Raw genomic sequence first — 57,671 nt, forward strand, 5'->3', positions numbered from 1 at the left:
AGTGCCTGGCCCCGGGCGCCGGGCGGCTTGAAGTAGAACATGCTCTGCGCGGCCAGCGCCTCCTCGCCGAGCAACTCCTCCAGCGCCTCCCGCAGACGCGCGTCCAGCAGGGTCCGCCGCGCGAGCGGGGAGATCTCGTGCGGGTACATCACCCTCGGGTACGCCCGCAGCGGATCGGCGTCCCCCGGGCTCGGCTCGAAATGTCCCGGCACGGGCCTCCCGGCCGCCTGCAGCGCCCCGAACTCCGCGCACAGCGCGTCGACTTCGTCGTACCCGAACAGTCCCCGGACGACGGTGAAGCCGTCCTCCCTGTACTGCCGCAGCCCCGCCTCGCCCAGGACGTGAGCCCCGCCGCCGACGTCGTCCGTGGCCTCGACCCTCATGTGTGCCCTCCTTCGGTCCGCTGCACCCGACCCTGCCACGGCAGGACGGCCGCCCGCCGGGACACGGCGCGGAAAGCGCGTCGAGGCGGCGTTCGGGACGGAACGCACCAGCTGATTTCCCACCCGAAATCCCGTCGAAAGGGGGGGCCAAAAGGGGCGACGATACAGGGACCGCCCCACGCCTCCTTCAACGATTGACGTTTCGTCAACATTTCTGGGTCGGTGGGGAATGCGGGAAACCGTGCGGTCTCTTGTTCCTCCAGGTCCGGCTGTGCGAAAGTGTGCCTTGTCGGCGCACGGACAACGTTTTCCGCACTGTGCGCGCGAGACGTCTCCCGTTCACACCCCGCACGCTCCAAAAGAGCCGTCCCCCGCGGACGTTCGGAGGCGTCGAACCCTGTGCGAGCCGATCCCGCTTCCCCGGCCGGATCGCATACCCGATGGTATGGACTTTGTGCCGCATGCCCCCGGAAGGAATGCAGACCGTGAATCACGCAGGCCTGTCGAATTCCCCTTCGGCGCGCCGCTTCGACGCGACGGACGAACAACTGAGCGCGGAGCTGAAGAAGTGGACGGGGGCGTCCCCCGCGCTGCACCCGGTCGGTGAACTGCTGGACCGGCACTGGGAGGCCGCCTTCGCCTACGCACGGCTGTGCACCGACGGCGAACGCGCGGCCGGCATGCTCACCACGGCCGCCTTCACCCGGCTGTTCGGCGAGACCCTGCGGCAGAACGGGCCCACGGCCGCATGGCGCCCGCATCTGCTGGTCACCGTGCGCCGCGTCGCCGCCGAGTGGGAAGCCGACGGCCGCCGTGACCTGCTGCACCCCGCGCTGCGCTCCGAGGCCGAGGCGGACGGCGACGCTGACGGCATGGTCGGCGATCGCGTGGCCGCCCTGATGCTGCCGCCCGTGCACCGGCGCATGCTGTCCCGGGCGTTCCAGCGCCTGCCCGAGTCGGCCCGCTGTCTGCTCTGGCACGTCGAGGTCGAGGCCGAACCCCTGGCGGTGCCGGGCGGGCTGCTGGGCCTGGAGGAGGACGGCGCCCGCGTCGAACTGCGCCGGGCCCGCGAGCGGCTGCGCGAGGAGTGCCTCCAGGTGCACCGCGAACTCGCCACCGACGACGAGTGCCACCGCTACCACCGGCTGCTGGACGTCACCTGCCGCCGCGGAGGCGCCGACCTCGATCCCGACCTGCGCGCCCACCTCGGACAGTGCCGGCATTGCGCCCACACCGCCGACCAGCTCAGACAGTTCGAGGGGCTGCTCGGCGCCGCCCTGGCCGAAGGAATCCTGGGCTGGGCGGCCGCCGCCTACGTGGCGGTCAGGATGGCCGGCGACGGCCGGTTCGTCGAGCCGCCCCGGGGATATACGGGCGAGGCCTTCACCGACGGGAACGCCGGCGTTCCCTCGCCCGCTCCCTCTCCCGCGCCCGACGCAGCGGGATCGGGCGGCGCGGACCGCCGCGCCGGATCGCGGTCGGGCGCGCTGTCCCGGATCGGGGCGCGGGCCGCGGGCCTCGCCGGCCGAACCGGTGCCACGGCCGACGCCGACCCCCGTCCGGCGACGAGCCGTTCGGCCCAGAAGGCGGCCCGCCGGGCCCGCCGCCGCAACGTGGCCGCCGCCGTGCTGACCGTGAGCGGGATCGTCGTCCTGCCGCTCGTGGTGTGGGCCGCCCTCGGCTCCGGGGACGACACCGCCTCGGTCGCGGACAACGAGGGAGCGAAGGCTCCGGCCGCGGGGACGGACACGGCCGGCAACGACCCTTCCTGGGCGGGCGCCGGTGACAAGGCCCAGGGCGCCATGCGCGGCCGGCTGCACAACGTCGCCTCCGGGCTGTGCATCGGGATCGTCGGGGGCGAGGCCGCCGACGGCGCCGAGACCGAACTCGCCGCCTGCTCCTCGGCGCCCGGCCAGCAGTGGTCGTACGAACCGGACGGGTTGCTGCGCAGCGCCGCCGACGCCGGGCTGTGCCTGGACTCGCGCCTCGGCTACTCGGTGCGGCTGGGCCCGTGCGCCGGGGCCGGCCGGCCGGAACCCGAGAACGTGCGCTACGACTTCACCCTGCAGGGCACCCTCGTCCCGCGCTCGGGCCAGAACCTCGCGCTCGCGCCGGCCGCCACCGACGGATCGGGCGCCCTCGTGCTGAAGAACCGGGTGGACAGTGCCGCACAGCGCTGGGTGATCGACACCTCGAAACCCGACGCGCAGATGCAGTTCGTCAACTGGGGCGCCGACAGCACCGCCTCCGAGGCCCCGGCCCAGGGCGCCACGCCCAAGGCGGCCAAGCCCCCGGCGCCCGCTCCGACGCCGTCCGCCGACAGGACCGCCGCCCCGGCGCCCGGGCCGACGTCCGGCGCCCCGTCCGGCTCGGACAAGTCGTCCTGCTCGTACGCCCACCCGTACTCCTGCCAGTGGGGAGGCCGACCGAGCGGCGGCTCCGGATACGGCGGCTACGGCGACTCCGGTTACGGCGGCTACGGCGGGGGCCACGGATACGGGGGATACGGGTCAGGCGGCTGGGGGCACTGACGTCGGCCGCAGTGGCCGCACGTCCGTCAGACGCCGATCACCTGGAGCGAGGCCCACAGCGCGGCGACCGCCGGGATCAGCGCGGCAGGCACCGTGAGCAGCCCCAGGCGGGTGAACTCGCCGACGCCGACCCGCTCCTCGCGTTCCTGCACCACGCGCCGCCACAGCAGCGTCGCCAGGGATCCCGCGTAGGTCAGGTTGGGGCCGATGTTCACCCCGAGCAGCACCGCGAGCACCGCCCCGGTCCCGGCCGGGGCGGCGAGCGGCACGAGTACCAGCACCGCGGGCAGGTTGTTGATCAGGTTCGCCAGGACGGCGGCCAGCGCGGCCACGCCCAGCAGCGCGAGCAGGCCCGGGCCGCCGGGCAGGACGTGCCGCAGCGCGTCGGCGAGCCCGTTGTCGACCACCGCGCGCACGACGATCCCGAGCGCCAGCACGAAGGCCAGGAACCCCGGCGCCGCGGCCCGCACGACGGCGACCGGCGTCACCCGCCGCCGGGCCAGCGCCCGTCCGGCCATGACCAGGGCGCCCGCGAACGCCGCCCACGCCGGTTCGATCCCGACCGCCGAGGCCACCACGAACCCGGCGAGCGTGCAGGCGACGGTGACCAGCGCGAACAGGGGCAGCTCGGGCGCGGGGCCGTCGTCGGCACCGCCCTCGACGGCGGGCAGGTCGTCGGCGAAGAACCGCCGGAATACCAGGTACTCGGCCCCGATCGCGACGACCCAGGGCAGCGCCATCAGGGCGGCGAACCGGGTGAAGCTCAGCCCGCTCGCCTCGAAGGCCAGCAGATTGGTGAGGTTGGAGACCGGAAGGAGCAGCGAGGCCGTGTTCGACAGGTGCGCGCACGCGTAGACGTGCGGCCGGGAGCGCACGCCCATGCGGGCGGCGGTGGCGAACACCACCGGGGTGAGCAGCACCACGGTCGCGTCCAGGCTCAGCACGGCCGTCACCGCCGAGGCCAGTACGAACACCGCGACCATCAGCCGTCGGGGGCGGCCGGCGGCCCGGCGGGCCATCCACGCCCCGCACGCCGTGAACAGTCCCTCGACGTCGCACAGGTGCGCCAGCACCAGCACCGCCGCGAGGAAGCCGACGACGGGCCCGAGGCGTTCGGCCTCGGCCAGCGCGTGCTGCGGCGAGACCGCGCCGAGGACGATCGCCACGGCCGCGGCGGGGACGGCGATCAACGCCTCCGACCGTCCGGCGGGGCGCAGCACCGCCCACACCAGGGAGGCGGCGAGCAGACAGACGGACAGAGCTTCTGCGAGCGGGGTGTTCAGAGGAGTACTCCGGAGGCGGGGACGTGGTCGGGCCCGCCCATCGAACTGGTCCGGGTGCCGGTCCATGAAAACATGCCCGGGTAAACGTCCGGCAAGCAGTCACACCCGTCACACCGCCCACGGCGGCAGGCGGCACAGGCCCGCTCAGTCCTCGTCGAGCAGGCTCAGCTCCGCCCAGATCGTCTTGCCCTCCGGGGTGTGCCGGCTGCCCCAGCGCTGGGTGAGCTGGGCGACCAGGAGCAGGCCGCGGCCGCCCTCGTCGAAGGTCCTCGCCCGGCGCAGGTGCGGGGCGGTGTGACTGTTGTCGGACACCTCGCAGATCAGCGTCGCGCTGTCGTGGATCAGCCGCAGCCGGATCGGCCGGGAGCCGTACCGGATGGCGTTGGTCACCAGCTCGCTCACCACCAGCTCCGTGGTGAACGACGCCTCGCTCAGCTCCCAGCGCGCCAGCTGCCCCACGACCTGTCTGCGGATCGGCGCGACCAGCGAGGGATCGGCCGGGATGTCCCAGGTCGCGACCTGGGCGGCGGGCAGCCCCCGGGTGCGCGCGAGCAGCAGGGCCACGTCGTCGGCGGCGCCGCCGGACGGGAGCAGGGAGTGCAGGATCCGGTCGCAGGTCTCGTCCAGGGAGTCCGCGTGCGCCGCGAGCGCCTCGCCCAGCAGCCGGTGACCGGACTGCGCGTCCCGCCCGCGGGTCTCGATCAGACCGTCGGTGTAGAAGGCGAGCACGCTGCCCTCGGGGACCTCCAGGACGGCGGACTCGAACGGCAGGCCGCCTACGCCCAGCGGGGGACCGGCGGGCAGATCGATCCGCTTGGCCACGCCGTTCGGACGGAGCACCACGGGCGCGGGATGCCCGGCCCGCGCGAGCGTGCAGCGCCGGGACACGGGGTCGTACACCGCGTAGAGACAGGTCGCGCCGACCTCGCCGGGGCTGCCCTCGTTCCCGGCCTCCTCGGACAGGCGGACGACCAGGTCGTCGAGGTGGGTCAGCAGTTCGTCGGGGGCCAGGTCGATGTCGGCGAGGGTGCGGACGGCGGTGCGCAGCCGGCCCATGGTGGCCGAGGCCTGGATGCCGTGTCCGACGACGTCGCCCACGACCATGGCCACGCGCATCCCCGACAGCGGGATCACGTCGAACCAGTCCCCGCCGACCCCGGCGCGGGCGGCCGGGAGATAGCGGGAGGCGGCGTCCACGGCGGCGGTCCGCGGCAGGGTGCGCGGCAGCAGGCTGCGCTGCAGCGCGAGGGCGGTCTCCCGCTCGCGCGAGAAACGGCGGGCGTTGTCGATGCAGACGGCGGCCCGTGCCGTGATCTCCTCGGCGAGCAGCACGTCGTCCGGGGTGAACGGGTCGGGCCGGCGGAACCGGGTGAGGACCGCGACGCCGAGGGTCACGCCCCGCGCCCGGATCGGCACGGACATCGTCGAGTGGACGCCGAGCTCCCGGACCCGCGCCCGGCGTGCCGGATCCCAGGTCAGCCAGGCGTCCAGCTCGCCGCTGGGCACGGTGCCGATGATGGTGCGCCCCGCGATCAGGGAGTCGACCTGTGGAGACCCCGCCGGGTAGCCCTGCGCTTCCCCGGGCTTGGCCACGGCCTCCGGGGTGCCGGTGTTGACGGAGTGGTGCGCGGAGCGGCGCAGGCTCAGCGGCGGTGTGAAGCGGACCGGGAGTTCCCCGCCGTCCTGCGGGTCGAGCAGGTCGACGCTGACGAAGTCGGCGAGCGCGGGCACGCACACCTCGGCCAGCTCCTGCGCCGTCCGGGTGACGTCGAGGGTGGTGCCGATGCGCACGCTCGCCTCGTTGACCAGCTGGAGCCGCTCACGGGCGAGGTAGTTGTCGGTGAAGTCGTGGGCGGCCAGGCACACGCCCCGCACCCGGCCCGCCGCATCTGTGAGCGGCGCCATCCGGGCCAGCCAGGCGTGCGCTTGCTCCTCGCCGCCGGTGCGCGTGTACATCTGCACATCCAGCGCCCGACCGCTGGTGAGCACCCGCAGCATGTGCTGCTCCAGCTCCGTGCTCTGCGGCCGGCCGCCGATCTCGGACAGCCGCAGTCCCTGGATCCGCTCCTCGGGCAGTCCGATCACCTCGCCCATCGCCTCGTTGATCCGGCGCAGCCGCAGACGCTCGTCGTAGACGGCCACGGCACAGGGGGACTGGACGAGCGCCGCCGAGGCCAGGGGGTCGTCCGAGAGAGCGCCGTCGACCCCGGCCACCGGGGTGACGATGAGCCACTCCCCAGGGCCCCCGTCCTGCGTCCCGGAGCGGTGGGCGAGCAGCCACACCGGAACGGGCCGGCCGTCACGGTGGCGCAAAGTGACCGTTCCGTCCCAGCGTGGGCCGGTGAGCACGGGGGCCCCCTCGGCCAGCAGTTCCACCGCGGGCCGGCCCACGACCTCGGACGTCTCCCAGCCGAGCAGGGCGCTGGCCCCTTCGTTCCACCCGACGAGCGTTCCGGCGTCGTCGACGACAGCCCGGGCCGTCGCAGCCTCGTCGAACGGATACTCCGGGCTCATCTCGCCACTCCATCGCGGACACTCACAGTGAACGGGCACGTCACTTCCGTTCCAGCCTAGTGTGTCCCGTCCGCGCGCGGACGAGAACCCCCGCGGGCCTGCCCGACAGCGGGTTCCCCACAGGGTCAAGAGCCAAAACCGGCCGATCTGGCGGAGCCGGCACCACGGTGGTCCCCGGGCCTCGACGACGGCTCCGTGCTCTTGACGGGCATGCGGACGGCGGCGTCAGATTCTGTTTGTAATCGATCAGTTGTGAGTACTTCTGGTTCCTGATGAGAGAGAGCCGACCATGACGGTCACTCGCAGATCGGTCCTTCTCGCCTCCGCGACCGCCCCGGCCGCCGGACCGCTCCTCGGCGTCCCGGCGGCGCGCGCCGCCGAGGCGTCCGTGAGCGCCCCGGGCCGCCGGACGGTCACGCTGCGCGACGGCTGGCGCTTCGCGCTGGCCGACCCGGTCGGGGCCACCGACCCGAGCGGGCAGTACGCCGACGCCGCCGCCCCCGGCTACGACGACTCGGCCTGGCGCGAGGTGGCGGTCCCGCACGACTGGAGCATCGAGCAGACCCCCACCACCGGGAACGGCACGACCAGCGGCACCGGCTTCTTCCCCGGCGGCCTGGGCTGGTACCGCCTCGCCTTCACCCTGCCGTCCGCCCTCACCGGCCGGCGCATCTCGGTCGAGTTCGACGGCGTCTACATGGACTCCTCCGTCCACTGCAACGGCGTCGAGGTCGGCCGCCACCCCTACGGCTACACCGGCTTCGCCTTCGACCTCACCGATCTGCTGCACACCGACGGGAGCACCGAAAACGTCATCGCGGTCAAGGTGCAGAACCGGCTCCCCAGCAGCCGCTGGTACTCCGGCAGCGGCATCTACCGCGAGGCCCGGCTCGTCATCACCGACCCCGTGCACGTGACCCGCTGGGGGACCCGAGTGACCACCCCCGAGATCACCGACGAACGGGCCGTCGTGCGGGTCGCCACCACCGTCGCGAACGCCTCCGGGGCCGCCGCGGACGTCGAGGTCGTCTCCCGCATCCTCGCCCCGGGCGGCCGCACGGTCGCCCGCGCGTCCTCCACGGTCGCCGTCACCGACCTGGCCACGCAGACCCAGGTCCTCACCGTGCACCACCCGCAGCGGTGGGACTTCGAGACCCCGCACCGCTACACCCTGGAGACCGAGCTGCGCGTCGCGGGCCGGACCGCCGACACCTACCGGACCCCCTTCGGCATCCGCACCTTCCGCTTCGACCCGGCCGAGGGCTTCCACCTCAACGGCAGGTACAGCAAGATCAAGGGCGTCGACCTCCACCACGACCTCGGCGCGCTCGGCGCCGCGATCAACGTCGACGCCGTCCGCCGGCAGATGACGATCATGAAGTCCATGGGCGTCAACGCCTTCCGCACCTCGCACAACCCGCCCTCGCCGGAGATGATCCAGGTCTGCGAGGAACTGGGCATCGTGATGCTCGTGGAGGCCTTCGACTGCTGGAGGACCGGCAAGACGCGCTACGACTACGGGCGGTTCTTCGACGAGTGGTGCGAGAAGGACGCGACCGAGATGGTGCTCGCGGCCCGCAACTCGCCCGCCGTCCTGCTGTGGTCCATCGGCAACGAGATCCCCGACTCCACCTCCACCGCCGGTCTCGCGATGGCGGACCGCATCATCGCCGCGATCCGGGCGGCGGACGACACCCGCCCGCTGATCATCGGCTCGGACAAGTACCGGACCCCGCCGGCCAAGGGCTCCGCAGCCGATCTGATGCTCGCCAAGCTGGACGGCCTCGGCCTGAACTACAACACCGCCAAGTCCGTGGACGCCCTGCACGCGACCTACCCGCACCTGTTCCTCTTCGAGTCCGAGTCCTCCTCGGAGACCTCGACCCGCGGCGCGTACCAGGAGCCCGAGCACCTCAACACCGGCGAGAACCACACCCCGGGCCGCCGGGCCACGTCCTCCTACGACAACAACCTCGCCTCCTGGACGATGAGCGGCGAGTACGGCCACAAGAAGGACCGCGACCGCAAGTGGTTCGCCGGGCAGTTCCTGTGGTCCGGCATCGACTACATCGGCGAGCCCACCCCCTACGACGTCTTCCCGGTGAAGGCGTCCTTCTTCGGCGCGGTCGACACGGCCGGGTTCCCGAAGGACATGTACCACCTCTTCCGCAGCCAGTGGACCGACGAGCCCATGGTCCACCTGGTGCCGATGACCTGGAACCACGAGGCCGGCGACACGGTCGAGGTGTGGGCGTACTCCAACGCCGACACCGTGGAGCTCTACCTCGACGGCGAGTCCCTCGGGGTGCGCAGGTTCGACAGGAAGAAGACGGTCGACGGCCGTTCCTATCTGGAGACCACCGAGGCCACCGGGGACGACAAGACGTTCACCAGCGGCCCCTACCCCGGCAGCTACACCAGCCCCGACGGCAGCGCGGGCAAACTGCATCTGACCTGGCACGTGCCGTACAGGCCGGGCGAATTGAAGGCGGTGGCGCGCAGGAACGGCCGGACGGTCGCCGTCGACAGCTTGCGCACGGCGGGCGCACCGCACTCCGTGCGCCTCACCGCGGACCGCGGGTCCCTTCCCGCGGACGGCCGGTCGCTCGTCTTCGTCACCGCCGAGGTGGTCGACGCGCGCGGGACGGTCGTGCCCGACGCCGAACACCTCATCGCCTTCGATGTGGCCGGCGGCTCCCTCGCCGGCCTCGACAACGGCCGGCAGGAGAGCGCCGAGCGCTACCAGGCCACCACCCGCACCGCCTTCCACGGCAAGGCTCTCGCCGTCGTGCGCTCCGGCGTCCGAGCGGGCGCCCTGAAGGTGACCGCGCGGGTGGACGGTCTGCGCAAGGGCGCGGTCACCGTGCGGACCACGCACGCCCGCACGACGGCGGCCACCCCGGCCGCCGTCTTCGCCCCCGAGCACCCGACGCCGGTGACGCACCCCCATGCGGACGCCGGCTACTCGGGCCGCGCGGACACCCTGCCCGCCGCCATGCTCGACGGCGACCCGGCCACCGGCTGGTCCAACGCCTTCACCAAGGCGGCCACGGCCCTGCTGCCCGCCTTCGCCGGCGCCCGGCGCACGGACTGGGTCTCGGTGGACTACGGCCGGGCCCGGACCTTCGACCGGGTGGAACTGTCGTTCACGGTCGACTCCGGGCACAGTCTGCCCGCGTCGGTCGAGGCCGAGGTCTGGGACGGTGAGCGGTATGCGCCGGTCACCGGAGCAGCCGTCGACTGGGCCACCGCCTCGGACGCGCCGACGGCCCTCACCTTCGCCCCGGTGCGCGGCACGAAACTGCGGCTGACCCTGACCAGCAGCGCGCCCGGCACGGCCCGAGGGGCGATCCGCATCACCAGACTGGAGGCGTGACCTGACGTCCGGGCCCGGGCAGGGCGAGCCAGGACCAGCCCGGCCCGGACGGCTCAGTCCGTCCGGGCCTTCCCGGCCGGCTCGAACGTCACCTCCGCCGTGTCCACCGTGCCCGCGCTGCGGCCGGGCGCGCTCTGCCACGACCAGTACAGGTTGGTGTGGGCCATCACCTGCTCCGGAGCGGGCGCGCCGTACGCGGTGAGGTCTTCCGTGGTGTGCGCGTCGCCGACCAGCGTCACGTCGTACCCCCGTACGAACGCGCCGTGCAGGGTCGAGCGGATGCACACGTCCGTCTGCGCCCCCGCGACGACGACCCGGCCCACCCCGCGCTCCGCGAGCAGCGACTCCAGTTCCGTCTCCTCGAAGGAGTCGGAGTAGGTCTTGTGGACCAGCGGCTCGCCCTCCAGGCGGACCAACTCGTCGACATAACGCCAGTCCTCGCTGCCGGAGACCAGTTGGTCGTCCGAGTGCTGCACCCAGACGACCGGCACCTCCTGCGCGCGGGCCGCGCCGACCAGCACGCCGATGTTGGCGATCACTTCGTCCCGGCGGGGCGTGCCCGCCACCACGCCGTTCTGGACGTCGATGACGAGCAGGGCGGTGCGGGGCCGGTCGGGCAGCGTGGTCATGGGCGACCTCCTGTTCGGCGGGTGCGCGGTGCGCCCTCACGGGCGCGCGCTCTCGTACGGCCCACACTAGGACGCACCACTGACAACGCGCCCGGACCGGGGCCGGGGCGCGGCCCGCGGGCTCCGGCTCCCGGTCCGGGCGGCCGCGAAGGCCCCGAACCGGCAGGCCTTCCCGTGACTGCTGGGCCCGGGCCTCCCCCTGAACGCACGTCCGCTCCCGGAGCCGGCGGCAGCACGCCCGGGCAGCATGTCCGGACCCTGTCCGCGGCGGTCCGTATCACCCTCCCGCGGACCCTCCCGCGGGGCGCGTGACCGGCTCCCGCGCGGCACATCCCGCACAGTGCTTCGCTCCGTCAACTACCCACACGCGCGCCGCGGTTATATCCTGCGATCCCGTTTTGGGAGCGCTCCCACACGATGGGGTCCGGACCATGCGCGGAGCGCCCCGCACCTCACCGAGGAGCCTGGACGTGAAACGACGCAGAACCGCCCTGCTGTCCCTCGCGACCCTGCTGGGCGCGGCGCTCACCGCGCTGCCCGTACAGAACGCCGGCGCCGACGAGGTCGAGCAGGTCAGGAACGGCGGCTTCGACACGACCGCCGACCCCTGGTGGACCAGCAACGTCACCGCCGGCCTCACCGGGGGCCAGTTGTGCGCGGACGTGCCCGGGGGCACCGCCAACCGCTGGGACTCCGCCGTCGGCCAGAACGACATCACCCTGGTGAAGGGCACGACCTACCGCTTCTCGTTCCGTGCCTCCGGGGTGCCCGAGGGGCACGCGGTGCGGGCGATCGTGGGACTCTCGGTCTCCCCGTACGACACCTGGCAGGAGGCGTCCCCGGTGCTGGACCCGGCGGGCGGCACGTACTCCTACACGTTCACCTCGCCGGTCGACAGCACCCAGGGGCAGGTCGCCTTCCAGGTGGGCGGCAGCGCCGATCCGTGGCGGTTCTGCCTGGACGACGTCTCGCTGCTGGGCGGGGTGCCGCCGGAGGTCTACGAGCCCGACACCGGGCCCCGGGTGCGCGTCAACCAGGTCGCCTATCTGCCCGCCGGGCCGAAGAACGCCACCCTCGTCACCGACGCCGCCACGAAGCTGCCCTGGCAGCTGAAGAACAGCGCGGGGGCGACGGTCGCACACGGCTGGAGCGTGCCGCGCGGGCTCGACGCCTCCTCGGGACAGAACGTCCACACCATCGACTTCGGCGCCTACCGCAAGCGCGGCACCGGGTTCACCCTGGTCGCCGACGGCGAGACCAGCAGGCCGTTCGACATCGGTGCAGCCGCCTACGAGCAGTTGCGTCTGGACGCCGTGAAGTACTACTACACGCAGCGCAGCGGCATCGCGATCCGCGACGACCTGCGGCCCGGCTACGGCAGGGCGGCCGGGCATGTGGGCGTCGCCCCCAACCACGGCGACACGAGCGTCCCCTGCCGGCCGGGCGAGTGCGACTACCGGCTGGACGTCGAAGGCGGCTGGTACGACGCCGGAGACCACGGCAAGTACGTCGTCAACGGCGGGATCGCCGCCTGGGAACTGCTCAGCACCTACGAACGCTCCCTCGTCGCCCGCACCGGCCACCCGGCGAGACTCGGCGACGGCACGCTCGCCCTGCCGGAGAGCGGCAACCGCGTGCCCGACATCCTCGACGAGGCCCGCTGGGAGCTGGACTTCCTGCTGAAGATGCAGGTGCCGGACGGACAGCCGCTCGCCGGAATGGCCCATCACAAGATCCACGACGCCCAGTGGACCGGCCTGCCGCTGCTGCCCTCCGACGACCCGCAGCAGCGGGAACTGCACCCGCCGACCACCGCGGCGACCCTCAACCTGGCCGCGACGGCCGCGCAGGCGGCCCGTCTCTACCGGCCCTACGACAAGGCCTTCGCCGCGAAGGCGCTGTCGGCGGCGCGCAAGGCCTGGACGGCGGCCCTCGCGCACCCGGACCTGTACGCGGACCCGGCCGACGGCACCGGCGGCGGCGCCTACAACGACGACGACGTGACCGACGAGTTCTACTGGGCGGCGGCCGAGCTGTATCTGACCACCGGTGAGAAGCGGTTCGCCGACCGGGTGCTGAACTCGCCGACGCACACCGCGGACATCTTCGGCTCCTACGGGTTCGACTGGTCCCGCACGGCGGCCGCGGGCCGTCTCGACCTCGCGCTCGTGCCGAGCAAACTGCCCGGCCGTGACAAGGTCCGCCGCTCGGTGGTGCGGGGCGCCGACAAGTACCTCGCCGCCCTGGCCTCGCAGCCGTACGGCATGCCGTACGCGCCGGACGGAAACCGCTACGACTGGGGCTCCAGCCATCAGGTCCTCAACAACGCCGTGGTGATCGCGACCGCCTACGACGTCACCGGCGCCGCGAAGTACCGCGACGCCGCCGTCCAGAGCATGGACTACATCCTCGGCCGCAACGCGCTGAACATCTCGTACGTCACCGGCTACGGTGAGGTCAACGCCCAGCACCAGCACAGCCGTTGGTACGCCCACCAGCTCGACCCGAAGCTGCCGTCCCCGCCGGCGGGGACCCTGGCGGGCGGCGCGAACTCGGGCATCCAGGACCCCTACGCGCAGTCCAAGCTCCAGGGCTGCGTCGGCCAGTTCTGCTACATCGACGACATCCAGTCCTGGTCGACCAATGAGAACGCGATCAACTGGAACGCCGCTCTGACCCGGATGGCGTCCTTCGTGGCGGATCAGGGATAGTCCCCTCCCGATCGGGAGCGGACGGGGACGGACACCTTGCGGTACCGCGCGGTCATCAGTGTGACCTGGTGATATTTACGAGTAAGTACCCGCGCGGTACCGTGAAGGGCATGCCAGCCCTCAATGTGGAATTCAGCGATCGCGAGCTGGAGGACCTGCGGCAGATCGCCAAGGAACGCGGCACGTCGATGAAGGCACTCGTGCGGGAGGCGGCCGCGGCCGACATCGCGCGGCACCGGGCGCTGCAGGAGGGCGCGGAGGCCTTCCGCAGGTTCTTCGCCTCCCATGCCGACGAATTCGCCGCCGCCTTCCCGGACGACGAACGTTCCGCCCGGAGCGAGGGGCAGGTCGCCTGACCGATGACGTCCGTCATCCACATCGACGTGCCCTGGCTGCTCCAGCGCCATGAAGAGGTACTGCCCGAGCAGCCCACCGTCAACGACTTCTCCGCGCTGGTCGCGGCCGTGGCCCGGCACCGGGTCGACCCGCCCAGGCTCGGCGTGGACTCCGACCCGGCCTGGCGGGCCGCCGCCCTGCTGCACACCCTCACCCTGCTCAAGCCGCTGCCCTCGGCCAACGCCCGCTTCGCCTGCGCGACGGCGGTGGCGTACATGTTCACCAGCGGCGTCGGTATCGACCCGCCGTACGGCGCGCTCGTCGACCTCGCCCGTGACCTGCTCGACGGCAAGACCGACGTCTACGCGGCGGCCGACCGCTTGAGGTCCTGGCAGATCTAGGCGGGAACAGGCGGGCAAACGCGCACCTGCATGCCGGTGCGGGACAGCGCGGCGAGGCCGTAGGGCTGGGGGAGTTCGCCGCCGCGGGCGCGCGAAGTGCCTCGGGCCGCCGGCCGAGGGCGGGAGGAGCAGGGCCGGCGGCCGTTTCGCGCAGGAGAGCCGCCGTCCTGCGCGGGGCCTCCGAGGAAGTGGCCGGTTCCAGCCAACTACGCGGACCGGTGCACCGGGAGCGTGCGCGGCCCTTTGCTGGGTGTGCGTGTTTCACACGGGGCGCGACGGCGGAATTCGGCCGGTTCGCCAAGGCGCGCCCAAAGGCGCGCGGCACGGCCGGAGTAGGTTTCCGTTATCGACATTCCATCAATAAGCATGGCTTCAGTCGTCGCCTTGTTGTGCCCGACTTAGTTGTGCAAAGGTGAACCACCCGTGCGGGGGGTCATGGCCGGGCCCCCTGCGTTCGTCGGCGGAGGCGAATTCCCGCTCCCTGCCGCACCGAACAGGTACGTACCAAAGGAATTCGCTCAGTGCCCACCCCTCAGCCTCCTCTTCCGCCCTACCCGCCGCCCGGCGGGGGACCCGGAGAATCCGACGAGTCTCTTGCCGCCGGAATACGCGGCGGCGCGGACAGCGAGGTCGCCCGGTCCACCGCCATGCTGATCGCCCGGCACTGGCGACCGGTGCACGAGTACGCGGTCATCTGCCTCGCCTCCTCCGGGAGCGCCGCGTCCATGCTCACCACCGCCGTCTTCCATCAGGTCTTCGACCGGCTCAAGCTGGGCGAGCCGGGCGCCGCGCTGCGCCCCCGGCTGCTGGTGACGGTGCGGGACACGGCCCTGCTGTGGTCCGCCGACGAGGGGCTGTCCGGCGTCCTGCCCGTGCTGCGCAAGCCGGCCGGCGCCCGGGGGATGCGCAGTGCGAAGTCCATGACCCCCGAGAACCGGGTGCTGGCGGAACGCTCGTTCCAGGGGCTTCCCCCGGTCGCCCGCTGCGTCCTGTGGCATATGGAGGTCGAGGCCGAGCCGGTCACCGTGGCCGCCGGTCTGCTCGGCATGGACACCGACACCGTGTCCGCCATCCTCGAACAGGCGCAGGACAAGCTCCGTGAGGGCGTGGTGCGCGCCCACCGGGAACTCGCCCCGAGCAAGGACTGCCGCTTCTACAACCGGCTCCTCGACGTCCCCATCCGGCGTGGCGGCGACCTGCTGCCCGACGTGCGGAAGCACCTGGACGAGTGCCGCTACTGCCGCTCCGCCGCCGAACAGCTCGGCCACTTCGAGAGCGGCCTGGGCGTGCTGCTCGCCGAGGCGGTGCTCGGCTGGGGGGCCCGCCGCTACCACGACACCCGTCCCGGCCGTGCCAAGCAGCAGACCGTCCGTCTCAAGGGCTCCGCGCGTCATCGCGGCGGCGGCACACGGGGGCGGGGCGGCAATCTGCTCGCCCGCATTCCCTCCCCCCGCCGGCGGGAGCCCGGGGCGGCACGGTCGCCGCGAGCGCTGTTCACCGGCGTCGGCCTGGCCTCGGCCGGACTGCTGACGACCCTGCTCGCCGCCGGCATGTGGTCGGACGACGGCGGCGCCGACCCGGCCGCCTCCACCAGCGGCAGCGTCCCCGGCACCGACTCGCAGGCGGCCACCGCCTCGCCCACGGCCCCCGGCACCGCCCGACTGCCCACCCCGCCACGGCAGACCAGGCTGCGCAACGAAGCCGCCGACCTGTGCCTGGACATCCGGGGCGAGGCGAAGGCCGGCGCCGCCGTCCAGCTGGCGGCCTGCTCGTCCGAGGGGACCCAGGAGTGGTCGTACAGTGACGACGGCCAGCTGCGCAGCGCGGCCCATCCGGGCCTGTGCGTGGACTCGCACGCGGACGCCGGCGTGGTGATCCTCGGCACGTGCGCCGACGCCACCGACGCGCGCGGCGAGGACGTCCGCTACGACCTCACCGTGCAGGGCGAGTTGCTGCCCCGCTGGGACGACGCGCTGGCGCTCGCGACGGCGGGCGAGGACGTCGGCGCGGACGTCGTCGTCAAGGTCCGCGACCACTCCACCGGCCAGCGCTGGCTGACGGACGCCGCCTCCGTGACCCCCGGCTCCCTCGCGGTCACCGGTACGGACGCACCGCCGTCGGCCCAACCGGTCGGCCTCTCGGACGGCACGGCCTGACACCCGGGTCACGCCCCAGCGGCGGCGTCCCGTCCGTGCGGCTGCGGCTGCGGCTGCGGCGGCGCCGGCCGGTGTCCGCCGGGCGTCAGACGGGGGTCTCGACCAGGTCCGCCGGGCCGACCGTCGCGGGGCCGGCGTGGCCGGACAGGGCCAGGGTCAGGTCGAACTCGGCGAGCAGACAGCGGATCACGTGCTCGACGCCCGCCTGTCCGTCCAGGCCCAGCCCGTACGCGTAGGGGCGGCCAAGCAGCACCGCCCGAGCGCCGAGCGCGAGCGCCTTGAAGACGTCCGCGCCGGTGCGCACCCCGCTGTCGAACAGCACGGCCAGCCGGTCGCCGACCGCCCGCGCCACTCCCGGCAGTGCGTCGGCCGCCGCGATCGAACCGGCCACCTGGCGGCCGCCGTGGTTGGAGACGACGACGCCGTCCATCCCGGCGTCGGCGGCCAGCCGCGCGTCGTCCGGATGCAGCACGCCCTTGAGGACGATGGGGCCGTCCCAGTTCTCCCGCAGGAACGCCAGGTCCGGCCAGGTCTTGCCGGGGTCCGCGAACAGCTGGATGAAACGCAGCACGGCCGCGTCGCGGTCCTCGTGCGCCGGCTTGGCCAGGCCCGCCTGGAAGGCCGGGTCGGTGAAGTAGTTGGCCGTGCCCACCCCGTGCAGGAACGGCAGATACGCCTGGTCCAGATCGCGTGGCCGCCAGGCCAGCAACGGTGTGTCCAAGGTGACGACGAGCACGCTGAACCCGCTCGCCCCGGCCCGGCCGAGGAAACTGCGGGTCACCTCCCGGTCCTTGGACCAGTACAGCTGGAACCAGCGCTCGGCGTCGCCCATGACCTCGGCCACCCGCTCCATCGGCGTGCTCGACGCCGACGACAGGATGTACGGCACCCCCTGCGCTGCGGCCGCACGGGCCGCGGCCGACTCCGCCTCGGGGTGCATGATCGACAGCACGCCGACCGGCGCGAGGGCCAGCGGCGCGGGCAGGGCCCGGCCCAGCACCTCGACCGACAGGTCCCGCTCCTGGACGTCCCGCAGCATCCGCGGCACGATCCGGCGGCGCTCCAGGGCGGCACGGTTCGCCCGGGCCGTGCTGCCGTCCCCGGCGCTGCCCGCCACGTAGCCGACCGGGCCCGGTCCGAGGCGCTGCTCGGTGAGCTCCTCCAGCCGGGTCAGGTCGGTGGGCAGCCGGGGGACCGCGCCCGTCATCCCGTTCAGATAGATCTCGTACTGGAAGTCCGCCCAGTGCTTGGCCATCCGCCCGTGCCGCCTCTCGCCGTCCCGTGGTCGCCCCGCGTCGCCGCAGTCGCAGGGCGACGATACCGGCGGGTAGGCGCGTGGCCGGGCGGGCCCCCGGGGGTCATCCCTGGTCCGTGGCCCCGCCGGGCGACTCCTCCGGCCCCGTCGGGTCCGAGGCCGCGTCCGGGCCCTGGGCCCGCACCCGCTGGACGTGTTCGAGGGACTCCCGCAGCTCGGTGAGCCAGTCGTCGGTGTGGCGCTGGACCAGCCGGACGCACCAGGCGAGCGCGTCGCTGCGGCTGCGGGCGACGCCCGCGGCGATCAGGGTGTCGAGCACCTGGCGCTCGGGCTGACGCAGCCGGGTCATGACCGGCGCGGCGACATGGGTGAACAGGGCCCGTTCCCCGTCGCACACCACACCCCAGGACACCTTGTGCCGGAACCGGTGCTCGGCGTCGCGGGCCACGGCCATCCGGGTGTCGCGGGTGCGTTCGCGGAACTCCTGGATCCGGGCGTCGACGGCCGCCTTCCGCTCGGCGGCCGGAGCGTCCTCGGCCAGCCGGGGTGCGGCGATGCGGCCGATCACGGTGATCTCCTCGCGATCGGCCGTGACGTCGGTCAGTTCCTCGAAGAGCTCGTCGGGCAGTCGGCCCGCGAACCAGCCTCTCAACTTCTCGGTCTGCTCCGTCGTAATCATGTAATCAGCATTACTCCGCTGGTCGATGAACACAAGGCGTCGGGGAGGAGTCCGCCGAGAGCGGAACGAAGGGGTGCGGCGCGGGCCGGGGAGCGAAGAGCGGAATGTTTCAGGCCGATTAACGAAGCTATGAAAACCAGTCACGGAGAGGGCTGAAGAGATCACGAAGCGCTTGCTTGTGGCGTTGGAACGTTCGAATCCCGTGACTTCACGCCACTGATTCAATACGCAAGGTTACTGAAACCCATGGGGTCGATGTGAGATTCGGCGGCGGACTCGGCAGACTCGCGCTCGCCGCGTCCGGCACCGATCGGTTCGGACCGGCACACCCCCGAATCGAGCGGAAGGATGCACACAATGCGGAACACCGCGCGCTGGGCAGCGACCCTCGGCCTCACGGCCGTCACCGTCTGCGGATCCCTCACCGGACCCGCGCTCGCCGCCCCGGCCGCAGCGCCCACCTCCCTCTACGCCCCGTCGGCCTTCGTGCTGACCGTGGGCCACGGAGACAGCGCCGCCACCGCCAACGCGGCCCGGGCCGTGACCCTGAACTGCGCCCCGACCCCCTCCGGCACCCACCCCGCCGCCGCCCTGGCCTGCGCCGAACTGCGCGCCGCCGGCGGGGACCTCGACGCCCTGGCGGGTCCGAGCGGCGCCGTGTGCACCAAGCAGTACGACCCGGTGGTCGTCACCGTCGACGGCGTGTGGCAGGGCAAGCGCGTGGACTTCGAGCGCGCCTTCGCCAACGAATGCGTGAAGAACGCTGCCGTGAGCAGCCTCTTCGCGTTCTGAGACCGGGATCACGTGGTCCTCGTGGACAACGAGAGAGGCTCGTGAAGTGGGGAGTGCGAGCCCCTTAGGCGAGGGACCGTCGTGATCTCGCACCCGGAGGCCGGGCGGGCGGAGTGGGGCCCCCGGCCGGCCTCCGGGATCAACGCGTTTACGCCCCTGGGGCCGGTTCATCCGGCCCCAGGGGCGCGTCTATGACGGCTTGCGCTCCCGGTCGCGGTGGCTCGTGTCGCACCAGGGATAGCGGCGGCTGCGTCGGCAGGTGCACAGGGCCACCCGGAAGCGGTCGGAGGCGACCGTGGTGCCGTCCTCCAGTTCCACCTCGACCGGGCCCTCGACGAGCAGGGGGCCACGGCGCTGGACGCTGATCCGACGGGGCCTGTCAGCAGGGGAGTTCGGCACGGACGACCACCAGTTCCTCGTTCTCGTCGGCATTCAGGAAATATCTACCTTTTCGGATTCCGGTCGTGCGGCTGCCCCGTCGCCCGCGGACTCCTGCGACGCGGGCCGCAGCGAGGACTCGCCCTTGCGCCAGGCGGCGAGCAGCCGGTCGGCGAGGCGGTCCTCCAGGAACCCGGTGACGTCCAGACCGAAGACCACGTCGGAGGCCAGATGCGGTTCGTCGGCGAGCAGACCTTCGATCACCTCGTGGCGCACGACCTGCTCGTGCACCGCGTCCGCCTCGACGTGCTCGTCGTAGAAGTGCTCGGCGGCCGGTCCTGCGTCGGTACGGCGCATCGCCTCGGCGAGCCGTCGGGAGCCGGGCGAGGAGGTGATCTCCACCGCCGCGAAGTGACCCACGAGGGCGCCCCTGAGAGACCGGTGCAGCCCGAGGAGGGACATCAGGTTGACCGTGGCCAGCGTCTCTGCGCAGGCGACGTCCAGATAGCGGCCGTACGCGGTGTCCAGATCCAGGTCCGTCATGAGGTCGGCGAACAGCTGCGCGTGGACGCGCTCGGGCCGGCCGCCGCCCCACTCGTCGAACTCCACCGCCGCCATCGCGGCCTTGGCCCGGCCCGACAGCCGTGGCAGCACCCAGGCGTGCGGGTCCGCCTCCTTGAGGTGGTAGAGGGAGCGCTGCACCGCGTACTCGCGCACCTGCCACCGCTCGCCCTCGCCGGACAGGAAATGACTGACGCCCGCGCCCTCGACGGGCTCGACGAGAAGGTCCGCGAGCGCCTCGTCGACGGATGCGTGCACCGGGGTGTCCTCGCGCAGGGCGGTCAGGAAGAGGTGCTCCAGCGCGGCCCGCACCCGCAGCAGATCCGGATCCCACTCGCGGTCCGGGTCAACGCCCGCGAAACCGCGGTAGTGGAGCTCGTAGCAGAGGTACAGCGCCAGCTGGAGGTCGTCGCCGTAGGGGGCCGCGGCGGCGACCGTGTCGGCCGCCGGGAGCGCGCCCGTACCCGACAGATACGCGCGGACCGCGGCGGAGACCGGGCCGCGGGCGGCCGGCAGCCGTGGTCCCTGGGGGTCGTGTGCCATGCGGGCCGGGTACCCCGCACCCGCACGGCCACCCCTGCGACCTGCGGCGCGCCCGCCCCGCTGCCGCACGAACCCCACCCCGGGGCCTCAGCCGCCCTCGGACTCCTCCTGGGCCCGCCGGTCGGTGGTGAGCGCGTCGGCCGCCTCGCCCCTGCGCCGCTCGCCCTCCAGGTCGTCGACGCGCGTCTCGGCGTCCTCCGCCTCGCGCCGGACCCCCTCACGCGCGGTCCGGGGACGGTCCTGGCCGGTGTCGGGCTGCTGCTCTTCGGGGTCGGACGTGGTGGGGGTTCCGTTCGTCGGGCGTGCCCGGTCGCGCTGTCCGACGGACGGACCGGTGGACGACCAGGGGCGGCGTCACCGCGGGCGCGGCGGGGCGGGCACCCGGCTAACGGCCGTGCTGGGCGAGGCGCAGGGGGACCGGTTCCGCGGGCGCGTCCGGCTCCTCGTCGGCGAGCCGGGCCACCTCCGCCCACCAGGCCGGGCCGTCCTCCAGATGGCGCAGCATCACGCCCTCACGGATCGCCCACGGGCAGACGGTGACCGATCGCAGCCCGGTCAGCTTCATCGCCGTGTGGCCGATCACGGCGCCGGCCAGGCTCTGCGCCGCCCGCGGAGCGGAGATGCCGGGCAGCCGGGCGCGCTCGGCCGCGGGCAGCGCGGCCAGGGTGTCGACGGCCTCGCGCAGGTCACGGCGGTGCAGGGTGCGGTCCATGAAGGGGCCGTGCCGGCCGGGCGCGGCCCCGCACAGCCGGCCGAGCTGCTGGAAGGTGCGGGAGGTGGCCACCGCGGTACGCGGCCCCTCCCAGCGGATCCGGGCGGCCACGTCCCTGAGCTGGTGGCGGATCCTGCGCCGGGCCGCGCGCAGCAGCTCAGGGGTGGGCGGGTCGATGCCCGCGAAGAAGTCGTGGGTGAGCCGGCCCGCTCCGAGGGGCAGCGACGCCACGAAGTCGGGCAGCCGGCCCCGGCCGAAGGCCACCTCGAACGAGCCGCCCCCGATGTCCAGCAGGGCGAGCGGACCGGAGCGCCAGCCCATCCAGCGCCGGGCCCCGAGAAAGGTCAGTTCGGCCTCCACCTCGCCGGGCAGGGTGCACAGGGCGACGCCGGTCCGGTCCCGCACCGCGCGCAGCACCTGGCGTTGGTTGGGGGCCGCGCGCACCACGGCGGTGGCGAAGGCCAGCGGGCCGGTCGCGCCCCAGCGGTCCGCCGTGCGGGCGGCCGCGGCGACCGCGCCGACGAGTCGTTCCACGGCCTCGTCCGGAATCGGGTCTCCCGGTGCGACCTGCTCGGACAGCCGCAGCCGCCACTTCGCTGTGTGCACCGGGAGCGGGACGCCGCCCGCCGCGTCCGCCACCACCAGCCGGACGGTGTTCGACCCGACATCCAGAACGCTGATTCTCATGGCCCGCGAGTACCCAGTCCTGAACCCGTCCACTCCGCGCGCGACCGGGGTGCGACGCGGCGGGGCCGCCGTCCCTGGTGGACGGCGGCCCCTGTTCCCGGTGCGGCTCTCGATCCGACGACCCGTCACATGTGGATCACCGGGGCCGCGTCCGCGTCCTGCTCGGGGACACCGCGGCGGAAGAGCAGGAACGCGATGACCGCGCCGGCCGCGAAGAAGACGGCCGACCACCAGAAGGCGGTGGTGTAGCTCTCGATGGTGGCGTGCGCCTGGACCAGCTTGTTCGTCGGGTCCTTGCCGGCCAGGTAGTCGGTCGCGGCGCTCGCTGCGAGGGTGTTGAGCAGCGCCGTGCCGATCGAACCGCCCACCTGCTGCATGGCGTTGACGGTGGCGGAGGCCACGCCCGCGTCCTCGGCGGCCACTCCGCCGGTGGCCAGCTGCATGGCGGGCGGCATGACCAGCCCGAGACCGAGGCCGGTGACGATCAGCTGCGGCAGCACCGCGCTCAGGTAGTGCGAGCCGACGCCGATGCCGGTCAGCCAGGCCATGCCGACCGCGGCGATGGCGAAGCCCAGCGGGATGACCGCCTTCGGGCCCAGGCGCGGCACCAGGACCGTCGTGCCGAGCTGGGCCGCCACCATGAGCGCGCCGACCATCGGCAGGAAGGCGACGCCCGTCTTCGTCGGGCTGAAGCCGAGGTTGAGCTGGAGGTAGTAGGTGAGGAAGAGGAACACGCCGAACATGCCGGCGCCGGAGATCAGCACGGCGAGGAAGGAGGCGGCGCGATTGCGGTCGAAGAGGATGCGCAGCGGCAGCAGGGGGTGCGCGGCCCGCGTCTGCCACCAGGAGAAGGCCGCGAGCAGCAGTCCGCCGGCGATCAGGAAGCCCCAGGTCAGCGGCGAACCCCAGTCGTGCGTCTCGGCGTTGGAGAAGCCGTAGACCAGGGCGAACAGTCCGGAGGCGACCAGGACGGTGCCGGGCACGTCCAGCTTGGAGTTCTCGGCGTCGCGGTGGTTGGAGAGCAGGATCCAGCCGCCCGCGAAGGCGACGACGGCGATGGCCACGTTCACGTAGAGCGTCCAGCGCCAGTCGAGCGCGTCCGTCAGGACGCCGCCGAGGAGCAGGCCCACCGCGCCTCCGGCGCCGGCGATGGCGCCGTAGACGCTGAACGCCCTGGCCCGCTCCTTGGCGTCGGTGAACGTGGTGTTGAGCAGGGAGAGGGCGGCCGGTGCGAGGAGCGCGCCGAAGGCGCCCTGGAGCGCGCGGGCGGTGACCAGCATCTCGAAGTCGGTGGCCGCGCCGCCGAGCGCGGAGACGGCGGCGAAGCCGACGACACCGATCAGGAAGGCCGTCTTGCGGCCGAAGAGGTCGGCTATCCGGCCGCCGAGCAGCAGCAGGGAGGCGAAGGCCAGTGCGTACGCGGTGACGATCCACTGCCGGTTGCCGTCGGAGAAGCCGAGGTCGGCCTGGGCGGAGGGCAGGGCGATGTTCACGATGGTGGCGTCCAGCACCACCATCAGCTGGGCGAGGGCGACGACCGCGAGGATCCACCACTTCCTGGTGGATGCTGCGGACGCCTCCTGTTCGGCGCCCGTGCGGGTGCCGTCCGTCAAGGTCTTCGAGGACATGGGGAACCACTCCAGGAACGAAGGGCAAAGAACACGTAAACGAAACTGTTTCGTACACATGGAGGCTAGACCAGTTTCAGCGAAACGGCAAAGTTTCGTTAGCGCGTCCCGGCGCGGACCGGGCCGGGGCGGTGGGGGAGGGGGCGCAGGGCGGGCGCGGGGGATCGCGGGGGCCGGGAGCGGCCCGGAACGGACCGGGCGCCCTCAGGCCAGCTGGCGCCGCACCAGCTCGTGCAGCCGGCCGCCGGTGTCCGCGAGGAGCTGGGCGGGCGGGCCCTGCTGGGCGACCTTGCCGTTCTCCATCACGATCACCCGGTCGGCGTCCAGCACCGTCGACAGGCGGTGCGCGATGACCACGCGCGTCGCGTTGAGCTTGCGGGTGCTCTCGATGACCGTGCGCTGCGTCTCGTTGTCCAGGGCGCTGGTGGCCTCGTCGAAGAACAGGATCCGCGGCCGGCGGATCAGCGCCTGGGCGATCATCAGCCGCTGGCGCTGGCCGCCCGAGACCGACCCGCTGCCCGAGACGATCGTGTGCAGCCCCATCGGCATGCGTGTGATGTCCTCCGCGAGACCCGCCATCTCGGCCGCCGCCATCGCCTCCTCGGGCGTGTAGGCCTCGGTGCCGCAGATCACGTCCAGCAGGGAGCCGGTGAAGGGCTGGGCGTGCTGGAGCACCACCCCGCACTGGCGGCGCACCGCCGACTGGTCGAGCGCGGCCAGGTCCTGGCCGTCGTACAGGACGCTGCCGGAGACCGGCTTGTCGAAGCCGATGAGAAGCCGCAGCAGCGTCGACTTGCCGCAGCCGCTCGGGCCGACGATCGCCACGAACTCGCCCGGCCGCACCTCGAAGGAGACGTCGTCGAGGACCAGGGGACCGTCGTCGGAGTAACGGAACGACAGCCGGCGGGCCTCGAGCGCACCGGTCAGCCGGCCCGGGCGGGTATTGGACGTGCGGACCTCGGGCGTCGCCTCCAGCACCGGCCGGATCTCCTCGAAGAGCGGCAGCGCGGCCACCGCCGACACGAACGCGCCGGTCAGCGAGGTCACCGAGGTGAGCAGCATCGTCATCGACGTGTTGAAGGTGAGGAAGTCCGCAGCGGACAGCGCGCCGCGGGCCGGACCGGCCAGCAGCATGAACATCAGCAGCGAGCAGAACGGCAGATACACCGCGCCCAGCACCGTGTTGAGGTTCTTGATCCGGCCGAGCCGCTGCTGCAGCTCACGGCTGCGCGCGAACTGGCCCGCCCAGGCCGCGTACGCGTAGTTCTCGGCCGCCGCCACCCGCAGCTTCGGCAAGCCGCGCAGTGTCTGGAACGCCTGGTTGTTGAGCTTGTTGGAGAGCACCACCAGCCGCCGCTGCCAGCGCACCTGCCACAGCCCGAGCCCCAGGAACACGGCGGCGATGACGGTGAGCATCCCGATCGCCGCCAGCGCCATCGGCACGCTGTACCAGAGCAGCAGCCCCAGGTTCATGGCGCCGACGGTGACGGACTGCGCCACCGACGGACCGAGCCCCGCCAGCAGCCGCCGGATCGCGCTGATGCCCATGGCGGCGCTCGCCAGCTCGCCCGTGGAACGCTCGGCGAAGAACTTCGTCGGCAGCCTGAGCAGCCGGTCCCACACGGCTGGCTGGAGCGTCGCCTCGATCCGGCCCTCCATGCGCAGGATGGTCAGGTTCTGCAGCAGCATGAACGCCGCCGCCACCACACTGCTGACCATCACGGCCAGGCACACCTGCACGATCAGCTCCTGCTGGGCCCTCGGCACGTACTCGCCGAGCACCTTGCCGGTGGCGATCGGCACCAGCGCCCCGATCGCCACCGTCACCAACCCGCTGAGCAGCAGGTTCGTCAGGTCCGAGCCGGTGCCTCGCATGCTGAACCGCAGCAGGCCGAGCGGGCCGGGGCTCTGCTCCGGCAGCGGCCGGTAGAACATGACGGCCCGCGGCTCGAACTCCTCCGCGTTGGCCTTCTCGACCGGAGTCTCCCGGCCGGTGGCGGGATGGACGGCGACATAGCCCCCGCGTCGCCACAGCAGCGCGACCGGAGCCCCGGACAGTGCCCGGTGCCCGACCAGCGGACCCACGTCGTCCCGCCACCAGCGACCGTCGAGGCGGACGGCCCGGGCGCGCACCCGGGAGGCCAGCGCGACCCGCTCGACCGGGTCGAGCCGGTCGCCGTCGGCGCCCGTCCGGGACGGCTCGGTCAGGGTGATCCCGGCGGCCCGGGCGACCAGCCGGCAGGCGGCGAAGGTGGCGTCGGCGTCCGCGGACGTCGTGCTCCGGTCCGGCTTCCTGCCGATCGACGCCAGGAGCGTCCGGTCGGCCTGGGCGCGGACCGCCTCACCCGCCTTGATCCCGGCGGCCGTCCGCGTCTCATGGCTGCGTTCCAGCTGTTCGATCCAGCGGTCCAGCGCGGTCAGCAGCCGGTACTGCTGGTCGACCATCGACTGCCACACGGCAGGGTCCATCAGCAGGTCCGCGGCCGCCTCCGCGCCGTACAGCGAGCCGTACTGCACGCTGCCGGGCGGCACCTGCATCCAGAACACCTCGTCGTCGTCCCCCGTGTCCGCGTGCACGCGCGCCGGGGCGCCGCCGTCCTCGGCGGCCCCCTCGACGGCCATCGGGGCCTGGAACAGGATCGACAGGCCGCGGCCCACGCCGAGGGCGAGCGCGTACTCCAGCGGGCTCGACGTCGGCGGCACGTACTGGGGGTTGCCGTACTCGTCGTAGGACCAGGTCTGGGTGCTCGCGGGCTGGTACAGCTCGCGCAGCCCGACCCGGTGCACCACGCAGTCGCGCGACGGACGGGCGACCAGGGTGTGCTGGGGTCCGGCCACCGGGCCCAGCAGCAGGGACCCGGCCTCCAGACGGCCCAGATGATGCCAGTGGCCCTGGTGCCCGGCGTCCACCGCGAAGAGGTCGAGCGCGCCCGACGCGACCACCCACAGCACCTGCGGACCCTCCAGGTCCAGGCGGCTGAAGCCGGCGCAGTCGATCCGCGACCCCAGCTGTCCCATTGCGGTGAGAACGACGTCGTCCCCGGCTACGGCTGTCATCTCATCGCTCCCTGACCAGGGCCGCGTACGCACCGCCGCGCGCCACCAGTTCCTCGTGCCGACCGCGCTCCACGACCGTGCCGTGCTGGAGCACGACGATCTCGTCGCTGTCGCGCACCGTGCTGAGCCGGTGGGCGATCACCACGCACGCGCAGCCGCGCCGGCGCAGGTTGTCCATCACCGTCTGCTCGGTCTCCGCGTCCAGCGCGCTGGTCACCTCGTCCAGCACCAGGACGCTGGGCCGGCGCACCAGCGCCCGCGCGATCTCCAGGCGCTGGCGCTGCCCGCCGGAGAAGTTGCGGCCGTCCTGCTCGACCCTGCTGTGGACGCCGCCGGGCCGGCGCAGGACGACGTCGAGGAGCGCCGCGTCGCGCAGCGCGTCGAGGACGGCCTCGTCGGGGATCGACGGGTCCCACAGCGCCACGTTGTCGCGGACCGTGCCCTCGAAGAGGAACACCTCCTGGTCGACGAAGGAGACGGAGGAGGCCAGCGCCCCGCGCGGAATGTCCTCCAGACGCTGCCCGTCGATGCGGATCACGCCCTCCCAGGGCGTGTACAGACCCGAGATCAGCCGGGACACGGTCGACTTGCCGCTGCCGGAGCCGCCGACCAGCGCCACCTGCTGCCCCGGCCCCACGGTCAGGTCGAAGCCGGTCAGCAGGGGCTTGTCCAGCGGGCTGTAGCCGAAGGCGATGTTCTCCAACTCGACGTGGCCCCGCAGCCGCCGGGTGGAGTCGGCGCCCGTGCGGCGGTCGTACAGCGGGTCGGAGCGGAAGTTCTCCACGTCCTTCAGCCGGGCCACGTCCGCCGCGAAGTCCTGGATCCGGCCCGCGACGCCGTTCAGCCGGGTCAGCGGGGCGGTGAAGCGGGTGACCAGGGCCTGGAAGGCGACCAGCAGGCCCACCGAGATGTGGCCCTCGATCGCCCGCATGCCGCCGATCCACAGGATCAGCGCGCTGTTGAGCGTGGCGAGGGTCGGCGCGACCACGCCCAGCCAGGCGCTCGGCGCCCCGAGGCGCTGCTGCTCCTCCAGCGTCGTGGCGTGCTGCCCGGCCCACTTGCGGAAGTAGCCGTCCTCGCCGCCGGTCGCCTTCATCGTCTCGATCAACTGCAGCCCGGTGTAGGCCGTGTTGGTCAGCCGTGCGTTGTCGGCGCGCAGCTTCGCCGTCCGCGTCGCCCGCATGCGGATGACGATGCGCATGGCGACGACGTTGAGCAGCGCCACCCCGATGCCGACGTAGGTCAGCTGCGGGTCGTACGTGTACAGGAGGACCGCGTAGAGGACGACGACGACCGCGTCCACGCCCGCCGAGGCGAGGTCGCGGGCCAGCGTCTCGGCGACCGCGTCGTTCGACTGCAGGCGTTGGACGAGGTCGGCCGGACTGCGCTGGGAGAAGAAGGTCACCGGCAGCCGCAGCAGATGGCGCAGGAAGCGGGCGCTGGACAGGGTCGAGGAGATGATCCGGCCGTGGTGCAGATTGGCCTGCTGGAGCCAGGTGAGGGCGACCGTGAGTGCCACGCAGGCGCCCATCGACGCGAACAGCACCGTCAGCAGCGAGGTCTGACCGCCGATCAGGAACATGTCGATGTAGGTCCGGCTGAGCGCCGGCACCGCCGCGCCCACCAGCACCAGCAGCAGGCTCGCCAGCACGGCCGCCGGCATCGTGCCGGCGGTCCCGCGCAGCCGGGCCGGCATCGCGCCCAGCACGCCCGGCTTGCGTCCGCCCCGCTCGAACCCCTCACCCGGCTCCAGGACCAGCACGACCCCGGTGAAGCTGCCGTCGAAGTCCTCCATCGGCACGAACCGCCGGCCCTTGCCGGGGTCGTTGACGAACACGCCCCGGCGGCCGAAGCGCCGGCCGAGGCCCTCGTAGACGACGTAGTGGTTGAACTCCCAGAAGAGGATCGCCGGGGACTTCACCTGGGCGAGGGCCGCCAGGTCCATCTGCATGCCCTTGGCCGTCATGCCGTAACTGCGGGCCGCCTTGAGCAGGTTGCTGGCGCGCGAGCCGTCACGGGAGACGCCGCACGCGATGCGCAGCTCCTCCAGCGGGACGTGCCGCCCGTAGTGACCGAGGACCATGGCGAGCGAGGCCGCCCCGCACTCCACGGCCTCCATCTGGAGCACGGTGGGCGTACGGACCGTCTTCGCCGAGGACTTGGGGACCGTGCGCCGGGGCGGCGCGGCCCGGCGCCGGCCGCGGGTCTGCTCATCGGTGCTCACGGCAGCAGCCAGTCGACGGGACGCTGGTCGGCCAGCCGGATCGATCCCGTGGCCATGGTCATGGAGGCGAGGGCGTACGGCGGGCCCTCCGTCGACGACCACCGGTAGCCGCTCTTCGTCGCGGTGGACCTGTCCAGGCGCACCAGCACCGCCACCGGGCGGCCGTCGTCGGTGAACTGCTCGCCCAGCTGGCTGTCGCCGAGGAAGGCGGAGATCTGCCGCGCGGACTGGACGTTGCGGTCCACCGACTTCACATGGCCGCGCAGCACGCCGAACTCCTGGGAGGGCACGGTCTGCACGGTGAGGTCGACGGGCGCGCCGACCGGCACGGAGGCCGCGTTCCGCGCGGGCACGTACACCGTCGCGTACAGCGGGTCGTCGGCGTCGGCGACCTTCTCCACGGCGGCGACGTTCGCGCCGGTGGAGATGATCTGCCCGATGGTGGCGGCGAGCGCGGTGACACGGCCGGCGGCGACCGTCCGCACCACGGTGTCGCCGTCGGCCGTGCGCACCTTCAGCACGGGGGCGCCGGCGGGCAGTCGGCGACCCTCCTGCGCGAGCACCGCGGTGACCTGGCCGGCCACCGGGCTCTGCAGGATGTAGCTGCCCTCGCCATGGGTGAGGACGGCGGGCGCGCTCACGGTGGAGGCGACCGAGCCGGTCACCGCCCACACGGACGCGGCCACGACGACGACCACGGTGACGACCAGCACCAGCCAGCCCTGAGGGCGCGCGAAACGCACCGGCAGGTCGAGTTCCTCCGGTGACTGTAGCTTGGCGAGGGCCTGTTGACGGAACTGCACGGGACTTCCCCCGGAAGGGTCAGGACGCCGACGAGCCCCGGAGCCGGGTGAGGGCTCCGGGACTCGCAGGGGTCACACAGGGCGCGATCAGAGACCGGCGACCAGGTTGGTGACCGGGGCCGTGTTCAGGCCGGTGACACCCTCGACCGTGCCGACGACCGTGTTGACCAGGCCGGAGACCGGGGCAACGCCGTCCACCAGGCCGGTGACGGTGCCGACGGCGTTCAGGGACAGACCGCCGGAGACGTTGTCCAGCTCGGCGTCGGAGATCTCGACGGTCTCAACCTGGGGGGTGGAGTTCATGGGGGAACTTCCCTTCACATGGATATCTCATAAGGGGGAGCGGCCCCCTCTGGGGACAGATGACGGCCGCGACCGCGGGGCCCCGGGCTTCCCGTTTCGGGGAGGCCGCTGCGGCCCTGCGATGCGTTGGATCAAAGCAGGTCCACGGCCGACGCTTCCAATCAATCCCGCCTCTCACCTGGGCACTTGCGTCACAGAAGCGGGAAACCGTGCAGGTGCGCCCACGCCTTGTCGGCGACTTCTTCACACCTCTGACCGGATTCGCTCGGATGAGCGCGGGGCTTTCTCGCGGCGAATCGGACACTCCTGCCCCTATGGCATGTCGGCCGCCGCCGAGTTGTGCAGAACCCCCGCTCGCGGTGACCTGGTTGAGCATTCGATGTGCAGATTCCCTGAAGCAGGGATTCCGCTCCCGATCGTCGACACAGTGTGCCGGTCCGGACACGAAGCGTGCCGGGTGCGGCTCCGGCGCGCGGTCGCCCGCTCCGCGCAGGAGCGGCCACCGCTCGGAACAGGACATCGGAACCGCTCGGCGCGCGCCGGGGCGGAGTCGGACGCTCCGCCTCGTCGTCCCTTCCCGGGCGGAATCTCGCCGCCCTCGCCGCCTGTCGCCGGCGCGTGGGGGCCGCTCCCCGCTCGATCCGGTCGGCCGCGGGTCATGTCCGATTCAGCGTTGCGCAAAGGAAGTTGGCAAACGCGATTGAACGCGCCGCGCATCGGCTGCGTACTCATGGCCAACCAGGCGCCGCTGTACGGAGCTGCCGAACCCCCGGCAGCCAGACCCCGTCCCCCAGGAGGTCGAGTTTTTTGAGTCACAAGCGAGTTACGAAGCGCAAGGCCATCATCGCGGCTGGCGGTGTGGCAGCGCTCGGAGCGGCGGCCATCCTGCTTCCCCAGGCCAACGCCTCTCAGGACGGCGGTTCGGGCAACACCGCCTCGGTGAAGACCCTGAAGGCGGGCAACGCCTCGGACCTCGCCTCACAGTTGCAGAAGATGCTCGGCGACTCCTTCGCCGGCTCCTACTACGACGCCGCCGCCAAGCAGTTGGTCGTCAACGTGGCGGACGTCTCCGGGGACCGGAACGGCGTCCTCGAGCAGGCGAAGAGGGCGGGCGCCAAGGTCCGTGAAGTGGACAACAGCACGGCCGAACTCAAGGCGGCCGCACAGACGCTGAAGACCAAGGCGACCATCCCGGGCACCTCCTGGGCCGTCGACCCGAAGACGAACAGGATCCTCGTCACCGCCGACAAGACCGTCACCGGCGGCAAGTGGAACAGGATCGAGTCGACCGTGAAGAGCCTCGGCTCCGGCATGGCGACGATCCGGAAGTCATCCGGCGCCCTCAAGCCCCTCGTCTCCGGCGGAGACGCGATATTCGGCGGCGGAGCACGCTGCTCCCTCGGCTTCAACGTGAAGGCGGGCGACGGTTCCGCGGCCTTCCTGACGGCCGGTCACTGCGGGGTCGCGGCCAAGCAGTGGTCGGACTCCCAGAACGGCCAGCCGATCGCCACGGTCGACCAGGCGACCTTCCCCGGCAACGGCGACTTCGCACTTGTGAAGTACGACGACCCGAACACCCAGGCGCCGAGCGAGGTCAACACCGGTCAGCAGACCGTCGCGATCAGCCAGGCCGCCGACGCCACGGTCGGCACGCAGGTCTTCCGGATGGGCAGCACCACGGGTCTCCACGACGGCCAGGTCCTCGGTCTCGACGCCACGGTCAACTACCCCGAGGGCACCGTCACGGGCCTCATCCAGACGGACGTCTGCGCCGAGCCCGGTGACAGCGGCGGCTCGCTCTTCACCCAGGACGGCCAGGCCGTCGGCCTGACCTCGGGCGGCAGCGGCGACTGCACCGCGGGCGGCGAGACCTTCTTCCAGCCGGTGACCACCGCGCTGGCGGCCGTCGGCGCGACCCTCGGCGACGCAGGCGCAGGCAACGCCGGAGGCGCCGGCGCCGCGGGCAACGCGGGCGGCGCGGCGGGCAACGCGGGCGGCGCGGCCGGCAACGGCGGTGCCGTGGACGAGAACGGCGACGGCATCGACGACCAGACCGGTGAGCCGATCCAGGGCGGCGGCGCGGCGGGCAACGGCGGTGCCGTGGACGAGAACGGCGACGGCATCGACGACCAGACCGGCGAGGCCATCCAGGGCGGCGGCGCGGCGGGCGACGGCAACGCCGACGGCGGCGTGAACGAGACCGGCAACGGCGGCAACCAGGCCGCCGACGGCGGCAACCAGGCGGGCAACGGCGGCAACCAGGCCGGCAATGGTGACAACCAGGCCGGCAACGGTCAGCAGGACGGCTCGGGTGTGACGCAGTCGCACTGACACGACGTCATGTGAACGGTCCGGCCCCTCCGGCGGGGGGCCGGACCGTTCGCGTGAGCGCCCGACCGCCCGGCCCTCACCGGTCCTCCTGCGGCCGCAGCAACAGCAGCGCCACGTCGTCGATCCGTTCCTCAGCCGCCGCGTAGTGCCCCACCAGCTCGTCGGCCAGCTCCTCCAGCGGGCGGTCCCCGGCCGCGCCGAGCCGCCGTCCCAGGTCCGCTACCGCGTCCTCGATGTCGACCCCCGGTGTCTCGATGAGCCCGTCCGTGTAGAGGGCGAGGACGCACCCGGGGCTCAGCTCGACCTCCGTGGTCGGATAGGTCGCCGAGTCGTCGATGCCCAGCAGCGGGCCGCCCGCGAGGTCCAGGACCCGTACCCGGCCGTCCGGCCGCCGCAGCAGCGGCGGGGGATGCCCGGCCCGGGCCATGACCGCCCGTCCGCGGGCCGGATCCAGACGCAGGTACAGACAGCTGGCGAGCAGCTCGGAGCCGAGATCGATCAGCAGCCGGTTGGTGCTGCGCATGACCTCTCCGGGTTCCTGCCCGACCGTCGTGTACGCGCGCACGGCGGTGCGGATCTGCCCCATCAGCCCGGCCGCGGTCACGTTGTGCCCCTGTACGTCCCCGATCACCGCCGCGGCGAGCGGGGGCGAGGGCACCAGGTCGTAGAAGTCGCCCCCGATCTCCATGCCCCGGGTGGCGGGCAGATAGCGGGCGGTCGCCTCCAGGCCGGCCAGCGACGGCAGTGAGGGCGGCAGCAGCGCCGCCTGCAGGCCGTGGGCGAGCTGGTGCTTGACGTCGTACAGCAGGGCCCGGTCCAGGGCCTGGGCGATCAGCCCCGCCAGGCTGGCCAGCACCGCGCGTTCGTGCGTGGAGAACCGGCGCGGTGCGGCGTAGGCCAGCACACAGGCGCCCACCGGGCGGCCGGAGGCGATCAACGGCAGGTAGGCCCAGGCGGCGAAGCCGTCCGGGGAGGTGTGCCGCGCCGGATACAGGCGTTCCAGCTGTTCCCGGGAGTCGAAGAACGCCGGGACCCCGTGGGCCACGGCGTGCGCGCCCGGGGTCGGGGCGGTGAGCGGCATCCCGTCGAACCGTTCCACGGCGTGCGGGTCGGGATACCCGTGGTGGCCGAGCACGTGCAGCCGGCCGGCCTGCGCGCCGAGCAATGCCAGGGCCTGGCTGCCCACCGCCGGCGCGATCTCGTCCGCGACCAGCCCCACCACGTCCTGCACGCTCACCGTCTCGGTGAGCGCCCCCGCCATGCTCAGCGCCTGCGACATCGACACGAGCCGGGTGGGCGCATCCCCCGGCTTGGGGCCGGCGGGCCGCATCTCCGACACGGCCCGGGCCCGGCTGATCCGGACACTGATCCCGGTGGTGCTCGGGTACAGCCGGAACGACAGCCACTCGGAGGGCGGCCGCAGCGCCACGAACGAGGTGGCGTTCTGACTGATCAGCGCGGCCCGGTAACGCTCCTCGTAGATCGGGTCGTTGAGCCACGGCACGCTCGCCCACAGCTGGGAGCCGAGCAGCCCGCTCACCGGGACGCCGAGCAGGTCGGACGCGGCGGCGTTGGCGAAGCCCACCCGCCCGCTCAGATCCAGCGAGCACATCCCGTACGGCAGCCGGGCCACCATCCGGGCCGCCTCCAGCGAGCCCAGCGTGTCCGAGACACCGCCCAGCGGCCCCGCTTCCAGCAGATCCGACTCGGCGAGCACCGCACGGTTGCGGGCCGCCGCGCGCTCCAGCCGCAGCGCCAGCCGCTCACAGGCCGACGTCAGCTCGTGGCGCTCGCGGTCGGACAGCTCCGGGGGGTGGGAGCCCGGCCAGGTGAGGAAGACGGCGCCGTACACCCGGGACCCGGTGGCCACCGGCAGCGCGGCCAGCGCGAACGGATACGGCAGCACGACGGCGATCCGCGGATAGCGCCGGGCCATGTCCTCCTGTCCGCCCACCCACACCAGTCGCCGCTCGCGCGCCGCCTCGGCCACCGGAATGGGCGCGCTCAGCCCGACCCGCTCCCAGGGCGCGGCGAAGGACCGGGGCAGGCCCGCCATCACCGCCATCTCCAGCACCGGCTCGTCGCCCGGACGCAGGTAGACCGCGCCGGAGTGCGCTCCGACGGCGTCCATCATCGACGTCAGCGCCAGCGAGAGCAGCGGCCGGCCCACCGGGGCCCATGCCGAAGCCGGCGCCTGGCCGGACGTCTGCTCGGGCACGGCGACCACCTCCTCGCCCGGCGCCGCGCGGGTCAGGCCTCAAATCTGCCCCCTCACGCCGCGACGCGCACGGCGAGCGGCGCGCCCGCCGAATGCCGTCTCGTACCCCGTCGGCCCGTTGTCATGCCCCCCGGACCGAAGCGCGCGGCGGTGGGCAACCGCCCCGCGTGCGCCCCCGCGCACCCTGATGGCCGGATCTTCGCGCTCAGGAACGGTCCGGGAGCCCGAACAATGGGCACGCGCTGAACACCGAGAAACCTGCGTACGGCTAGTCGAAGGGGCGGAAGTGATCCGGGTCTTACTGGTGCACGACGCATGTCTGGTCAGATCGGTCCTCGCACAGTGGTTGTCCAGGGAGCCGGACCTGCGGGTGGACGACGTCCCGTGGCGCAGCGCGGCCGGCCGGGTGGGGGCGGTGCGACCGGACGTGTGCGCGGCGGACCTCGACTGCTCCGACACGTACGGCATCCCGCCTCTGGGCGATCTCAGTCCGCGGGGCGTCGGCCTGGCGCCACCGCGGCTGCTCGTGCTTGCCAGCGCGAACCGGCCGGGCCTGCTGAAACGGGCGCTGGAGGCGGGCGCGCTCGGCTACGTCGACAAGGCCGGCACGCCGGAACAACTGCTGCGCGGCATCCGGCGAGTCGCTCAGGGGGAACGTTTCGTCACCGATTCGCTGGGCTTCGGTTTCCTCAAGGCCGCGGAGATGCCGCTGACCCGTCGGGAACTGAGCGTGTTAACCCTCGCCGCCGAGGGCGCCTCCATCGCGGAGATCGCGGGGAGCCTGCACCTGTCCCACGGGACCGTGCGGAACTACATGGCGGCGATCACCCGCAAGACCGGCGCCCGCAACCGCGTGGACGCCATCCGCATCTCCCAGGGGCAGGGCTGGCTGTGAGACGGCCCCGGACTCTCCGGGCCCCCCAGGCTTCCCAGATTCCCCAGGCTTCCCCGGTACCCCGGACGCTCCAGGCCCTTCCGGCTCCGGGCGCTCTCGGGCGTTCCCGGCGTCGTCGTCGGTCCCCTCGGCCGTCCACGAGCCGACGAGGTCGCGGTAGAGGGCGGAGCGGCGCACCACCTCGTCGTGGGTCCCGCACATCGTGCGCGGACCGTCCATGACCAGCACCCGGTCGGCGCGCCGGGCTGAGCTGACGCGGTGCGCCACGACGACCAGGGCGCCGCCCGGCCGGGCGGCGAACGCCTGCTCGGCGCGTGCCTCAGCCTCCGGGTCCAGATGACAGGTCGCCTCGTCGAGGAGGGCCAGCGGGGCGGACGACAGATACGCCCGCGTGAGGGCGATCAGCTGGCGTTCGCCCGCCGACAGCGCCGCCGGGTCCACGGTCGCGTCCGGACCGCCCAGCGCGTCGAGCAGGGGGGCCAGTCCGACGGCCTCGGCCGCGGCGAGCAGCTCCTTCTCGGGTACGGGGTCCGGCCGCAGGTGCGCGAGGTTCTCGCCCAGGGTGCCGCTGAACACGTACGCCTCCTGCGGGATGAGGACGCGCCGGGCGGCGGCGTCGCCTCCCGGCACCGGTCGGCCGCAGACCCTGATCTCCCCGCGCACCGGTTCCAGCAGTCCGGCGACCAGCCCGGTCAGGGTCGATTTCCCGACCCCGCTCGGGCCCACGACCGCCAGGTGGCCCCCGGCGGGCACGGTGAGCGTGAGGTCGTCGACGACGGGCGCGGAGGCGGGGCCGTAGGCGAAGGTGAGCGCGGTCAGGGCGAGCGCGGGGGGCGTCCGCGGCGCGGCCGCCCCCGGGGGGTGCGGGGCGCTCGGGCCCGGGGGGTGCGGGGCGCTCGGGCCCGGGCCGGGTGCCGGTCGGGGCTCCGTCGGGTCGGGCGGGGTCAGCCGGCGCAGCACCACGGTCAGCCGGGATCCGCTGGTGCCCAGGCCGTGGACGAGGCCGGTCAGGGCCGGGAGCAGGGACTGGGTGACATAGGCGAGGGCGCCGACCAGCGCCCCCGGGGTGACGCCGTGCGCCAGGAGCCAGGGGGCGCAGGCCAGCAGCATCACCAGCGGCAGATGACCGCCGAGCGCGAGGCACGCCACCCGGACCACGCCCCAGCGGGCCAGGGCCCGGGCCGCCCGCAGCTCGGCGTCCACGAGGACGCCGGTGTCCGCGGCGATCCGGTCCTCCGCACCGGCCGCCGTGACATCCCGCAGCCCGGGGCAGACGGCGCCCAGGTCCTGCGCCAGCGCCTCGTCGGCGGCGAGGAACGCCTCCTGCCGCCCGGCCAGCGGACGCAGGGTCAGCGCGAACAGTGCCACCCCCGCGGCGAGCGGAGGCACGACCGCGAGGAGCAGCGGCGGGGCCAGCGAGCACAGACCGGCCAGCGCGCCCGCGGACGTGAACACGAACGAGCGCGAGACCATCACCAGGCCCGCGAAGGTGTCCCGGGCGATCTCCACCTGCTGGGTGAGCCCGGACAGCGCCCCGCCGTCCGCCTCGCGCACCCCGCGCTCCACCACCCGCACGACCAGCCGGTCCCGCAGCGGTTCGACCAGCGCGGCCACCGCCCCGTACACCCGCCCGGTCCCGTAGGCGCCCAGCAGCACCCCGAGCGCGGCCGGCGCGAGCCATCCGAGCCCCACCGCCGCGCGACCGGCCAGGAAGCCGTCGTCCAGGGCCCGCGCCAGGGCGTACCCGAGCAGAAAGGTCTGCCCGGACTCCAGCACCGACCAGCCCACCAGCCGTGCCAGGGCCCGCCGGTGGGCCTTGAGGAACCTCAGCCCTCGCGTCCTGAGCCGCTCCGGAGCGTCGGCGGGGCTCATCGCGGCCCCTCGCCGGCCGCAGCCGCGCCGAACACCGCCCGATAGCCGGGCGCCCGCCACAGCTCCCGGTGCGTGCCCACCGCGCGAACGCGCCCGCCGTCCAGCCAGGCCACGGCGTCCGCGCGGGCGGCCGTGGCGGCGCGGTGGGCGACGACCAGGCGGGTCGCGGTCGTCGTGCTGCCGAACACCACGTCGGTGACCTGGCGCTCGGTGACCGTGTCGAGGCTGGACAGGGCGTCGTCGAGAATGAGCAGCCGGCCGCCGTGCGCGAACGCGCGGGCCAGGCCGAGACGTTGGGCCTCGCCGCCGGAGTGCGGGGCGTGGGCGCAGGGGGTGGCGTAGCCCTGGGGCAGACGGCGGACGAAATCGTCGGCGCGGGCGGTACGGGCGGCTTCCCGGACCCGGGAGGGGGAGGGGGCACGGCCCGGCGGCCCGAGCGCGATCGTGGCCTCGACGGTCGCGCCCAGCAGCGCGGGGCGGTCGAAGGCCTGGGCGATCGCCGCGCGCAGTTCGTCCCGGGGGAGCGCGGACAGCGGCACGCCGTCCAGCAGCACTTCCCCCGCGTCCGGATCGGCGAGTCGGCCGGCCAGCGCCGCCAGCAGCGACTTCCCGGCGCCCGAGCGGCCCACCAGGGCCAGCGTCCGCCCGCCGGGCACGACCAGGTCGACGCCGTCCAGCACGGTGCGCCCGCCGCGCCGGGCGGTGACCCCGCGAAGCTCCAGCCGGCCCGTGCCGTCCACCGGCAGACGCCGGTCGCCGTGGGCGGGCGCCGGCTGGTCCAGCACCTCGCCCAGGCGCGCGGCGGCGGTCCGGGACCGGACCAGGCCCGAGAGCTGCCCGACCAGCACGCCCACGCCGGTCGCGAGCACCGCGTAGCGCGAGGCGGCGAGGACGTCACCCGCCGACAGCCGATGCCGGGTGAGCAGCACGCCCGCGACGGCGACGACCCCGAGGTGCAGCAGCGGCGCCACGGCGACCGCCTGCGCGGCGGCCCGGCCCTGGACCCGCCACATGCGCAGTCCCGCCCGGGACAGTGCGGGCAGCGGACGCAGGATGCGGGCGGTGTCGCGGTCGGCCGTGCCGGCGGCGCGGATCGTGCGGGCCCCGGCGACCGCCTCCGTGAGCGCGGCCGCGATCCGTCCCTGCTCCCGCTGGTAGTCCGCCACGCAGACCGAGGTGTCCCGGGCGAGGGTGCGCAGCAGGAGGGTCAGGACCGGGGCCCCGGCCAGGAAGACGGCCGCGAGCCACGGGTCGACGAGGGCCAGCGCCACCACGGCGCCGACGGGCCCGGCGAGCGCGGCCAGCAACGCGGCGCGGGAGCCGGGCGCCGTGCCGGCCTGGGCCGCGTTGCCCACGACGCGCGCGACGAGGTCGCCGGCGCCGAAGCGGTCGGCGGCGCGCGGGCCCACGGCCAGGATGTGCCGGGTGACGCGGCGGCGCAGGAAGGCGGCCGTGCGGGCGTCCAGGGTGCCGGCGAGCACGGTCTCCAGGGCGTCCAGCAGCGTCAGCAGGGCGAGGAGGGCGGCGCAGTACAGCACCCAGCGGGTCGCGGGGGCGTGGACGATCAGCAGGTCGAGGGTGCGGCCCAGGGCGGCGGGCAGCAGCAGCCCGGCGCCCGTCGCCGCGACGCTCACCAGGCACAGGGCCACGCAGCGTCCGGCGCTGTGCCGGGTGGCGGTGCGCAGCAGTTCACCGGTCGTCCGGTCCATCGGCATCCTGGTCCCGCGCTTCCTTCGGGTTCCCGGGGCGGCAGGACCCCGGGCGGCCCTCTCCCTGAGGAGCGGACCGCCCGGGGCCTTCAGCACGACGTGCGGGTCACAGACAGAGGATGACGCTCGCCGCGCTGACGCAGGACAGCAGGCTGACGGTGCTGTTGCCGCCGCCGCCGTTGTGCTCGTCGGATTCCATCGTCTGCAGGTCGAGAAGGGCCATGGTGTGTCCTTTCGTCGGTTGGATGTCTCGTCCCGTGGGGACGGGGTTGCGTCACGACTCCGTCGTTGCCGCGGAGCCGCGTCATCAGGGCCGCCGGTGCGGCGGCGGAAGGAACGGCAGGTGGGCGTCGGCGCCCGCGCCGTCGGGGTCGAGGGCGGCGGCCAGGGCGAGCAGACAGCCCGCGGTGCCGGTGCCGAGGTCCATGGACAGCCGCATCATCTGGTGTCCGGGGAAGGCGAGTTGGCCCTGGTAGGACATCGCGAACCAGCCCAGCGCGTCGATCTGCTCGTCGAGCCGTGCCCGGGTCGCGCCTTCGGCGGTGGTACGGGCCAGGTGCAGGATCATCCCGGCGCGGCCCTGGAAGAGGCCGGGCTGTGCGTAGAAGCGGGACGTGGCCGCGGTCAGGACGCCGGCCCGGGCCCGGGCGAACTCCCCGCCGGGGTCCGGGAGACGGACCAGAGCATCGTCGAGCACCGCCCCCACGCCCACGCTGCCGTCGCCGAGGTAGGGCAGGGTCCGCCATCCCTCGTCGACCTCCAGCGAGCCCCCCTCGCGTTCCACGCAGGCCGCCAGGTCACGGCGCAGGGCGACGTCCGCCGCCGACAGCAGCGCGCGCTCGCCGGTCGCCTCGTACTGCCGGAGCAGGAACAGCGCGGGCCCGCTCGCTCCCCGCAGCAGCCCGGCGCGCCGCCGGGGCGTGTCCGGCACGGGTTCGGCCAGACGGCGCACGACGATGTCGGCGGCCTCGGCGGCCCGTGCGCGCAGCTCCGGCTCGCCGGTGCGGCGCGCCAGGTCGGCGAGGACGAGCCCCAGTCCGGCCAGACCCCCGTGCAGGTCGGAGGACAGGTTCTGCCACCGCTCACGCAGGATGCCGTCGATCAGGTCGAGCGCGCGCTGCCGGTGACCGAGCAGGTCCAGCACGTGGGCGACGCCGGCGAGGCCGTCGTAGAGCCCCAGCGGGGTGCCCGTCGGCGGCGGTGCGGTGCGGTCCAGCAGCCAGCGCTCGCCCTCGTCGTGACGTTCGGCGCCGGTGGCCCGGAGCGCGTACAGCACGCCGGCCGCGCCGTGCGCCAGGCCCAGTCCGCCGCCGTCGGAGAACTGGGCGACGTCTCCGGGGTAGAGCCGGTCGTCGCGATCCGGGGTGGCCGAGGCGAGGATCGCCTTCACCATCGAGTCACGGCTGTGCGGCCAGTCGGCGGGTTCCACCCGCAGGGCCGGCGCCGACGCCACGCGCGTGGGGCGCGGCGAATCCGCGGGCCCGCGCCGGTGCGGTTCCTGCGACACCTCCCCGACGTCACGGGTGATCTCCGCGACCGCCTCGTCGAGGAACTCCGCCGGCACGTCCGGGAACTGCTCGGCGATCACCTCGGCCAGATGGGCCGCCTTGCCCCGGTCGACCACGAACAGCGTGGTGACGGGCAGGAACAGGGCGAGCCGTAAGCACGCCAGCGCGTACCGGTCGACGTCGGCGCCCCGGCGGTCGGGCGGGGCGAAGAAGCCCGGGTGCGCCACGACCTGGCGGCCGTTCTCCTCGGCCGGGGCGGCCGCCTCGAAGTCGATCAGGTGCACCGACTCCTCGTCGGGCGCCACCATGATGTTGAAGACGTGCAGGTCGTTGAAGACGATCCCGCGCGCGTGCACCTTCTCCACCGCCTGCTCCACCGCCCGGTGGATGCGCACCGCCCACGCGGTGTACGCGGCGACGGCCGCCGGATCCGGGTCGGGGGACAGCAGCGGGTGCCGCTCGGCGAAGAACGAGTTCAGAGGCCGTCCCGGGACGAGGTCCATCACGAGGAAGCGGTGGTCGCCGAGCAGGAACCAGTCGCGCACCTCCGGGACCACGCCGGTGCCGGACACCGCCTCCAGCGCCCGCTTCTCGCGCTCCAGCCGGACGATGGCGTCCGCCCCGTCCGAGGCCAGCCCTGCGTGCGGCCTGCCCTCCTTCAGCACCACCTTGCTGCCGTCGCGGGTGTCGGTGCCCGCGTAGACCCCGCCGCCGTTGGAGAAGTGCAGCGCCTTCTCGATGCGGTACGGCAGGTCGCCCACCGTCGTGGTGTTGCGGGCCACGAGGTGCGGCTCCAGGAACGCCGGCAGCGTCACCCACGGCGGCACCTGGAAGGAGGGCGCCCGCCGGTCCGGCACCAGATTCCCTTCGCCGTCACGCACCGCCGGCGCCAGCGAGCCGCGGTCGTCGACGACGAACATCCGTGCGAACGCGCCGTAGCGGACGTAGAGCGGGCCCTCGTGCCAGCGCAGATCGGTGAGGATGTAGGGGCCTTCGCAGCCCTCCAGCAGGGCGCCCAGCTCGCGCAGGACCGTGTGCAGCTGCTCCTCGTCCGCCGGGTAGACGGTGACGAACTTGCCGCTCGTGTCGCGGCCCGCGTACTTGGTGTTGCGCAGATGCAGCAGGTGCGGCCCCGGCACGAACTTGAAGGGGATGCGGCGCGCGACGCAGTAGTCCCACACGATCGCGGCGATCCGCTCCGCGTTCGCCCGGGTGGCCGAGGCGTGGATCTTCCATCCCTGGGCCGGTCCCGGCGCCGGGGAGCCGTCCGTGTCGAGCGGCGTCAGCGTGAGCCAGTCGCCGATCCGCGCCGACGTCCAGCCCTCGGGGACCGGCCGGCGCGCCGTGTCGTACAGCGGAGCGGTCCCGCTCCCGCCGGCGTTCAGCCGGTCGGGCGTCTCGTAGAAGTGCGTGTCCGCCAGCGCGTACACCTCGTACCGCTTGTCCATGCGTCCCCCTCCGTGGGCCCGCCAAGAGCCTCGCAAGCCCCAGGGGGGCGCGGACAGTCACGCCTGTCACGAGCTCACCGTGCGGAACGCACGCGTAAAGACCTGTTCGGCTTCGTTCGAGCACGGGCCGCCCGACGCCCCCCGCGGCCGGCCCTTCCGTCCCTTCCGCCGCCCCGAAACGGGCACAGGGGCTGCGCGCGGACCGCGATGGCGCTGTAATTGCGGTCGTGGTCAGTGAGGGTGCCGCGGAGCGCAGAACGGGACTTTCGCGTGCCGAAATCGCCCTCAAGACGATCACGGCCGATCTCGCCGCACCGGACCGGGTGCGCCGCACCCTCGAACAGGCGCTCGTCTTCGCGGGCGCGGCCGTCGCCGCCGTCTACACGTCCGGGGCCGGTGGCGACCTGCTCTGCCTGGCCGAGGCGGCCGGCGTGCCGCGGACCCTGTACGGGCTGCGCGAGAGCTATCCGCTGGACGGCCGCTCACCGGCCGCCGACGCCCACCGCACCGGACGGCCCGTGTGGCTCGGTCCGGCGGGGCTCGCCGACTGCCCGGAGGCACGGCGGATGCCCGCCCGGGACGTCCACCTGGCTGCCCTGCCCCTGCGTGACGGCGCGGGCTGTCTGCTCGTCCTCAGCGAGCGGCCCGACGGCTTCGACGCCGACGCCCGGGCCTGTCTGGAGCTGGTCGCCGAGGTCGTCGCCTTCCCCGCCGCGGTCGCCCCCGCCGAGGGCGAGGAACTGCGCGCGGGCGATTTCAGCCTGGCCATGGACACCGGCCGGGTCGAGGTCGGCGACGAGATCCTGGAGCTGTTCCGGATGCCCCGCGCCGACTTCGACGGCCGGGTGGAGACCCTCCTCGGGCGCGCGGTCCCGGAGGACCTGCCCTCGCTGATGTCCGTCGTCGAGGCCGACCACATGACGATCGGCGACCGCGAGCTGGAGTTCCGGGTGCTCCAGCCCACCGGGCCGCCGAGGTGGCTGCGGCTGCGCGGCCGGCTGCTGCCCGGCGGCGACGGCCGGGCGGCGCGGCTGGTCGGCACCGTCGCCGACGCCTCGGCCCTGCGCGACGAGGTCACCGACGTGGCCCGGGTACAGCGGCTGGCCGCGGCGCTCGCCACCGCCGGCACCGTCCGCGACGTGAGCCAGGCCGTCGTCGCCGCGCTGCGCAAGCCCCTGCAGGCCGACCGGATCGCCCTCGCCGAGGTGGAGGGCGAGCGGCTCGTGGTCACCGTCCTCGATCCGCCCGAGCCACAGTCCTGGCCCGCGCTGTGGCGGCTGGAGTGGCGCACCGAGTGGCCGGACGCGTCCGTGCGCGCCATGCCGACCCTCGCCGCCGCCCTGCGGGAGGGCCGCGCCCGGATCTGGCCCGCGGGCACCGTCCTGGAACCGGCCCTGGCCGGGGTCGGTCCCGGCGGACTCGCCGTCCTGCCGCTGTCCGCCGGCGGTCGCACGGCGGGCGCCTGCCTCATCGGCTGGGACCGGCCGCACCACTTCGGGCCCGACGAACGCGCCCTGCTCACCGCCTCCGCCGGCCTCGCCGGGCAGGCCCTGATGCGCGCCCACGCCTTCGACGCCGAGCACGAACTCGTCGCCATGCTGCAGCGCCAGCTGCTGCCGCGCCGGCTGCCCGTGCTGCCCGGCGCGGTCGCCGTCGCACGCTATCTGCCCGCCACCGCCGGCCTGGAGGTCGGCGGCGACTGGTACGACGTCATCCCGCTGCCCGACCACCATGTGGCCCTCGTCATCGGCGACGTCCAGGGCCACAGCGCGGCCGCAGCGACCCTCATGGGGCAGATGCGCACGGCCCTGCGCGCCTACGCCGCGGAGGGCCATCCGCCCGACGTGGTCGTCTCCCACGCCAACCGGCTCCTGCTGGAACTGGAGACCGACCTCTTCGTCACCTGCTGCTACGTCGACGTCGGCATGGAGGACGGCACCGCCTGGTGCGTGCGGGCCGGGCACCCGCCTCCCGTCGTGCGCCACCCGGACGGCTCGACCGACATCGCCGAGACCGACGGCGGCCCGCCGCTGGGCGTCCTGCCCCAGGCCGAGTTCCCGATGACGCCGCTGCGGCTGTCGCCTGGCGCCGTCATCGCCCTGACCACGGACGGGCTCGTGGAGTCCGCCGACCTGGACATCGACACCGGCCTGGCCCGGCTCGCCCGTGGACTGTCGGCGTCCGACCCCGCCCAGCTCGGACTCGTCGCCGACGCCCTGCTCGGCGACGCCCACCGCGGCGACGACGTGGCCCTGCTCCTCATGCGCTACGACGGCATGGCCGTCAAACCCCTGCGCGAGGGCTGGACGGTGTGGCGGGTGCCCGAGGCCTCCCGGCACGCCCGCCGCTTCACCCGGCGCACCCTGCGCGGCTGGGGCGTCACCGAGACCGCGATGGACGCCGCCCTGCTCGTCGTCTCCGAGCTGGTCACCAACGCCCTGGTGCACACCGGCGGCCCGGTCCGCCTGGACCTCACCCTGATCGGCAGCCGGCTGCGCGTCGCCGTCACGGACGCCTCTCCCCGGACGCCCGTCAAGCCGACCGACCCGGGCTGGGAGGCCACCGGCGGCCGGGGCATCCTCCTCGTCGAGGCGATGTCCGACGCCTGGGGGTCCGTGCCGGTCAGCGGCGGCAAGCAGGTGTGGAGCGAGCTGGTGCTGCGCGGCTGAGCCGCCGCACGCCGCGCACCGCCGTGCAGCGCCGCCGGGCCGTGCGCCGGGCCGCCAGGTGTCCGCGGGCCCGGGCAGGGTACCCGGCGGCCATGGACAACTTCGCCTCCGCCTACCTCGCGGCATCCGGAAGGTCCGCCCTGGCCACCGTCGCGTTCATCGTCGTCGGACTGGTGCTCGTGGGCGGTCTGATCTGGGCCTTCCGGCTCGGCCACAAGATCCGCAAGAGCGAGCCCGCACCGCCGAAGCCGCATGAACAGCCCCGGATGCCCGCGTCCGGACGGACCCACGAGAGCCGTACCCGCGAACCCAACGAGATGCCGCGGGCGACCGACGAGGGCGAACGTCTCACGCCGCACGAGCTGCGGACCACCGGCAGCCGGGAGAGCGCCGACCAGCGCCGCCCCCGCTGGGAGGAAGGCTCCGGCGGCTCGTTCGGCAGCGGCGGTCCGGGAGCGGGCTGAGCCGCCGCACCGGCCCTGTCGCCGACAGGGCGCCGAAAGAACAGAAGGGTGTTGAACTGTCGTGACCGCGCACACCGAGGAGAAACCCGCGACCCGCCGTCCCGAGACGGGGTGGGCCACGGCCCGCCGGGTGCGCCGCGCCCCCGCGGCGCCGCGCACCTGTCTGGCGGCGGTGGCGGCGTCCGGGACGCAGCCCGGCCCGGAGAGCAACATCATCCGGGGCGAGGACTGACCGGCCGGCGACACGGAGCGCCGGAATCGGCCGCTGCGCACGACGGTTCAGGACCGCGCGGCGCGCGGACGGGCGTGCGACGAGGACCGGACGCCCCGGCGCCCCGCGCCGGCGGGCTCTGCCCGGCCGCGGGCTCACCCGCCGCGCGGCGTTCCCCTGCCGAGCACCTGGTACAGCGCACGGCGCACCCTCCGGGCCAGTCGCCGTGCGCCGCCCGGCTGGGGCGCCGGGACCACGAGGACGCCGTCCTGATCGACGTGCAGGGCGAAGGGCAGCGGGTGAAAACGCGCCCCCTCCGTTTCGGGCGTGAGGCACACCGCCGTCAGCCAGGTCCGGCCCCTGAGGCCGTCGACCGGCAGGACGGCCTCCAGCCGCCCGCCCGGGGACAGCGCGGCGACCACCTCCCAGGCGACGCCCGGCTTCGCCGGCACCAGCCGCAGCACGGCGTCGGCGCTCTCCGGCACATGCAGGGGCAGGACCACCCAGAACCGGTCCTCCTCGACGCTCACGTCCCCGGCCGCCACCCGGCCCAGACCGAGCCGCTTCGTGGCGTGGCCGACGTCCAGCGCGAGACTCGCGTGCCGCTCCGTCCAGTAGGGCAGCACCACACGGCCCGCCACCACCGCGGCGGGCGGAGCGGGCCGGCCGTGGCGGGCCGCCGGGCCCAGCCGCACCTCCTGCGTCCAGCCGCCCAGGCGCACGCGCACCCACATGTCCCACAGGCCCTCGCCGGGCGCGTCGCCGCTGACCGCGGTCGCCGGGTCGAGGACAGCCGTGGCCCGCAGGACGAGCCGCACCCGGCTGCCGTCGCCGGTCGGCACGGTCTCCCGGACCACCTCCACCGGCTGAAGGTACTGCGCCGAGCCGGTCCGCTCGCGCAGCAGCAGGTCGGGCACGGTCCGGTCGAACCGGTCCACGGTCTCCGCGCCCAGCAGGCGCACCGCCCCGGCGAGATCCCGCGGTGGCCACCGCGGTGAGCCGGCGGCGGACGGGAAGGCCATCGGCCCGCCGTCGTGTGTCAGCTCGGCGGTGAAGACGATCCGCAGCACGCCCTCCTGCCAGGCGACGTCCTCGGGGCCGACGGCGAGCGCGACGCCCGTCTCCCACTGCGCGAACGCGACGACGTCGTCGTAGCGTCCCTCGGCGGCCAGCGCGGCGACGACCCGCTGGGCGGGCTGCAGCGGCGCGGCGACCCCCGGCCCGAACCGTTCGACGACCACCGCGTGGATCTCCGCGAACAGTTCCCTGCGGTAGTCCTCGGGCAGGTCCAGGAAGCGCCGGCCGCGCAGCCGCTCGACCATCTCCACGCGCAGCCAGCGCCGGAACAGGCTGTCTCGCACCGGACCCGGCGCGGTGTACCGCTCGACGACGTCGAGGGCCTCCCGCACGTCCTTGAAGTAGCCCACCGGATCGGGCCGCCGCAGGCTCAGGTTCGAGCCGTCGTCCCGTCGCACGTGGTAGTAGCAGACGTAGTCGCCGAGCACGCAGACGTTGTCCGCGCGCAGATAGGCCTCGGTGACGAAGACATGGTCCTCCAGGCGGCGGCGCCCTTCGGGGAAGCGCAGCCCGGTGCGCTCCAGAAACGCCCGTCGGAACATCTTGTGCGGGGTGAGGCTGTCGATGAGCGGCGCGTTCGCGACGTCGGCGCGCGGGCGGTTCGCGCGGAACAGCTCCACCGGCACCGAGCGCCCGTGACCGGCCGACTTGCCGACGACGACGTCCGCGTCGTTCGCGACCCCGTAGGCGTACATCCGCTCCAGGGCCTCGTCGCCGAGGCGGTCGTCGTCGTCGACGAACATGACGTACTCGCCCCGGGCGGCGTCGATGCCGACGTTGCGGGGCCCGCCCGGCCGGCCGGAGTTCTCCTGGTGGACGACACGCACCCGGGCGTCCTCGGCGGCGAGCGCGTCGAGCAGGGCGGGGGTGGCGTCGGTGGAGCCGTCGTCGACGAAGATCACCTCGTACTCGCCGGGCGGGAGCGACTGCCCGAGCAGCGAGGCGACGCACGTCTCGATGCGAGGACCGGGGTCGTGGACGGGGACGATGACGCTGACCTTGACCGGCATCGGGCTCCTGGCCCCCTTGCTGGATCGCTCTGCCGCGCGCGGAACGGCGGGTGCGCGTGGCCCGATGCTAACCCCGCCGCCGACGCCCCACCTGTCCTGATCCGTCCCGCGGCGCCGGTTTCGTATCCTGACGCCGTGCGTCTTCTGCTGATGGCCGACACCCACCTCCCCAAGCGCGCCAAAGCGCTGCCCGCCGCCCTGCTGGAGGAGCTTCCGCGGGCGGACGTGGTGATCCACGCCGGGGACTGGGTCGACACGGCCACCCTCGACCTGCTGGAGAGCCGCAGCCGCGCGGTCGTCGGCGTCCACGGCAACAACGACGGGCCGGACCTGCGCGCGAGGCTGCCCGAGGTGGCCCGGGCCGAACTGGGAGGGCTGCGCTTCGGGGTCGTCCACGAGACCGGCCCGGCCCAGGGCCGGGAGGCCCGCTGCGCCGCCCGCTTCCCGGACCTGGACGTCCTGGTCTTCGGCCACAGCCACATCCCCTGGGACACCACCGCCCCCGGCGGGCTGCGTCTGCTCAACCCCGGCTCGCCGACCGACCGCCGCCGTCAGCCGCACTGCACCTATCTCACCGCCACCGCGGCGGACGGCCGTCTCACGGACGTCGTGCTGCACCGGCTGCCGACGCGCTGAACCGGGATTCCCCCGGGGGCCGGACAGAGGCCGGGCCGCTCCCGGCCGAGAAGGTCGGGGGCGGCCCGGTACTTGCGGGTGTGCGTTGCTTCAACGGACCTCCTTCCTTCGCTGGACGAAGGGCAGAGGACGTGCATCCCTGTCCGTGCTGGTCGCCTACCCACCTCACAACCTTCCATAACGGACCAACAGTCGTTTTTCGCATCGAAAAAACCGGTGGACGTCACGGTCGGCGCCGGATGACATGGCAGACGTGCTCATCGACACCGCGCTCGTACGCCGTCTGCTCGCCGCGCAGTTCCCGCACTGGGCCCGCCTCCCCGTCGTCCCCGTGCCGAGGTCCGGCATGGACAACGCCACCTTCCGCCTCGGCGACGAACTGTCCGTCCGGCTCCCACGCCACGCGCACTGGGCCGGTCAGGTCGCCCGGGAGCAGCGCTGGCTGCCGCGGCTCGCGCCCCTGCTGCCGCTGCCCGTCCCGGAGCCCGCCGCCCAGGGCGCGCCCGGCGAGGGCTACCCCTACCCGTGGTCGGTGTACCGCTGGCTGGAGGGGGAGACGGCCACGCCCGAGGCGCTCGTCGACCCGGTGCGCACCGCCCGCGACCTCGCCGGCTTTCTCACCGCCCTGCATGCCGCCGACCCCACCGGGGGCCCGGGGCCGCAGCCCGGCAACGCCTTCCGGGGCGTCCCGCTGGGCGACGACCGCGACTCGATCGCCCACGAGAGCCGGGTGCGGCCCAAGATCGCGGCGCTGAAGGAGACCGGCCTGGTCGATGCCGACGCGCTCACCCGGGTCTGGGAGGCGGCCCTGGCCGCGCCGGCCTGGCGCAAGCCGCCGGTGTGGATCCACGGCGACCTGGACGCGGGCAACCTGCTCCTGCGCGAGGGCAGGCTCGGCGCGGTCATCGACTTCGGGACGCTGGCGGTGGCGGACCCCGCCGTGGACCTGCAGCCCGCGTGGAAGTTCCTGCCCGCCGAGGCCCGCCCGGTGTTCCGGGAGGCGGTCGGCGCCGACGACGCCACCTGGGCGCGGGCCCGGGGCTGGGCGCTGGCCGGGTCGCTGCCGGTCCCCGACGACCCGTTCTTCCGCGACCACCCGGCCCGGATCACGGCGGCGCTGCACCACCTGGAGCAGATCGTCGCGGACCACCGGGCGGACCGCGCGTGACGGCACGGCCGTCAGCGATGGACCGGCCCCCGCGCGAGCGTCAGCGGAGCGCCACTGCCGCCCCAGCGCAGCGCGACGATCTCGGCGGCCACCGACACGGCCACCTCCTCGGGCGTCCGGGCCCCCAGATCCAGCCCGATCGGTGAGCGCAGCCGGGACAGCTCGCGCTCGGTGAGCCCGGCCGCCACCAGCCGGGCGCGGCGCCGGTCGTGCGTACGGCGACTTCCCATCGCCCCGATGTAGGCGGCGGGCCGGCGCAGCGCAGCCTCCAGCAGCGGCACGTCGAACTTCGGGTCGTGGGTCAGCACGCAGATCACCGTGCGGGCGTCGGTGTCCGTGCCGTTCAGGTACCGGTGCGGCCAGTCCACGACCACGTCGACGCCCGGCGGGAAGCGCCGGGGGGTCGCGAAGGCCGGGCGGGCGTCGCACACCGTGACGCGGTAGCCGAGGAAGTCCCCGACGCGGGCCACGGCGGCCGCGTAGTCGACGGCGCCGAACACCAGCATGCGCGGCGGCGGCGCGAAGGAGTGCAGGAAGACCGAGACGTCGTCCTCGCGCCGGCGGCCCTGCGGTCCGTAGTGGCGCATGGTGGTGGCGCCCACGGCGAGCTCGCCGCGCGCGTCGGCCGTGACGGCCGCGTCCAGGCCCTCCGTGCCCAGGGCGCCGCGGACGCGGTCGGGCCAGACGGCGAGGACCGCCCCGCGGGGCGCCGGGCCGTCGACGACCGAGGCCACGGCCACCGGCTCGCCCGCGGCCACCGACTCCGCGACCGCGCCGAACGACGGGTCGAGGCGGGGCGAGACGGCCCGCACCAGCACCGAGATCTCGCCGCCACAGGTCAGTCCGACGGCGAAGGCGTCCTCGTCGTCGTATCCGAAGACCTCCAGCCGGGCCGCGCCGTCGGCGACGACCTCCCGGGCCAGCTCGAACACCGCGCCCTCCACACAGCCCCCGGACACGCTGCCCACGACCTCGTCGTCGGGCCCCACCGCCATCGCCGCGCCCGGCTCGCGTGGCGCGCTGCCGGCGACGGCGACCACCGTGGCGAGACCGAACGGCGCACCGGCGGTGTACCACCCGTTCAGCACCGGAAGAATGTCGCGCATGTCCGCACGTTAATCCGTTGCGGCCCCGCTCGCCGGTCTGCTGCACTGCGCAGGGTACCCACTCGCCGAAAGATCCCAGGAGCACCGATGCGCACACCGTTCATGTCCACCCAGCAGGAAGGAATCACCCCCATTTCAAAGGACATGACGCTTCGTGCACGTGCTCAATCTCGGGATTCTCGCCCATGTCGACGCGGGTAAGACCAGCCTCACGGAACGGCTGCTGCACTCGGTCGGCGTCATCGATGAACTCGGCAGCGTCGACGCCGGCAGCACCCGGACCGACACCCTCGCGCTGGAGCGGCAGCGCGGCATCACCATCAAGTCGGCCGTCGTCTCCTTCCGGATCGACGACGTCACCGTCAACCTGATCGACACCCCCGGCCACCCGGACTTCATCGCCGAGGTGGAGCGGGCGCTCTGCGTGCTCGACGGCGCGGTGCTCGTCGTCTCGGCCGTCGAGGGGGTCCAGGCGCAGACCAGGATCCTGATGCGGACCCTGCGCCGGCTGCGCATCCCCACCCTCGTCTTCGTCAACAAGATCGACCGTCGCGGCGCACGCGACGAGGGGGTCCTGCGGGAGCTGACCGAGCGGCTGTCCGCACGGGTCGTCCCGATGGGCTCCGTCACGGGGCCGGGCACGGCTGCGGCCGCCTTCACCGCCGTCGAACCGGCGCTCGAGCCCGCTGTCGAGGTCCTCGCCGACCACGACGACGCCCTGCTGTCCGCGTACGTGGACGGCGTCGTCACCCAGGAGCGGGTCCGGGAGGCCCTCCTCGACCAGACCCGCCGCGCCTTCGTCCACCCGGTCTACTTCGGCTCCGCCACGACCGGCGCCGGGGTGCCCGAACTCGTCGCCGGGATCGCCGAGTTGCTGCCCGGCGCGGACGGCGACCGCGACGGGCCGCCGTCCGGCACGGTCTTCAAGGTGGAGCGGGGCCCGGCCGGCGAGAAGATCGCCTACGTCCGTCTGTTCTCCGGCGTCCTGCGCGTCCGCGACCGCGTCCCCCTCGGCGGCGGCGACGGCCGTGGCCGGGGTGAGGACGCGGGCAGGGTCACCGCGATCAGCGTCTTCGACCAGGGCACGGACGTACGTCAGGAGGAGGTGGCCGCGGGCCGGATCGCCCGGCTGTGGGGCCTCGTCGACGCCCGGGTCGGCGACTGTCTGGGCGAACCCCGCGACGAACGACGGCGCTTCTTCGCGCCGCCGACCCTGGAGACGGTCGTCGTGCCGGGGCCGGGCGTCGACCGGCGCTCCCTTCACCTCGCCCTCACCCGGCTCGCCGAGCAGGATCCGTTGATCGGCCTGCGTCACGACGAGGTCCGGCGGGAGACGTCGGTGTCGCTCTACGGGGAGGTGCAGAAGGAGGTCCTCCAGGCCACCCTCGCCGAGGACCACGGTCTGGCGGTCGACTTCCGTGAGACGACGCCCCTGTGCGTGGAGCGTCCGGTGGGCGTCGGAGCCGCCGCCGAGTTCATCAAGAAGGACGCCAACCCGTTCCTCGCCACCGTGGGCCTGCGCGTCGAGCCGGCCCCGGCGGGCAGCGGGGTGCGCTTCGGCCTGGAGGTGGAACTGGGCTCGATGCCGTACGCCTTCTTCAAGGCGGTCGAGGACAGCGTCCGCGAGACGCTGGGCCAGGGCCTGCACGGCTGGCAGGTGACCGACTGCGCCGTCGCGATGACCCACTGCGGCTACTGGCCCCGTCAGAGCCACGCCCACCAGGGCTTCGACAAGAGCATGTCGAGCACGGGCTACGACTTCCGCGGTCTGACTCCGCTGGTTCTGGCCGAGGCGCTGCGCCGCGCCGGCACGCGGGTCCACGAGCCCATGCACCGCTTCCGCGTCGAGGCCCCGGCCGACACGCTGGGCGCGCTGCTGCCGGTGCTGGCCGGCCTGCGCGCCGTGCCCCGCACGACGGACGTCAGGGGGGCGCGCTGCGTGCTGGAGGGCGCGGTGCCCGCCGCCCGGGTGCACGGCCTCGAACAGCGCATTCCCGCGCTGACCCGGGGGGAGGGCGAGTGGGAGAGCGGCTTCGACCACTACGCGCCCGTCGTCCACGGGACGCTCCCGGAGCGACCGCGCACCGACCACAATCCGCTCCACCGTGAGGAGTACCTGTTGCGCGTGACGGGTCGGGTGGCCAACTGAGCTGACAGAAAGCCAACTTACTCGTGGGTCAGAAGGTATTGACGGTGTCCGGAAATCACCGGACTGTAGTGGACATGCCGAATATCCGGGCTCGTCTGCTCGCTGTTCTGGTTGTCCTCTGCGGACTCTGCGGCTTCCTGACGGTGGCGGGCCCCACGGCCGCCACCGCCGCCACCGCCGCCACGATCCCCGACTCCCTCTCCTTCGACGGCACGGCGCTCACCGTGTCGGGCGGCCGCTTCGTCGACGGCAACGGCCGCGAGGTCGTGCTGCGCGGCTACAACGTCTCCGGCGAGACCAAGCTCGCCGAGAACAAGGGCCTGCCCTTCGCCTCCGTCGCCGACGCCAGGAAGTCGGCGACGGCCCTGCGCGCCCTCGGCGGCGGCAACTCCGTGCGCTTCCTGCTCTCCTGGGCCTACGCCGAACCGGCGCGCGGCCAGGTCGACACCGCCTACCTGGCCGCCGCCACCGACCAGATGCGCGCCTTCCTCGACGCCGGCATCCGGGTCTACCCCGACTTCCACCAGGACCTCTACTCCCGCTGGCTGTTCAACGCGGGCAGTTGGTACACCGGCGACGGGGCGCCCAAGTGGGCGGTGGATCTGGGCGGTTACCCGAACGAGTCCTGCGGGATCTGCCTGCTCTGGGGGCAGAACATCACCCAGAACGGCGCGGTCAAGGCCGCCCAGCACGACTTCTGGCACAACGACCACGGCCTCCAGGACTCCTTCCTGGCAACCGCCCAGCAGACCATGACGTACGTCAAGGCCAACCTCACCGCCGAGGAGTTCGCCGGCGTCCTGGGCTTCGACCCCTACAACGAGCCCTACGCCGGCGCCTACGACTCCGGCCAGACCAGCCGCACCTGGGAACGCGACCTGCTGTGGCCCTTCTACGTGAGGTTCCGGGCCCGGATGGACGCGGCCGGCTGGGCCGACAAGCCCGCCCTCGTCGAGCCGAACCTGTTCTGGAACGGCAACGTCAGCAAGGAGGAGGGCGGCCTCCTCGACGCGGGCGCGCTCGGCTCCCGCTATGTCTTCAACACCCACTTCTACGACCAGAAGGCCATCTCCGGCATCCTGATGTGGGGCAACGCGGCGGACGGCCAGTACGTCGGCGACCTCGGCACGGTCCGCGACCGCGCCTCCACCGCCGGGACGACCGCGATCGTCAGCGAGTTCGGCCACCCGCTGAACGGCAACACCGCCGGCAAGGCGCCGACCGTCCTGAAGGCGATGTACCAGGGCCTCGACTCCCGCGTGAAGGGCGCCAACTGGTGGACCGCTCCGGCGACTTCGGGCCCGGTGCTGTCCGGCTCGCAGTGGCAGTGGGACATCTACAACGGCCGCCACCACGAGCTGATGAACGACAACCCCGACAAGGTGCGCACGACCGGCGACGCCTGGAACGACGAAGACCTCTCCGCCGTACGCCTGGACGATGGCGGGGCGGTGGCCCTGCGGCAGGACGCCCGGCTGCTGGACCGGATCTACCCGAGCGCCACCTCCGGCACGACCGTCGCCTTCACCTACGAGGACCGCTCCCGCGACGGCTCCACCACGCTCACCTGGAATCCGGTCCCCAGCTCCCTGCCCAACACCAGGCAGCTCGTCGGCTCCGGCCAGTACGGGCTGCTGGTCTGGCGTTCGAACGGCGGCACGGCGCCCACCGAACTGCACCTGCCGGCCTCCTTCCCGACCGCCACGACCACGGTCGTCTCCGACCTCGGCACGGTGTACGCCCCGCCCGCGTACACGACGACCAGCAAGATCGCCGCGGCCGCCGAACCGGGCGGCACGGGCAGTCGTCGCCTGCTGCTCGGCGCCCAGGACTCGGGCGTCCTGCACTACGCACTGGTGACCAACGGGGCCGCCGCGCCGTCCGCGACCCTGCTGGCGGCCGCCCGTACGGAACTGTCGGCGTGGGCGGCCCAGAAGACGGGGTGAGCACGCCGGACACGACCAAGGGGTGGGCGGCGGTCACCGCTGCCCACCCCCGCCGCGCCGGGGAGCGCGTCAGCTGCCGGTTCCGGTCCAGTTCGCCGCCACATGGCCGAGCCGGACCCGCTGCGGATGGTCGCCCACCGGCACCGAGAGGACCTTCTGGCCGGTGGCGAAGTCGATCGCGGTGATCTGGTCGGCGCCGCTCTCGGAGATGACGCAGTCCTTGCCGTCGCCGCTGACCGTGGCCCAGTAGGGCTTCGAGGCGGTGACCAGCGGGCCCTCCTGGAGGGTGCCGCGGTCGACGATCGTCGCGTAGTCGTCCATCGTGCCGGCCACGCACAGCTTGCTGCCGTCGGGGCTCATCGAGAGGCCGTGATGACGCGAGTCGTTGACGAAGGTCGTGCGGTCGTCGCTGGTCGCCGGGTTCTTCGGCAGGGTCTTCGTCCGGGTGATCCGGTCCGAGGCGAGGTCGTACTCGAAGAAGCCGTTGAAGAACGAGACCTGGAAGTACAGCTTGGACTCGTCCGGCGAGAACACCGCGGGGCGTACGGCGTCGGAGTAGTCCTTGAGCCCGATCGCGTCCAGCCGCTGCCGCATGTCGATGACCTTGACCTGCTGGTACGTGGTCGCGTCGACGACGGTGATGCGGCGGTCGCCCTTGGTGAAGTCCTGCCACGGCGCGTCGAGCGAGGTGTTCACGTCGCCGATCGCCATGTTGTAGATGTACTTGCCGTCCCTGGTGAAGATGTTCTCGTGCGGCTTGTCGCCGGTCTTGAACGAACCGAGCTGCTTGCCGGTGACGATGTCCAGGACGTGCACGGTGTTCGAGATCGACGCGGAGACCGCGACCCGCTTGCCGTCGGGTGAGACGGCCATGTGGTCCGAGCGGTAACCGGACACCGGGAAGCGCCAGTTGATGTTCCCGGTGGCCAGGTCGATGGAGACGACGTCGGCGAAGCTCGGCCGGGAGACGACCACGGACGCGCCGTCCGGGGTGGTGTACATGTCGTCGACGAACTGGTCGTGTCCCTCGCCGACCCCGTTGCGGATGGCCTGGAAGTAGATCCACTTGATCGGGTCGGCGTTGATCTCCGCCATCCGGGCGGCCTTGTCGGGGATCACGTTGATCCGGCCGACCTTGGCGAAGTCACCGCCGGACTTGACGACGTCCGCGGTGCCCTCCCAGTTGTTCCCGACGAAGAGCACCTCGCGCAGGGCGGCGGCGGTCGAGGCGTCGGAGGCGGCGGTGGCGGTGGCGGCGGTCGCAGGGGCGGCGACGGTCAGGACGAGGGCGGCGGCTACGGAGCAAAGGTGCCTGGATCTGAAGGCAGGCATGCTGCTCTCTCCTCTGGGTGGCTGAAGGCGTGGGGGCAGGGCGGAAGGCCGCCCGAATCTGAACACCGATGCGTTCAGAGTTGACTTACTGGAAAGTAAGGAAGGGGTGCCCTTCGCCACAAGACTCCGTGCACGACAAAATTGGCGGCGGGGGGAGCGCGATGCGACGAGGGAGGGCCAGTGACGGGCAGGCTCAGAGCGCCGACCGGCCGTTACGGCGGCAAGTCCGCCGAGCAGCGGCAGGCCGAACGCCGGGAAAGATTCCTGGAGGCCGCACTGCGGCTCTTCGGCGGCGGGCCCGGCTACCGCGGCACCACGGTCGCGTCGCTCAGCGAGGCGGCCGGCCTGTCGACGCGCCAGTTCTACGAGGAGTTCCGCACTCTCGAGGACGTTCTGGCGGCGCTGCATCTGCAGGTCAACGACTGGGCCGAGCAAGCGGTCCTGGCCGCCTTCGCCGACGCGCAGGGCCTGCCGCTCGCCGAGCGCGTCACCGCGATCTTCCGCGCCTACGCGGCCGACGTCACCACCGACCCGCACCGGATCCGGATCACCTTCGTCGAGATCGTCGGCGTGAGCCCCCGCCTGGAGAAACAGCGCCTGGCCCGGCGCGCCCGCTGGATCGACCTGATCTGCGCCGAGGCGACGGCCGCGGCCGAGCGCGGCGAGGCGGCGCCCCGCGACTACCGCCTCGCGGCCGCCGCCTTCATCGGCAGCGTCAACGGCCTCCTGCACGACTGGAGCGCGGGCTGGGTGGACGCGACGCTGGACGAGGTGGTCGACGAACTGGTGCGCCAGCTGCTGGGGACCCTGCGACCACCGGGGTGGACCCCCGCGCCCGCCCGGGTTCTTCCTTCCGGCGGTCTCGAAAGGAAGAACCCCTAGCTCGGCCCGCCCGGCAGGTCGGCCGACAGCAGGGCCACCGCTCTCACCACGGGCCCCGCCCCGTCCTGCGCGCGTACCCGGACCCCGGGCTCGCGGGCGCGCTCGCGGATTCCGGGGGACCGGGTGGCCCGCACCAGGGCGGCGGCGAGGGCGTCGGCGGTCGGCCGGCGCAGGGGGAGTGAGGCCGGGGCCACGCCGAGCGCGACCGGACGGTCGGCCCGGAAGGCCTCGTCGAACTGGATCGGCACCGGCACCGGCACCGCGGGCACCTCGGCCCGCACGCCGGCCGCCGTGGTGCCCGCGCCGCAGTGGTGGACCACCGCCGCCGTCTCCGGGAAGAGCAGCGCGTGCGGGACGTCGTCGACGGTCAGCATGTCGTCGCCGTCCGCCATGAGAGCGGCCCGGCTGCTCTGGATCACCCCGCGCAGCCCCGCCCGGCGCAGGGCCCGGACGATCTCGGCGCTGAGGCGCCGGGGGCCGGGCACGGTAGCGCTGCCCAGGCCGGCGAAAGACCGGCGGCGCTCCCGCGTCCAGGAACTCCCGGTGCGCGGCAGGCGGCCGCGTCTCGCGGTCGTACGGCCACCAGCACCCGCTGACGTCCAGCGTCGCGCGCCAGTCCCGGGGGCGGGGACCACCGGCGGGCTGAAGCCGTGCAGGACGGGCCCGCCGGTCCGGCGCCGGACGGGCAGGGCGGGGCGCGACGGGCAGGCCCAGCCGGGCGCGTACCGTCGGCACGACCGGGGCGAAGATCTGCTCTACGGCCAGGCCGACGCCGTGCGCGGCCAGCCGGTCGCCGACCGCGCCTCAGGAGCCGCCGCCCAGCATCGGGGGCGCGAACTCCCGGGTGGGCGCGAAGGGCTGGAGGTAGAGGCCGAGGCTGGCAGGGACATGCCCTCGGCGATGGCGTGCCCCAGCGCAGCCGGCGAGGCGGACAGCCGCAGGGCGTCGCTGGACCCGGCGGCGGTCAGCAGATCGTCGGTCATCCGGCCGACCGGCGCCCTGGCCGTCCGACCCACCCGCAGCAGCTTGCCGGCACCGGTCGCACTGCGGTGCAGTCCCGGCCCTGTTCGGACTCCGGCTCGGCCCGCGGATCGAGCG

39 protein-coding genes and 1 pseudogene (1 of these 40 running past the window's edge) are annotated in these 57,671 nt (G+C 73.5%); 17 read left to right on the plus strand and 23 right to left on the minus strand.

Going from position 1 to position 57,671, the window contains the following annotated elements; translation table 11 throughout:
• Positions 1-383: the 5' end (the start) of a phytanoyl-CoA dioxygenase family protein gene (locus BG482_RS10940; RefSeq protein WP_069768750.1), read on the minus strand. It extends 478 nt beyond the left edge of the window; the window shows 383 of its 861 coding nt (coding positions 1-383); the start codon lies at positions 381-383; its stop codon lies off the left edge, out of view.
• A 476-nt stretch (positions 384-859) separates the two neighbouring features.
• Here BG482_RS10940 and BG482_RS10945 point away from each other — a divergent pair, with 476 nt between their 5' ends.
• Positions 860-2,914, plus strand: coding sequence for an RICIN domain-containing protein (locus tag BG482_RS10945; RefSeq protein WP_069768751.1), 2,055 nt, complete (start codon positions 860-862; stop codon positions 2,912-2,914).
• A gap of 26 nt (positions 2,915-2,940) precedes the next feature.
• Here BG482_RS10945 and BG482_RS10950 read toward each other — a convergent pair whose 3' ends face one another.
• Together BG482_RS10950 and BG482_RS10955 are read right to left on the minus strand one after the other, a co-directional pair.
• On the minus strand, positions 2,941-4,263 hold the full coding sequence (locus BG482_RS10950; RefSeq protein ID WP_256096328.1) for an SLC13 family permease: 1,323 nt from the start codon (positions 4,261-4,263) through the stop codon (positions 2,941-2,943).
• 78 nt (positions 4,264-4,341) lie between these two features.
• The gene (locus tag BG482_RS10955) at positions 4,342-6,711 is read right to left on the minus strand and encodes a SpoIIE family protein phosphatase (RefSeq protein ID WP_069768752.1); all 2,370 of its coding nucleotides are present in this window, start codon (positions 6,709-6,711) and stop codon (positions 4,342-4,344) included.
• A gap of 289 nt (positions 6,712-7,000) precedes the next feature.
• On the opposite strand from BG482_RS10955, the gene BG482_RS10960 reads away from it, so the two are divergent.
• On the plus strand, positions 7,001-10,087 hold the full coding sequence (locus tag BG482_RS10960) for a glycoside hydrolase family 2 TIM barrel-domain containing protein (protein WP_069768753.1): 3,087 nt from the start codon (positions 7,001-7,003) through the stop codon (positions 10,085-10,087).
• 53 nt (positions 10,088-10,140) lie between these two features.
• On the opposite strand, the gene BG482_RS10965 is transcribed toward BG482_RS10960, so the two are convergent.
• A complete protein-coding gene (locus BG482_RS10965) occupies positions 10,141-10,716 on the minus strand; it encodes a cysteine hydrolase family protein (RefSeq protein WP_069768754.1) in 576 nt (191 codons plus the stop codon).
• Positions 10,717-11,186: 470 nt separating this feature from the next.
• Here BG482_RS10965 and BG482_RS10970 point away from each other — a divergent pair, with 470 nt between their 5' ends.
• The 4 genes from BG482_RS10970 (at position 11,187) to BG482_RS10985 (ending at position 16,320) form a co-directional block, all read left to right on the plus strand.
• Positions 11,187-13,427, plus strand: a complete 2,241-nt coding sequence (locus BG482_RS10970; RefSeq protein WP_069768755.1) for a glycoside hydrolase family 9 protein — start codon at positions 11,187-11,189, stop codon at positions 13,425-13,427.
• Between the two features lie 110 nt (positions 13,428-13,537).
• Complete coding sequence (locus BG482_RS10975; protein ID WP_069768756.1) at positions 13,538-13,783, plus strand: hypothetical protein; 246 nt, start codon at positions 13,538-13,540, stop codon at positions 13,781-13,783.
• Between the two features lie 3 nt (positions 13,784-13,786).
• Complete coding sequence (locus BG482_RS10980; RefSeq protein ID WP_069768757.1) at positions 13,787-14,164, plus strand: toxin Doc; 378 nt, start codon at positions 13,787-13,789, stop codon at positions 14,162-14,164.
• A gap of 521 nt (positions 14,165-14,685) precedes the next feature.
• A complete protein-coding gene (locus BG482_RS10985) occupies positions 14,686-16,320 on the plus strand; it encodes an RICIN domain-containing protein (RefSeq protein ID WP_069768758.1) in 1,635 nt (544 codons plus the stop codon).
• Between the two features lie 85 nt (positions 16,321-16,405).
• On the opposite strand, the gene BG482_RS10990 is transcribed toward BG482_RS10985, so the two are convergent.
• Both BG482_RS10990 and BG482_RS10995 read right to left on the minus strand, forming a co-directional pair.
• Positions 16,406-17,575: a lactate 2-monooxygenase gene (locus BG482_RS10990; protein ID WP_069768759.1), complete on the minus strand. Its 1,170-nt coding sequence runs from the start codon at positions 17,573-17,575 to the stop codon at positions 16,406-16,408.
• Positions 17,576-17,678: 103 nt separating this feature from the next.
• Positions 17,679-18,254: a hypothetical protein gene (locus BG482_RS10995; RefSeq protein WP_069768760.1), complete on the minus strand. Its 576-nt coding sequence runs from the start codon at positions 18,252-18,254 to the stop codon at positions 17,679-17,681.
• 357 nt (positions 18,255-18,611) lie between these two features.
• On the opposite strand from BG482_RS10995, the gene BG482_RS11000 reads away from it, so the two are divergent.
• Positions 18,612-19,046 (plus strand): subtilase-type protease inhibitor, encoded by a 435-nt coding sequence (locus tag BG482_RS11000; protein WP_069768761.1) that lies wholly within the window; start codon positions 18,612-18,614, stop codon positions 19,044-19,046.
• A 189-nt stretch (positions 19,047-19,235) separates the two neighbouring features.
• Here the strand turns inward: BG482_RS11000 and BG482_RS11005 are convergent, their stop codons facing one another.
• From BG482_RS11005 to BG482_RS11040, 8 genes are all read right to left on the minus strand, one after another.
• Positions 19,236-19,445, minus strand: a complete 210-nt coding sequence (locus tag BG482_RS11005; protein WP_069768762.1) for a CDGSH iron-sulfur domain-containing protein — start codon at positions 19,443-19,445, stop codon at positions 19,236-19,238.
• Positions 19,446-19,478: 33 nt separating this feature from the next.
• Positions 19,479-20,528: an iron-containing redox enzyme family protein gene (locus BG482_RS11010; RefSeq protein WP_069768763.1), complete on the minus strand. Its 1,050-nt coding sequence runs from the start codon at positions 20,526-20,528 to the stop codon at positions 19,479-19,481.
• A 385-nt stretch (positions 20,529-20,913) separates the two neighbouring features.
• Positions 20,914-21,927, minus strand: a complete 1,014-nt coding sequence (locus tag BG482_RS11015) for a hypothetical protein (RefSeq protein WP_069768764.1) — start codon at positions 21,925-21,927, stop codon at positions 20,914-20,916.
• Between the two features lie 125 nt (positions 21,928-22,052).
• A complete protein-coding gene (locus BG482_RS11020) occupies positions 22,053-23,555 on the minus strand; it encodes an MFS transporter (RefSeq protein ID WP_069768765.1) in 1,503 nt (500 codons plus the stop codon).
• 204 nt (positions 23,556-23,759) lie between these two features.
• Positions 23,760-26,612: an NHLP bacteriocin export ABC transporter permease/ATPase subunit gene (locus BG482_RS11025; protein ID WP_069768766.1), complete on the minus strand. Its 2,853-nt coding sequence runs from the start codon at positions 26,610-26,612 to the stop codon at positions 23,760-23,762.
• A 1-nt stretch (position 26,613) separates the two neighbouring features.
• Positions 26,614-28,836: an NHLP family bacteriocin export ABC transporter peptidase/permease/ATPase subunit gene (locus tag BG482_RS11030; protein WP_069768767.1), complete on the minus strand. Its 2,223-nt coding sequence runs from the start codon at positions 28,834-28,836 to the stop codon at positions 26,614-26,616.
• The gene (locus BG482_RS11035) at positions 28,833-29,639 is read right to left on the minus strand and encodes an HlyD family efflux transporter periplasmic adaptor subunit (RefSeq protein ID WP_069768768.1); all 807 of its coding nucleotides are present in this window, start codon (positions 29,637-29,639) and stop codon (positions 28,833-28,835) included. The genes BG482_RS11030 and BG482_RS11035 overlap by 4 nt, the downstream gene beginning before the upstream one ends.
• An 87-nt stretch (positions 29,640-29,726) precedes the next feature.
• Positions 29,727-29,942 (minus strand): hypothetical protein, encoded by a 216-nt coding sequence (locus BG482_RS11040; protein ID WP_062643340.1) that lies wholly within the window; start codon positions 29,940-29,942, stop codon positions 29,727-29,729.
• A gap of 807 nt (positions 29,943-30,749) precedes the next feature.
• Between BG482_RS11040 and BG482_RS11045 the strand changes: the two genes are divergently transcribed.
• On the plus strand, positions 30,750-32,273 hold the full coding sequence (locus BG482_RS11045) for a S1 family peptidase (RefSeq protein ID WP_079141736.1): 1,524 nt from the start codon (positions 30,750-30,752) through the stop codon (positions 32,271-32,273).
• Between the two features lie 76 nt (positions 32,274-32,349).
• Here the strand turns inward: BG482_RS11045 and BG482_RS11050 are convergent, their stop codons facing one another.
• Positions 32,350-34,491 carry a SpoIIE family protein phosphatase gene (locus tag BG482_RS11050; RefSeq protein ID WP_370745771.1) on the minus strand — a complete coding sequence of 714 codons (2,142 nt, stop codon included), beginning with the start codon at positions 34,489-34,491 and terminating at the stop codon, positions 32,350-32,352.
• 187 nt (positions 34,492-34,678) lie between these two features.
• On the opposite strand from BG482_RS11050, the pseudogene BG482_RS42485 reads away from it, so the two are divergent.
• A pseudogene (locus BG482_RS42485) lies at positions 34,679-35,302 on the plus strand (LuxR C-terminal-related transcriptional regulator); the annotation flags it as partial.
• On the opposite strand, the gene BG482_RS46085 reads toward BG482_RS42485, so the two are convergent.
• From BG482_RS46085 to lanKC, 4 genes are all read right to left on the minus strand, one after another.
• Positions 35,225-37,258 carry an ABC transporter ATP-binding protein gene (locus BG482_RS46085; RefSeq protein WP_069768771.1) on the minus strand — a complete coding sequence of 678 codons (2,034 nt, stop codon included), beginning with the start codon at positions 37,256-37,258 and terminating at the stop codon, positions 35,225-35,227. The pseudogene BG482_RS42485 and the gene BG482_RS46085 sit on opposite strands and share 78 nt — an antisense overlap.
• Entirely contained in the window at positions 37,255-38,973 is a 1,719-nt protein-coding gene (locus BG482_RS11060) for an ABC transporter ATP-binding protein (protein ID WP_079141737.1), read from the minus strand. The genes BG482_RS46085 and BG482_RS11060 overlap by 4 nt, the downstream gene beginning before the upstream one ends.
• 100 nt (positions 38,974-39,073) lie before the next feature.
• Positions 39,074-39,190: a SapB/AmfS family lanthipeptide gene (locus BG482_RS11065; RefSeq protein ID WP_069768772.1), complete on the minus strand. Its 117-nt coding sequence runs from the start codon at positions 39,188-39,190 to the stop codon at positions 39,074-39,076.
• Positions 39,191-39,274: 84 nt separating this feature from the next.
• Complete coding sequence (gene lanKC, locus BG482_RS11070; protein WP_069768773.1) at positions 39,275-41,923, minus strand: class III lanthionine synthetase LanKC; 2,649 nt, start codon at positions 41,921-41,923, stop codon at positions 39,275-39,277.
• A 227-nt stretch (positions 41,924-42,150) separates the two neighbouring features.
• Here lanKC and BG482_RS11075 point away from each other — a divergent pair, with 227 nt between their 5' ends.
• The 3 genes from BG482_RS11075 (at position 42,151) to BG482_RS43865 (ending at position 45,288) form a co-directional block, all read left to right on the plus strand.
• Positions 42,151-44,592, plus strand: coding sequence for a SpoIIE family protein phosphatase (locus BG482_RS11075; RefSeq protein ID WP_069768774.1), 2,442 nt, complete (start codon positions 42,151-42,153; stop codon positions 44,590-44,592).
• Positions 44,593-44,684: 92 nt separating this feature from the next.
• On the plus strand, positions 44,685-45,056 hold the full coding sequence (locus tag BG482_RS11080; RefSeq protein WP_176741347.1) for a DUF6479 family protein: 372 nt from the start codon (positions 44,685-44,687) through the stop codon (positions 45,054-45,056).
• Between the two features lie 61 nt (positions 45,057-45,117).
• Entirely contained in the window at positions 45,118-45,288 is a 171-nt protein-coding gene (locus BG482_RS43865) for a hypothetical protein (protein ID WP_176741348.1), read from the plus strand.
• Positions 45,289-45,422: 134 nt separating this feature from the next.
• On the opposite strand, the gene BG482_RS11085 is transcribed toward BG482_RS43865, so the two are convergent.
• Entirely contained in the window at positions 45,423-47,354 is a 1,932-nt protein-coding gene (locus tag BG482_RS11085; protein WP_069768775.1) for a glycosyltransferase family 2 protein, read from the minus strand.
• Positions 47,355-47,489: 135 nt separating this feature from the next.
• Here BG482_RS11085 and BG482_RS11090 point away from each other — a divergent pair, with 135 nt between their 5' ends.
• The gene (locus BG482_RS11090; protein WP_069768776.1) at positions 47,490-47,990 is read left to right on the plus strand and encodes a metallophosphoesterase; all 501 of its coding nucleotides are present in this window, start codon (positions 47,490-47,492) and stop codon (positions 47,988-47,990) included.
• 244 nt (positions 47,991-48,234) lie between these two features.
• On the plus strand, positions 48,235-49,158 hold the full coding sequence (locus BG482_RS11095) for an aminoglycoside phosphotransferase family protein (protein WP_069768777.1): 924 nt from the start codon (positions 48,235-48,237) through the stop codon (positions 49,156-49,158).
• Between the two features lie 11 nt (positions 49,159-49,169).
• On the opposite strand, the gene BG482_RS11100 is transcribed toward BG482_RS11095, so the two are convergent.
• Positions 49,170-50,264 carry an XdhC family protein gene (locus BG482_RS11100; RefSeq protein ID WP_069768778.1) on the minus strand — a complete coding sequence of 365 codons (1,095 nt, stop codon included), beginning with the start codon at positions 50,262-50,264 and terminating at the stop codon, positions 49,170-49,172.
• A 154-nt stretch (positions 50,265-50,418) separates the two neighbouring features.
• On the opposite strand from BG482_RS11100, the gene BG482_RS11105 reads away from it, so the two are divergent.
• A complete protein-coding gene (locus BG482_RS11105) occupies positions 50,419-52,413 on the plus strand; it encodes a translation factor GTPase family protein (RefSeq protein WP_069768779.1) in 1,995 nt (664 codons plus the stop codon).
• A 74-nt stretch (positions 52,414-52,487) separates the two neighbouring features.
• Entirely contained in the window at positions 52,488-54,359 is a 1,872-nt protein-coding gene (locus BG482_RS11110) for a cellulase family glycosylhydrolase (RefSeq protein WP_069768813.1), read from the plus strand.
• Between the two features lie 69 nt (positions 54,360-54,428).
• On the opposite strand, the gene BG482_RS11115 is transcribed toward BG482_RS11110, so the two are convergent.
• Positions 54,429-55,691, minus strand: a complete 1,263-nt coding sequence (locus BG482_RS11115) for a YncE family protein (protein WP_069768780.1) — start codon at positions 55,689-55,691, stop codon at positions 54,429-54,431.
• A gap of 180 nt (positions 55,692-55,871) precedes the next feature.
• Here BG482_RS11115 and BG482_RS11120 point away from each other — a divergent pair, with 180 nt between their 5' ends.
• Complete coding sequence (locus tag BG482_RS11120; RefSeq protein WP_069768781.1) at positions 55,872-56,573, plus strand: TetR/AcrR family transcriptional regulator; 702 nt, start codon at positions 55,872-55,874, stop codon at positions 56,571-56,573.
• On the opposite strand, the gene BG482_RS46090 is transcribed toward BG482_RS11120, so the two are convergent.
• A complete protein-coding gene (locus BG482_RS46090) occupies positions 56,570-57,058 on the minus strand; it encodes a glycosyltransferase (protein WP_370745772.1) in 489 nt (162 codons plus the stop codon). The two genes, BG482_RS11120 and BG482_RS46090, sit on opposite strands and share 4 nt — an antisense overlap.
• Between the last annotated feature and the right edge of the window lie 613 nt (positions 57,059-57,671).

This window comes from Streptomyces sp. LUP30 (assembly GCF_001746365.1).
In the GTDB taxonomy this organism is placed as follows: domain Bacteria; phylum Actinomycetota; class Actinomycetes; order Streptomycetales; family Streptomycetaceae; genus Streptomyces.

Bases quoted from the DNA above. Each gene is read 5' to 3' on its own strand.
- BG482_RS11115 (WP_069768780.1), bottom strand. From the start codon at position 55,691: ATGCCTGCCTTCAGATCCAGGCACCTTTGCTCCGTAGCCGCCGCCCTC.
- BG482_RS10995 (WP_069768760.1), bottom strand. From the start codon at position 18,254: ATGATTACGACGGAGCAGACCGAGAAGTTGAGAGGCTGGTTCGCGGGC.
- BG482_RS10965 (WP_069768754.1), bottom strand. From the start codon at position 10,716: ATGACCACGCTGCCCGACCGGCCCCGCACCGCCCTGCTCGTCATCGAC.
- BG482_RS11025 (WP_069768766.1), bottom strand. From the start codon at position 26,612: ATGACAGCCGTAGCCGGGGACGACGTCGTTCTCACCGCAATGGGACAG.
- BG482_RS11110 (WP_069768813.1), top strand. From the start codon at position 52,488: ATGCCGAATATCCGGGCTCGTCTGCTCGCTGTTCTGGTTGTCCTCTGC.
- BG482_RS10975 (WP_069768756.1), top strand. From the start codon at position 13,538: ATGCCAGCCCTCAATGTGGAATTCAGCGATCGCGAGCTGGAGGACCTG.
- BG482_RS46085 (WP_069768771.1), bottom strand. From the start codon at position 37,258: ATGAGCCCCGCCGACGCTCCGGAGCGGCTCAGGACGCGAGGGCTGAGG.
- BG482_RS10955 (WP_069768752.1), bottom strand. From the start codon at position 6,711: ATGAGCCCGGAGTATCCGTTCGACGAGGCTGCGACGGCCCGGGCTGTC.
- BG482_RS11095 (WP_069768777.1), top strand. From the start codon at position 48,235: ATGGCAGACGTGCTCATCGACACCGCGCTCGTACGCCGTCTGCTCGCC.
- lanKC (WP_069768773.1), bottom strand. From the start codon at position 41,923: ATGGACAAGCGGTACGAGGTGTACGCGCTGGCGGACACGCACTTCTAC.
- BG482_RS10945 (WP_069768751.1), top strand. From the start codon at position 860: ATGCAGACCGTGAATCACGCAGGCCTGTCGAATTCCCCTTCGGCGCGC.
- BG482_RS10960 (WP_069768753.1), top strand. From the start codon at position 7,001: ATGACGGTCACTCGCAGATCGGTCCTTCTCGCCTCCGCGACCGCCCCG.
- BG482_RS11080 (WP_176741347.1), top strand. From the start codon at position 44,685: ATGGACAACTTCGCCTCCGCCTACCTCGCGGCATCCGGAAGGTCCGCC.
- BG482_RS10950 (WP_256096328.1), bottom strand. From the start codon at position 4,263: ATGGACCGGCACCCGGACCAGTTCGATGGGCGGGCCCGACCACGTCCC.
- BG482_RS11060 (WP_079141737.1), bottom strand. From the start codon at position 38,973: ATGCCGATGGACCGGACGACCGGTGAACTGCTGCGCACCGCCACCCGG.
- BG482_RS10980 (WP_069768757.1), top strand. From the start codon at position 13,787: ATGACGTCCGTCATCCACATCGACGTGCCCTGGCTGCTCCAGCGCCAT.
- BG482_RS11020 (WP_069768765.1), bottom strand. From the start codon at position 23,555: ATGTCCTCGAAGACCTTGACGGACGGCACCCGCACGGGCGCCGAACAG.
- BG482_RS11000 (WP_069768761.1), top strand. From the start codon at position 18,612: ATGCGGAACACCGCGCGCTGGGCAGCGACCCTCGGCCTCACGGCCGTC.
- BG482_RS11100 (WP_069768778.1), bottom strand. From the start codon at position 50,264: ATGCGCGACATTCTTCCGGTGCTGAACGGGTGGTACACCGCCGGTGCG.
- BG482_RS11085 (WP_069768775.1), bottom strand. From the start codon at position 47,354: ATGCCGGTCAAGGTCAGCGTCATCGTCCCCGTCCACGACCCCGGTCCT.
- BG482_RS11065 (WP_069768772.1), bottom strand. From the start codon at position 39,190: ATGGCCCTTCTCGACCTGCAGACGATGGAATCCGACGAGCACAACGGC.
- BG482_RS11040 (WP_062643340.1), bottom strand. From the start codon at position 29,942: ATGAACTCCACCCCCCAGGTTGAGACCGTCGAGATCTCCGACGCCGAG.
- BG482_RS11010 (WP_069768763.1), bottom strand. From the start codon at position 20,528: ATGGCACACGACCCCCAGGGACCACGGCTGCCGGCCGCCCGCGGCCCG.
- BG482_RS11015 (WP_069768764.1), bottom strand. From the start codon at position 21,927: ATGAGAATCAGCGTTCTGGATGTCGGGTCGAACACCGTCCGGCTGGTG.
- BG482_RS10990 (WP_069768759.1), bottom strand. From the start codon at position 17,575: ATGGCCAAGCACTGGGCGGACTTCCAGTACGAGATCTATCTGAACGGG.